The 57,671-nt window shown below is 44.6% G+C and carries 56 protein-coding genes and 2 tRNA genes (1 of these 58 only partly in view); 21 read left to right on the forward strand and 37 right to left on the reverse strand.

Translation table 11 applies throughout. The features are described 5' to 3' along the window. The 9 genes from COW20_07575 to cyoE all read right to left on the reverse strand — a co-directional run. Positions 1-1,219: the 5' portion of a bifunctional homocysteine S-methyltransferase/methylenetetrahydrofolate reductase gene (locus COW20_07575; GenBank protein ID PIW48973.1), read on the reverse strand. The gene continues 626 nt to the left of window position 1, outside the view; only the first 1,219 of its 1,845 coding nucleotides appear in the window; it begins with the start codon at positions 1,217-1,219; its stop codon lies off the left edge, out of view. Positions 1,220-1,249: 30 nt separating this feature from the next. Continuing rightward, entirely contained in the window at positions 1,250-2,596 is a 1,347-nt protein-coding gene (locus COW20_07580; GenBank protein ID PIW48974.1) for a radical SAM protein, read from the reverse strand. Positions 2,597-2,661: 65 nt separating this feature from the next. Further along, complete coding sequence (locus tag COW20_07585) at positions 2,662-2,865, reverse strand: hypothetical protein (protein ID PIW48975.1); 204 nt, start codon at positions 2,863-2,865, stop codon at positions 2,662-2,664. 87 nt (positions 2,866-2,952) lie between these two features. Beyond that, entirely contained in the window at positions 2,953-4,146 is a 1,194-nt protein-coding gene (locus COW20_07590) for a hypothetical protein (GenBank protein PIW48976.1), read from the reverse strand. Positions 4,147-4,156: 10 nt separating this feature from the next. Next, the gene (locus COW20_07595) at positions 4,157-5,083 is read right to left on the reverse strand and encodes a hypothetical protein (GenBank protein PIW48977.1); all 927 of its coding nucleotides are present in this window, start codon (positions 5,081-5,083) and stop codon (positions 4,157-4,159) included. Between the two features lies 1 nt (position 5,084). Continuing rightward, positions 5,085-6,350: a hypothetical protein gene (locus tag COW20_07600; GenBank protein ID PIW48978.1), complete on the reverse strand. Its 1,266-nt coding sequence runs from the start codon at positions 6,348-6,350 to the stop codon at positions 5,085-5,087. After that, entirely contained in the window at positions 6,347-8,173 is a 1,827-nt protein-coding gene (gene mrdA / locus COW20_07605; GenBank protein ID PIW48979.1) for a penicillin-binding protein 2, read from the reverse strand. The genes COW20_07600 and mrdA overlap by 4 nt, the downstream gene beginning before the upstream one ends. 25 nt (positions 8,174-8,198) lie before the next feature. Beyond that, positions 8,199-8,927, reverse strand: a complete 729-nt coding sequence (locus COW20_07610) for an SCO family protein (GenBank protein PIW48980.1) — start codon at positions 8,925-8,927, stop codon at positions 8,199-8,201. Positions 8,928-8,942: 15 nt separating this feature from the next. Further along, positions 8,943-9,875 (reverse strand): protoheme IX farnesyltransferase, encoded by a 933-nt coding sequence (cyoE, locus tag COW20_07615; protein ID PIW48981.1) that lies wholly within the window; start codon positions 9,873-9,875, stop codon positions 8,943-8,945. Positions 9,876-10,441: 566 nt separating this feature from the next. Between cyoE and coxB (COW20_07620) the strand changes: the two genes are divergently transcribed. From coxB (COW20_07620) to COW20_07675, 12 genes are all read left to right on the forward strand, one after another. After that, positions 10,442-11,521 carry a cytochrome c oxidase subunit II gene (gene coxB, locus COW20_07620; protein PIW48982.1) on the forward strand — a complete coding sequence of 360 codons (1,080 nt, stop codon included), beginning with the start codon at positions 10,442-10,444 and terminating at the stop codon, positions 11,519-11,521. Between the two features lie 17 nt (positions 11,522-11,538). Then, a complete protein-coding gene (locus tag COW20_07625; protein PIW48983.1) occupies positions 11,539-13,254 on the forward strand; it encodes a cytochrome c oxidase subunit I in 1,716 nt (571 codons plus the stop codon). Between the two features lie 86 nt (positions 13,255-13,340). Next, positions 13,341-13,883, forward strand: a complete 543-nt coding sequence (locus COW20_07630) for a cytochrome oxidase subunit III (protein ID PIW49098.1) — start codon at positions 13,341-13,343, stop codon at positions 13,881-13,883. Between the two features lie 12 nt (positions 13,884-13,895). Continuing rightward, positions 13,896-14,219, forward strand: coding sequence for a caa(3)-type oxidase subunit IV (locus COW20_07635; protein PIW48984.1), 324 nt, complete (start codon positions 13,896-13,898; stop codon positions 14,217-14,219). Beyond that, on the forward strand, positions 14,220-14,837 hold the full coding sequence (locus tag COW20_07640; protein PIW48985.1) for a hypothetical protein: 618 nt from the start codon (positions 14,220-14,222) through the stop codon (positions 14,835-14,837). A 151-nt stretch (positions 14,838-14,988) separates the two neighbouring features. Further along, complete coding sequence (locus COW20_07645; protein ID PIW48986.1) at positions 14,989-15,747, forward strand: hypothetical protein; 759 nt, start codon at positions 14,989-14,991, stop codon at positions 15,745-15,747. Positions 15,748-16,085: 338 nt separating this feature from the next. After that, complete coding sequence (gene coxB / locus COW20_07650; GenBank protein PIW48987.1) at positions 16,086-17,123, forward strand: cytochrome c oxidase subunit II; 1,038 nt, start codon at positions 16,086-16,088, stop codon at positions 17,121-17,123. A 35-nt stretch (positions 17,124-17,158) separates the two neighbouring features. Continuing rightward, positions 17,159-19,078 carry a cytochrome c oxidase subunit I gene (ctaD, locus tag COW20_07655; GenBank protein PIW48988.1) on the forward strand — a complete coding sequence of 640 codons (1,920 nt, stop codon included), beginning with the start codon at positions 17,159-17,161 and terminating at the stop codon, positions 19,076-19,078. A gap of 95 nt (positions 19,079-19,173) precedes the next feature. Continuing rightward, the gene (locus COW20_07660) at positions 19,174-19,713 is read left to right on the forward strand and encodes a cytochrome oxidase subunit III (protein ID PIW49099.1); all 540 of its coding nucleotides are present in this window, start codon (positions 19,174-19,176) and stop codon (positions 19,711-19,713) included. Then, complete coding sequence (locus tag COW20_07665) at positions 19,713-20,357, forward strand: hypothetical protein (protein PIW48989.1); 645 nt, start codon at positions 19,713-19,715, stop codon at positions 20,355-20,357. Before COW20_07660 ends, COW20_07665 begins: the two co-directional genes overlap by 1 nt. A 3-nt stretch (positions 20,358-20,360) precedes the next feature. Next, positions 20,361-21,254, forward strand: a complete 894-nt coding sequence (locus tag COW20_07670) for a cytochrome c oxidase assembly protein (GenBank protein PIW48990.1) — start codon at positions 20,361-20,363, stop codon at positions 21,252-21,254. 68 nt (positions 21,255-21,322) lie between these two features. Beyond that, positions 21,323-21,928 carry a hypothetical protein gene (locus COW20_07675; GenBank protein PIW48991.1) on the forward strand — a complete coding sequence of 202 codons (606 nt, stop codon included), beginning with the start codon at positions 21,323-21,325 and terminating at the stop codon, positions 21,926-21,928. Here the strand turns inward: COW20_07675 and COW20_07680 are convergent. The 5 genes from COW20_07680 to COW20_07700 form a co-directional block, all read right to left on the reverse strand. Then, positions 21,925-22,407 (reverse strand): hypothetical protein, encoded by a 483-nt coding sequence (locus COW20_07680; GenBank protein ID PIW48992.1) that lies wholly within the window; start codon positions 22,405-22,407, stop codon positions 21,925-21,927. The genes COW20_07675 and COW20_07680 overlap by 4 nt on opposite strands. 5 nt (positions 22,408-22,412) lie before the next feature. Further along, complete coding sequence (locus COW20_07685; protein ID PIW48993.1) at positions 22,413-23,411, reverse strand: hypothetical protein; 999 nt, start codon at positions 23,409-23,411, stop codon at positions 22,413-22,415. Positions 23,412-23,610: 199 nt separating this feature from the next. Further along, entirely contained in the window at positions 23,611-23,925 is a 315-nt protein-coding gene (locus COW20_07690; protein PIW48994.1) for a hypothetical protein, read from the reverse strand. Positions 23,926-23,969: 44 nt separating this feature from the next. Beyond that, positions 23,970-24,347: a hypothetical protein gene (locus tag COW20_07695; GenBank protein ID PIW48995.1), complete on the reverse strand. Its 378-nt coding sequence runs from the start codon at positions 24,345-24,347 to the stop codon at positions 23,970-23,972. Between the two features lie 13 nt (positions 24,348-24,360). Continuing rightward, entirely contained in the window at positions 24,361-24,714 is a 354-nt protein-coding gene (locus tag COW20_07700) for a hypothetical protein (GenBank protein PIW48996.1), read from the reverse strand. Between the two features lie 282 nt (positions 24,715-24,996). Here COW20_07700 and COW20_07705 point away from each other — a divergent pair, with 282 nt between their 5' ends. Continuing rightward, positions 24,997-25,731: a hypothetical protein gene (locus COW20_07705; protein PIW48997.1), complete on the forward strand. Its 735-nt coding sequence runs from the start codon at positions 24,997-24,999 to the stop codon at positions 25,729-25,731. Here COW20_07705 and COW20_07710 read toward each other — a convergent pair. After that, on the reverse strand, positions 25,709-26,653 hold the full coding sequence (locus tag COW20_07710; GenBank protein ID PIW48998.1) for a peptidase: 945 nt from the start codon (positions 26,651-26,653) through the stop codon (positions 25,709-25,711). The genes COW20_07705 and COW20_07710 overlap by 23 nt on opposite strands. Positions 26,654-26,655: 2 nt before the next feature. Then, positions 26,656-28,263, reverse strand: a complete 1,608-nt coding sequence (locus tag COW20_07715) for a methylcrotonoyl-CoA carboxylase (GenBank protein PIW48999.1) — start codon at positions 28,261-28,263, stop codon at positions 26,656-26,658. 205 nt (positions 28,264-28,468) lie between these two features. Between COW20_07715 and COW20_07720 the strand changes: the two genes are divergently transcribed. Then, positions 28,469-29,551 (forward strand): tRNA 2-thiouridine(34) synthase MnmA, encoded by a 1,083-nt coding sequence (locus tag COW20_07720; GenBank protein ID PIW49000.1) that lies wholly within the window; start codon positions 28,469-28,471, stop codon positions 29,549-29,551. Between the two features lie 5 nt (positions 29,552-29,556). Further along, the gene (locus COW20_07725; protein PIW49001.1) at positions 29,557-30,657 is read left to right on the forward strand and encodes a hypothetical protein; all 1,101 of its coding nucleotides are present in this window, start codon (positions 29,557-29,559) and stop codon (positions 30,655-30,657) included. 12 nt (positions 30,658-30,669) lie between these two features. Here COW20_07725 and COW20_07730 read toward each other — a convergent pair whose 3' ends face one another. From COW20_07730 to COW20_07755, 6 genes are all read right to left on the reverse strand, one after another. Then, positions 30,670-31,812 (reverse strand): hypothetical protein, encoded by a 1,143-nt coding sequence (locus tag COW20_07730; GenBank protein PIW49002.1) that lies wholly within the window; start codon positions 31,810-31,812, stop codon positions 30,670-30,672. Positions 31,813-31,869: 57 nt separating this feature from the next. After that, positions 31,870-32,661 (reverse strand): hypothetical protein, encoded by a 792-nt coding sequence (locus COW20_07735; protein ID PIW49003.1) that lies wholly within the window; start codon positions 32,659-32,661, stop codon positions 31,870-31,872. Positions 32,662-32,741: 80 nt separating this feature from the next. Next, positions 32,742-34,022 (reverse strand): phosphopyruvate hydratase, encoded by a 1,281-nt coding sequence (locus COW20_07740; protein ID PIW49004.1) that lies wholly within the window; start codon positions 34,020-34,022, stop codon positions 32,742-32,744. Positions 34,023-34,134: 112 nt separating this feature from the next. Beyond that, positions 34,135-34,626, reverse strand: a complete 492-nt coding sequence (locus COW20_07745) for a hypothetical protein (GenBank protein ID PIW49005.1) — start codon at positions 34,624-34,626, stop codon at positions 34,135-34,137. Further along, positions 34,626-37,559: a hypothetical protein gene (locus tag COW20_07750; GenBank protein PIW49006.1), complete on the reverse strand. Its 2,934-nt coding sequence runs from the start codon at positions 37,557-37,559 to the stop codon at positions 34,626-34,628. The genes COW20_07745 and COW20_07750 overlap by 1 nt, the downstream gene beginning before the upstream one ends. Before the next feature lie 7 nt (positions 37,560-37,566). After that, the gene (locus tag COW20_07755; protein PIW49007.1) at positions 37,567-38,649 is read right to left on the reverse strand and encodes a hypothetical protein; all 1,083 of its coding nucleotides are present in this window, start codon (positions 38,647-38,649) and stop codon (positions 37,567-37,569) included. A gap of 166 nt (positions 38,650-38,815) precedes the next feature. On the opposite strand from COW20_07755, the gene COW20_07760 reads away from it, so the two are divergent. Together COW20_07760 and COW20_07765 are read left to right on the forward strand one after the other, a co-directional pair. Continuing rightward, a complete protein-coding gene (locus COW20_07760) occupies positions 38,816-39,964 on the forward strand; it encodes a UDP-4-amino-4,6-dideoxy-N-acetyl-beta-L-altrosamine transaminase (GenBank protein PIW49008.1) in 1,149 nt (382 codons plus the stop codon). A 6-nt stretch (positions 39,965-39,970) separates the two neighbouring features. Continuing rightward, the gene (locus COW20_07765; GenBank protein ID PIW49009.1) at positions 39,971-41,842 is read left to right on the forward strand and encodes a hypothetical protein; all 1,872 of its coding nucleotides are present in this window, start codon (positions 39,971-39,973) and stop codon (positions 41,840-41,842) included. A gap of 5 nt (positions 41,843-41,847) precedes the next feature. Here the strand turns inward: COW20_07765 and COW20_07770 are convergent, their stop codons facing one another. The 13 genes from COW20_07770 to COW20_07830 form a co-directional block, all read right to left on the reverse strand. After that, entirely contained in the window at positions 41,848-42,570 is a 723-nt protein-coding gene (locus COW20_07770; protein ID PIW49010.1) for a hypothetical protein, read from the reverse strand. A gap of 116 nt (positions 42,571-42,686) precedes the next feature. Further along, positions 42,687-42,758: transfer RNA gene (locus COW20_07775), tRNA-Asn, on the reverse strand. 112 nt (positions 42,759-42,870) lie between these two features. Then, complete coding sequence (locus tag COW20_07780; protein ID PIW49011.1) at positions 42,871-43,059, reverse strand: hypothetical protein; 189 nt, start codon at positions 43,057-43,059, stop codon at positions 42,871-42,873. 4 nt (positions 43,060-43,063) lie between these two features. Next, complete coding sequence (locus COW20_07785) at positions 43,064-43,600, reverse strand: hypothetical protein (protein ID PIW49012.1); 537 nt, start codon at positions 43,598-43,600, stop codon at positions 43,064-43,066. A 67-nt stretch (positions 43,601-43,667) separates the two neighbouring features. Continuing rightward, entirely contained in the window at positions 43,668-44,690 is a 1,023-nt protein-coding gene (locus COW20_07790) for a hypothetical protein (GenBank protein ID PIW49013.1), read from the reverse strand. 41 nt (positions 44,691-44,731) lie between these two features. Continuing rightward, complete coding sequence (locus COW20_07795; protein ID PIW49014.1) at positions 44,732-46,267, reverse strand: spermidine synthase; 1,536 nt, start codon at positions 46,265-46,267, stop codon at positions 44,732-44,734. Next, positions 46,246-48,993, reverse strand: a complete 2,748-nt coding sequence (locus tag COW20_07800) for a hypothetical protein (GenBank protein ID PIW49015.1) — start codon at positions 48,991-48,993, stop codon at positions 46,246-46,248. The genes COW20_07795 and COW20_07800 overlap by 22 nt, the downstream gene beginning before the upstream one ends. A gap of 4 nt (positions 48,994-48,997) precedes the next feature. After that, positions 48,998-49,930, reverse strand: a complete 933-nt coding sequence (locus COW20_07805; GenBank protein ID PIW49016.1) for a glucokinase — start codon at positions 49,928-49,930, stop codon at positions 48,998-49,000. Continuing rightward, on the reverse strand, positions 49,927-51,309 hold the full coding sequence (locus COW20_07810) for a hypothetical protein (GenBank protein ID PIW49017.1): 1,383 nt from the start codon (positions 51,307-51,309) through the stop codon (positions 49,927-49,929). Before COW20_07810 ends, COW20_07805 begins: the two co-directional genes overlap by 4 nt. Continuing rightward, the gene (gene nth, locus COW20_07815; protein ID PIW49018.1) at positions 51,306-51,932 is read right to left on the reverse strand and encodes an endonuclease III; all 627 of its coding nucleotides are present in this window, start codon (positions 51,930-51,932) and stop codon (positions 51,306-51,308) included. The genes COW20_07810 and nth overlap by 4 nt, the downstream gene beginning before the upstream one ends. 70 nt (positions 51,933-52,002) lie before the next feature. Next, positions 52,003-52,812 (reverse strand): chemotaxis protein MotB, encoded by an 810-nt coding sequence (locus COW20_07820; GenBank protein PIW49019.1) that lies wholly within the window; start codon positions 52,810-52,812, stop codon positions 52,003-52,005. A 17-nt stretch (positions 52,813-52,829) separates the two neighbouring features. Beyond that, entirely contained in the window at positions 52,830-53,909 is a 1,080-nt protein-coding gene (locus COW20_07825; protein PIW49020.1) for a hypothetical protein, read from the reverse strand. 20 nt (positions 53,910-53,929) lie between these two features. Then, complete coding sequence (locus COW20_07830) at positions 53,930-54,265, reverse strand: hypothetical protein (GenBank protein PIW49100.1); 336 nt, start codon at positions 54,263-54,265, stop codon at positions 53,930-53,932. Positions 54,266-54,440: 175 nt separating this feature from the next. Between COW20_07830 and COW20_07835 the strand changes: the two genes are divergently transcribed. Both COW20_07835 and COW20_07840 read left to right on the forward strand, forming a co-directional pair. Continuing rightward, on the forward strand, positions 54,441-55,430 hold the full coding sequence (locus COW20_07835) for a hypothetical protein (protein PIW49021.1): 990 nt from the start codon (positions 54,441-54,443) through the stop codon (positions 55,428-55,430). Then, the gene (locus COW20_07840; protein ID PIW49022.1) at positions 55,431-55,796 is read left to right on the forward strand and encodes a hypothetical protein; all 366 of its coding nucleotides are present in this window, start codon (positions 55,431-55,433) and stop codon (positions 55,794-55,796) included. It abuts the gene before it with no gap. A gap of 46 nt (positions 55,797-55,842) precedes the next feature. On the opposite strand, the gene COW20_07845 is transcribed toward COW20_07840, so the two are convergent. Continuing rightward, positions 55,843-55,915 (reverse strand) — tRNA-Ala (locus COW20_07845). Between the two features lie 47 nt (positions 55,916-55,962). On the opposite strand from COW20_07845, the gene COW20_07850 reads away from it, so the two are divergent. Continuing rightward, positions 55,963-56,466, forward strand: a complete 504-nt coding sequence (locus tag COW20_07850; GenBank protein PIW49023.1) for a hypothetical protein — start codon at positions 55,963-55,965, stop codon at positions 56,464-56,466. 29 nt (positions 56,467-56,495) lie between these two features. Beyond that, on the forward strand, positions 56,496-56,948 hold the full coding sequence (locus tag COW20_07855) for a hypothetical protein (protein ID PIW49024.1): 453 nt from the start codon (positions 56,496-56,498) through the stop codon (positions 56,946-56,948). A 58-nt stretch (positions 56,949-57,006) separates the two neighbouring features. Here the strand turns inward: COW20_07855 and COW20_07860 are convergent, their stop codons facing one another. Beyond that, positions 57,007-57,666, reverse strand: coding sequence for a potassium uptake system protein (locus COW20_07860; GenBank protein PIW49025.1), 660 nt, complete (start codon positions 57,664-57,666; stop codon positions 57,007-57,009). Positions 57,667-57,671 lie beyond the last annotated feature (5 nt).

Genomic DNA, 57,671 nt, shown 5'->3' on the forward strand with positions numbered 1-57,671 from the left:
TGCCCAATAAATTGCGATCCCGACAGCAATAGTGAGGAATAGGTTCGATACCGATCTGCTGATGCATCAGGATCGAAAGAATCTGGTTGCTCATGCGGGCCGAAGCCCGTGGCCCATCAGGCAGATTAATCGCATCTACCCCATGCGCATAGAGCTCACGGGCTTTTTCAAGAATGGCCGAAGGCTCACAGCCCTTGGGAGGGGTCAACTCTACACTGACCACAAAACGCCCAGACGCTATTGCTGCGGCTAGGCGTGATTTTTCAGCAAGCGGCACAGGAACAATATCCAAATCAGGAGCAACGGTGCGTTTTTGCTCCTGTTGCATCAGCGCGCGCATGGGTTGCAGTGCTTTCACCGAACGGGCAATTTCACGGATATGTTCTGGCGTCGTGCCACAACAACCCCCTAAAACTTGAACCCCCGCTTTGATCAGCTTACGGGCATACGAAGCCATGTATTCAGGCGAACAAAGATAGATCGTGCGATCCTGAAAGATCCGGGGATGCCCAGCATTGGGTTGAGCCGCCAAAGGTTTGTCTGTCCACTGTGACATGTTTTGAATGGCTTCCAGCATCGGCTTGGGGCCCACGCTGCAATTCAAGCCCAAAATATCCACATCGAGGGCATCCAAACGGGGGGTAAAGCGCTCTGGGGGTGTGCCATAAATTGTATTGCCGTCATCATCCACCGTGACAGAAGCCAAAATGGGCAAATCACTGTGCTTGCGAATCGCCGCTACCGCCTGTGTCAATTCATCGAGATTGGTAAAGGTTTCTACCACAAACAGGTCTACCCCGCCCTCTAGAAGAGGCAAAACCTGGGCTTCAAAGGCTTCTTGAGCTTCAGCAAAAGACGTCGGCCCCAAGGGTTCTATCCGCACCCCCAAAGGGCCGATCGAACCAGCAACATAGGCCAGTTCGCCTGCCGCTTTACGGGCAATGCGCGCACCAGCCAAGTTAATCGCATGCACCTGATCCACCAGACCATGGGCTTTGAGTTTATAGGGGTTGGCACCAAAGGTATTGGTTTCAATCACCTCAGAGCCAGCTGCCAGATACAATTCATGCACCTCTTGAACCAAGCCTGGGTTCTGTAAATTGACCAGGTCAAAGCTGGTGTTCAGAAAAATTCCTTTGCTGTACAGCATCGTTCCCAACCCCCCATCAAAGAGGATCAGACGGCCACTGGCCAAAAGCTCACGAAAAGGAACTGGCATGAATATAAATCTCCTTACTGATACACCGCATCAAGTCTGGGTGTATTGTAACAGAGGCGGCAAACTCAAGCCTTCCCGATAAAAAAGATTATAGGTATCAAAGGGAATGATGCGCCTCGCATCAGGCGTGACCATATGCACACAGCTCTTTTTGACACTGCGGATATCCAAATCCCAGGCATCCATAAAGCGCATGATGATGATGCGAAACAGGTTTTGATAACCCATGCCTTCAGGCACAGGAATCTGAGGCAGACAACAGAGCAATTGGGCTGCAGCCTCAGGCGAATGGGCTGTTGAAAAGAGTTTTAAAAACTCCTCATAGCGAATCGTATTGCCCTGTGCTTCGGGGTCCACCAAACGGGTCATCGGAATCACGCGATCCGGTAATTTCAAGGCATAGGCCATGGCAATACAATCCGGGTGACAGGGAACCGGTAAAATATCTTCAGCAGAAAAAAGCGTATGCTGCTGCAAAATTTTTGAGCGCACTTCACTCAAGGTCAGACGATCACGGGCAGGGTCATAGTTTTCCAGCCTTCCGGCTTCTTGAACCGGCTGAAAAGTCACCCCCCGCACACAGGGTTGTTTGAGGGCAAAATCAATCATTTCACCCATTTCATGATCATTCAGCCCTTTTTTAAGCGTCACCACAAGGGTGGTTGAAATGTCCAGTTCATTCAAATGCGCCAAAGCCTTGCGCCGAATCTCACGCAGGTCTTCTCCGCGCAAAGCTTGAAGGGGCTCGGCCTGTAGAGAATCAAACTGCAAATAGAGTTCAAAGCCTGGCATATAGTCTGCCAAACGCTCAGCGAAAGCACGATCACGGGCAATCCTCACCCCATTGGTATTGACCATCAAATGGCGAATCGGACGGGCCTTGGCCTGATCCAGAATTTCAAAAAAATCGGGGTGCAAGGTAGGTTCTCCCCCGCTGATCTGAACCACATCGGGTTGGCCTTCGTTGGCCACCACCCGATCCAGCATGGCAATCACCTGCTCCAGAGAACGGTGCTTGCGGCCCGGTGCTGAGGCCGCATAACAAATCGGACAGGTCAAATTGCAGGCATCGCTGATTTCAATCAGGGTCAGGCACGAATGTTGCTCATGATCTGGACACAAGCCACAATCATAAGGGCACCCCCGACTCATCGGGGTATTGAAAGCCTGTGGCATCTGTCCGGGTTTGAGAATATTCCGCGTTTGCAGATAATAATCAACGTCTGTTCCAATCAAAACTTTTTGCACCCCGTGTTGCGGGCAAAACTTTTGCAGAAACACCTGCTGACCCTGAAACAATACTTTGGCTTCTACTTTTTGAAAACAGGTGGTGCAAATCCCATTGGTAAGCTCATGAAAAATATAGGGGCGATCCATGCAAGGGCCTTTCAATTTCGGGTAAAATCAACCGGAAAAAAATTAATCGGCAAACAGTGGTTCAATCAAGGAGAGGTAAGCCGAATTGAGGGGGAGGGAATCGCTGAGCAAGGAACCACTTGTCCATTGCGATCCCGGCAAACAGGCCTTGGGGGCACCACCGGCTGGGGATAGAGAGAAGAACAGGCCTCTGAAGCAAACCAGGCCACAAAAACCAATAATCCCAATCCCAAGAGTACCTGCTTGGGTTGCTTGATTCGAATCGCCATTTCTTGACTCCGCTGTTTTGATATTTTTTTTATTATACCCGTTGAGTCAAGTGTCTCCAGGACAATCTGTGCTTTCAGAATGTCTGCTCAACGTCGGGGAGGCTGAACATAGACTGGGCGCGGCCCTTCCTCAAAGGCGTAGAGTTTGCCATCTGAAGTTCCCACAAATAAATAAGGCCCTACAATCATCGGGCTGCCCAAAATCTCCCCCTTGGTCACGGCATAGCCCTGCACATTGCCCGTCAGCCGATCCAGAATATAGACCAGTTTATTTTCACTGCCCACATAGACATGTTTTTGAGTCGCGACCGGAGCTGTCAACGCCTGGGTAGAGCGAAAACGCCATTGCAGCGCCAACTCCCGCGTATCAAAGGCATACAAATATTTCTCACCCGTAATTAGAAGCTGATGCTCTGCCAGCGCCAAATCTTTACGGATCCGATCATTGGGAATTTGAAAACGCCAGTCAATTTTACCCGTCATGGGAATCAAACTGTAAAGATAACCCGCTTCTGTTCCCACATACACACGTCCCTCTCCCCAAAGTGGCGTGGTCATCGGTTTACTGTCCAACTCAAAGGACCAACGCAGCTCCCCGGTCTTGCGATCCAGAGCCTGAAGCGAAGGCGGCTCTGAAAGCGCAATAAAAAGCAGATCATGTTCCAGCGCAAGGGTCGGCATGGTTTGGACAGCCCCCTTGAGAGGTCGCTCCCAAAGAGGTTTGAAATCAGGCAAAGAAAGGGCTGTCATCACGCTTAAAACATCAGCAGGTGCAGACAAGGGCGGATCGGCATTAAAATAAACGGTTTCCTGAGCCGCTAAGACAAAGGGCGCACGGTTCAGAATTTCGCCGGTCTGTCTTTCCCAAATTCTTTTACCGCCAGCACGCTCCCAGGCATAGACAAAATAGTAGGGTGTCCATGTTCCCCCCAAAAGATGCTCTCCATAAAATACAGGGCTACTGCCCAAGCCACCCTGGCCAATCTCCTCTTTCCAAAGCATTTGCCCCGTTTCAGGATCGACCAGATACACCCAACCATCACGCGAAGTCAACGCCAACTGCCCTCCGGCAAGAACAGGTGCTTCCACAATCCGTCCTTTGGTTTCAAAGGTCCACTTTTCTTTTAATGGGGGTTCAGGCCCCGCAGGCACATACCCTTGATGGCCTTGATTCGCCTGATAGACAGGCCATTCTTCAGCATAGGGTGGACGCTGTGGCGCACAAGAAATCAAACTGAATAAAACAAAAACCGTCAGGCAAAACTGCGTGAAATAAGACATGGGATTCCTTTCAGACTTTGCTTTGCAAAGCCTCCTGCAGAGCTTTCACCATTATATCTGGCCCGCTCTTTCTCACCGAGACCGTCAAACACAATTGGTTCTGCAAATACGCTGCCAAACCGGGCAAATCAGCCTGTTCCCCAAAAAGTAAAACCTCTGTCACCTTCTGTTTGGGTTCTGAAAACTGCTGTTCAAGCTGTAAGCGGCAGAGATTGACCAAAGGCTGAAAAGCAGCCTCGGCCAAGGGAGCAAGTTCTTCTGCAGTGATCATCTGGTACTGTATTTTGCCTTCGCGATCCACACCCTTCAAGGTCAATTGATCCTGAACCTGTGCCAACCCCCCCAGACGCTGCCAGGCGGAACCTGCTGCCAGTGAATCAATTTTCAAACCGTACTGCTGAAATACATATTGCATCAGACGACGCGATAAATAACGACCGTACCCCACTGCCAGAGGAGGATGAAGGGGGGCTCCCAAACTGCACTCTGCCAAACCCTCCTCAATAAACAAAATCAGGTCTGTGGAGCGAATCCCTGTCAAATGCGCAAGGCAACTCAAAGGAGAACACAGACTGAGCGAAGCCAGATTCAAACGCTCCCGCAATAGGTGCCAAAAAGCGCTGTAATAGGCATCGCCTAAATTCAAAACCGGCAAAAGCAATTGACAACGAGAAAGCGGAATGATCGTTGCAATAAAACTTTGAAGAAAAGATTTGATCTCCTGGGGTTGCCAACCCATCTGCCAGAGTGGAGAGCCCTTGCCACTCAAAAGGGCCGAATTTCCCCAAATCAGGGGTTTATTGTTGGCCACAGGTCGCACCAAACAAGCCGCTTCCCTGGCGATCAAACCATGTTCCCGATCCACCAGCAAAGCTTCCTCGGGGCTGAACCACAAGCCCAAGCAACGCTGCTCACGCCGAAATGAAAAACCAACCATTTCAAACTCGAATCAGGCGAGAACCACGCTGCGCCCAGGCAATACTCTCAACCAGGCCCAGCAGACTCATATGCATCAGAATAGCCGTTCCACCATAACTGAAAAAAGGCAAGGGCACCCCCGTTACAGGCATCATATCCATATTCATGCCCATATTGATTAAGAGATGCATCAGTTCAAGAGCAGCTACACCACTGCAGACATAAAGTTCGGCAGACTCAGAGCAATGGTAGCCCACCCAAAGGATTCGGGCCAATAAAAGCATAAAGAGAAAAATCACCAAGCCAGCAACCACAAAGCCCCCTTCTTCTGCCAAAGCAGAAAAAATAAAATCAGTATGCTGCTCGGGCACATAGCGCAACTGAGTTTGGCTCCCCTTCATAAAACCTTGTCCCCAAAAGCCTCCTGAACCCACTGCAATTTTCGATTGCGCCACTTGGTACCCTGAACTCATCACATCGGGTTCGGGCGCCACAAAAGTTAAAATACGTTGTTTTTGATAGGGCTGCAAATGCTCCCAACCCCATTGGGCCAAACCAGGAATGCCAATATTCAAAGCCAGCAAAAGACTGCCGATCAAAATCCCCAGGGTGGCAGAAATCCGATGCCAGCGCGCCCAGATAAACCAAGCAAACCAAAGGGTGATCCCCCCCAGCACATAGGCCAGCCAAAACCAACTGTGGCTAAAATACAAACTCAAACTGACAACAGGCGTAAACAGCGTCATCAAAACCAAAGAAGACAACCTAGAAACCATCAACATGCTAATAAAAATGCCAATTAAAATCAGGGAAGTGCCCAGATCCGGTTCTTTATATATCAAAAGAAAAGGCAAGCCGATATGTGCAAGCAAAAGCAGAAGTTGCTTGAAATCAAAGCGTTGAATCAGACTGAGATGGTGGGAGAGGGAAATGATCAAAACCAATTTTGCCAGTTCAGAAGGCTGAAAAGACAGGGGACCCAAATAAAGCCAACGCTGAGAGCCAGCGATCACCGGGCCAATCACCAGCACCAAAGCAAGAAAAATAATCACAATTGCATAAAGTGGGATCACCAAAGAGCGCAGAACATGGTAGCCCACAAAGGCAACGCCAAAGAAAACCAAATAGCCCAAACCCAAAGAAATCAGATGCCGGATAAAAATCCCCATATTGCCTTCGGCGTGCACTTGAACACTCCAAACACATAAACTGCTCAAGCTGAAAAACACAGCCACCAGCAAAAGTACGGGTAAGCTCTGAAACCAAACAGGCCGTGCACGCCTCATGGTTGCTTCTCCTTTTCAACCTTGGCCAAGGGTCGCTCCAAAAGATAATTCAAGATCTGCTTGGCCAAAGGAGCGGCCTTGCCGCCTCCGCTACCCCCATGCTCCAAAAAGACAGTCATCGCATAGCGGGGATGATCCGTGGGGGCATAAGCGACAATCCAGGCGTGGGTGGGCTTACCAGGAATCGTCTCAGCTGTTCCTGTTTTTCCTGCCACCCCAAAATGCTTCAATTTCATGGCCTTTGCCGTTCCATATGAAACGGCCCCTTCCATGCCTCTGCGCACCACCTCCCAATGACGGGGTTCAATCCCCGAAATCCAACGCTGGTGTTTTTCTGGTTCGGCAGTATAGATAGACTTACCCGTATTGTCCAAAATTTCCTGCAAAAGATAAGGGCGAGGCATTTTTCCCCCATTGGCAATCGTGGCCACCATCCGTGTCGCCTGTAAAGGAGTCATTTGAACAAAACCCTGTCCAATAGAAGCATTGACAGAGTCTCCGGGTAACCAATCACTGTGATAAACCTTTTTTTTCCATGCCTTGTCAGGGATCAAGCCTGGATGCTCGCCTTGTAATTCAATGCCTGTGGGTTGATCCAATTCAAAAAGACGGGCATGGTCCCGGATCGGCTCAATCCCCATTTTCAGAGCCAATTCATAAAATACAGTATCGATCGAATGCGCCAATGCTTTGTAAATATTGACAATACCAAAGCCTGTCCGATTCCAGTCATAGAAAATATGGCCCCCCACATTCAAAGAACCCCGACTGTAAAAGGTCTGCTCAGGGGTAAGATAACCTTCCTGCAAAGCAGCCAAAGTCGTAATCATCTTAAAAATTGAACCCGGAGGATAGGGATTCAGCGTGCGATCTAAAAACGGAAAATAACGGGTATTCTGTAAGGTCTTCCACTCTTCCTGGGTTAAGCCTTCTGTAAATAAATTCAAATTATAAGAAGGATTGCTGACCATCGCCAAAACAGCCCCGGTATCAGGCTCCATCACCACAATTGCGCCGGGTGCCTTACGGGCCTGCAGTAATTGCATACAATATTGCTGTAAAGACTTATCCAAAGTCAGTTTCAGGCTATGCCCAGCTTGCGGAGGAATCGTTTCAGTCTGTTTGTTTTGATTTTTATTGATGTTTAAGGAATACAGCGATTGGCCATCTTTGCCCTTTAAATAGCGCTCATAGAGACGCTCAAAGCCACTTTTCCCCACCAAAGCACCCGGTCGATAATCTTTATAACGGGGCAATTTTAATTCCTCAGCCGTAATCTGTCCCATATACCCCAGAATATGAGAGGCCAATTCATTTTCAGGATAAAACCGTTCAAGCTCTGTCACCACCTCAACCCCAGGCAGACGGCTTTGATTCTCAGAAATCATCGCCAAAGCTTTACTGTTCAGATTATGCGCAAGGTAAATCTGCTCTTCGCTGTCAAAACGCACTCTGGCAAGCAATTCCGAATAGGGCAATTCCAAATAATGGGAAAGTCGCTGCAAGGTTTGGTAAGCCTGCTGGGTGGATAAGCGCCCAGGATGAAACAAGAGCGAGTGTGAAAGTTTATTGGTTGCTAAAATCTTACTTTGCCGATCATAGACCATGCCCCGAGGTGCAAGTAAGGGCATGGAACGCATTCTGTTTTTTTCGGCTCGCGCACTGAGTTCTTCGTGTTGAACAATTTGCAAGGAAAACAGACGAAATAAAAGCAAAAAACCAATCAGAATAACAGCTGCAAAAATCCAGAGAATGCGCCGGTGCGTGCGGGCTTTATAATAATCAAAATCGTAGAGAGAAGCGCCTGAGTCGAAATTGCTCATGCCCCGGTCATCTCCGACCGGAAACTCAAAATGATTGAAGCAGACGGGGCAGGTCTGTCTTCAGCAGACGTTCGAGTTCATCAGAACGGGTACTGTCATAATAACCCCTGATCTGCAATTGAGAATCTACCAGCACAAACTTCTGGCTGTGCAAAAAGGGTTGTGCCTCGTCTTGCTTGGTTTGAGCACTGGCAGACTCATGATGTGCATGCGCGGCAGGAACAGGCTCGAGCGCCTGAACAGGCAAATGAAACTCTTTTTGCGCCAGTCGATAAAGGGCTTCACGGGGCCCTGTCAAAAACTTCCAGATTTTAGCATCAGCCTGAAACCGGGCAGCATATTCTGTCAGTTTTTGAGGGGTATCTCTTTCAGGGTCTACACTAAAAGAAACCAAATGCACATGCTCTTTACCCGAGAGCGCCTGTTGAAGGCGGGCCATTTCAGCGGTCATGAGCGGACACTCTGTCGTACAACTGGTATAAATAAAATCGGCAATCCAAACCCGACCTTTTAAGGCCTCAGATCCCCAAGCTTGTCCATTGCGTTCCATAAATGAAAAGGAGTTCAGACTGCCATAGACAGGCAATTGTCCCGAAACACGCTGAGCCTCAACTCGAACAGCAGGCGGTTCTGCACTTTCAGCCAAATTTTGGGAGGGCTGACGAATCGCATAACAAGCAGAAGATACCAGAAAAGCAAGCAGAGCAAGCGCTATAAACTGAGAAAAAAAGGGGACTTCTTGATCCTTCTCCATGATAGGTTATCCTTTTTAGGCTGGCAAACAATTCACAAACATCATAACAAAGAGCAGGCACAGGTAGAAAATTGAAAAGAAGAAAAGTTGGTAAGCCCGTTTGGAAGTGACGGGTTGAAAAATAAATTTGATTGTCAAACCCAAATAGGTAATTCCCAACAAAGCCGCAACCCCCATATAAATAGGCCCGGTCACGCCCAACCAAAACAGTGAAAGACTGGCAGGCAAAAGCAAAACCGTATAGATCAGCATTTGTCGTTTGGTTACGGCTTCACCTTTGACCACAGGCAACATGGGAATATTCACACGGCGGTATTCTTCACTGCGAATCAGGGCAATCGCCCAAAAATGAGGCGGTTGCCAAAGATACATAATAATAAACAAAGCAAGGGCTGTGGTATCAATGCGACCCGTTACGGCGGTTACCCCTAAAACCGTAGGCAGCGCCCCTGAAATCCCTCCAATAGAGGTACAAAGCGGGCTCCAACGCTTAAGCCAAATGGTATAAATCACGACATAAAAGAAATTGGTAAACAAGGCCAATGCGGCCGTCAACATATTCACAGTCAGACTTAAAAAGACAAATGAACTGAGCCCCAAAAAAGTCCCCAACCAGAGAGCCACCTGAGGAGACAGCCGTCCTGTGGGCAAAGGTCGGTTGCGCGTACGCTGCATATGTTGATCAATTTCACGGTCAATAAAATTATTAAAAGCACTGCTGGAGCCCGATGCCATCCCAACCCCCAAAAGGGTTGAAATGACCAGTAAAAGTGGAGGAACACCTCTGACTGCCAGCCACATTCCAGTAAAAGTAGTAATCAAAACTAAAAAAGTAATCCGTGGTTTGGTTAAATCATAGGCATCGCGCAGCCATTGACGGATTTGAGTTTGCGGTGGAGCCAAAGATGCTGGCTCTGACGATAAGGTCATATTTCCCTGTTCAAGCATTTCACTTATGATTCCCGGTTCATGATACTGAGTTGGGCAGTCAGAGCAAAGACTTCTCTTTGAGCAAGATATTTCAAATTATATCTTCAGTTTGCACTTTCTAATGAAATATTTAAATTTAATCAATAAAAAGCATCAATGTGCACTGCCAATCCCAAGAGAATTCTGTCTGGAAAGTCCATACTGCTTCTAAAAGTCAGTTTACCACGGACCTAGCTTGATTTTGTCTGAATCCCCCTGCTTTTTAATCACAAACCAGGGAAGGAATTCAGAGACTCCAAAACAGCCAGTTCAGTCTTCTCGAGCATTCGCTTCTTGATTTGTCAATATGAAATGGGGGAGCCAAAATGCTGATACATATCAAAATAATTTTTGACCTGTATCAAAGGGTGTTTTTCAAGCTTATTTATACAATAAAGGGTGTTTATATTTTAAGGGAATTCTTAGTATCCAAAGGCGTACAGACATAATTCCCTCCGCCCAGGAATAATTACCTCATTTTTAATGGGCGAATCGATCTTTCCAAATCTTGTTTTCTAAATGTTTTTGAAAAGGAACTGACAGGGATGAATTTCTTACCTTTGCCAGAAAATATCTCCACATTTGGAGTGGAGTTAGACTCGCTTGCCCACCTGATCACGATTATTACGATGACAGCTTTTGTAATAGCAGAAGGTATTTTGTTCTATTTCATTCTGCGTTTCCGTAAGAAAGCCAATCAGAAAGCCAGCTATATTCCAGGAAATAACTGGAAACAATTGCGTTGGATCTTTATCCCCTTGCTCGTTGTCGTAGGTTTCGATTTTCTTATTGATGAAAAGAATACCCATGCCTGGACCATGATTAAACAGGAAATCCCTGAAAAAAAACACTATGAACTGGTTGAAATTACAGGTCAACAGTTTTCATGGCTTTTCCGTTATCCCGGCAAAGACGGTTTACTGGGTACCGTTGATGATTTCACCAGTACCAATGAATTGCATATCCCGGTCAATGAGACGATTGTCTTCTATCTAAAAGCCAAAGATGTTTTACACAGCTTCTACGTTCCCAATATGCGTTTTAAACAGGATGCTGTTCCAGGCCGAACCATCAAGGGTTGGTTTGATTCAACAAAAACAGGCACCTTTGATATTGCCTGCGCTGAAATCTGCGGCGGAGGTCATAGCATCATGAAAGCCAGCCTGATCGTTCAAAACAAACAAGACTATCAAAATTGGATCGAACAAGAATCGGCAAAAATCAAATTACCTGCCCCTGGAGATCTGAAAGCCCCCGTTGCTTCGCCGAGCCCGACAGCGGCCGAACATGGAACAGCCAGCTCCCATTCCACGGAAGCGGCCCAACCAGCAGCAAAAACGATCAGTGGAGAACAACTGCTCAAGGATAAAGGCTGCCTCGGCTGCCACACCTTAGACGGCTCTAAACTGGTAGGCCCAACCTATAAAGGTTTAGTCGGTCGAAAAGAAACAATCCTGACACAGGATAAGGAACATGAAATTACCGTCGATGAAGCCTATCTTCGCCGTTCTATTCAAGAACCCAATGCTGATATCGTCAAAGGCTATTCAGCTCTGATGCCTCAAACCCCACTGAGTGAAGAAGAGCTGAATACGATTATAAACTACCTGAAAGAATTAAAATAAGGAGCAGCTGGTGAACTATGGCCACTGAAGTAATCCAACACTCAGTATCTCCACATGAACATCATGAACTGAGTTTCTGGCGCAAATATATTTTTTCAACTGATCATAAAGTCATCGGCATGCAATACCTGCTCACAGGACTGCTGATGGTATTCTTGGGCGGATTTTTCGCCTATGTCTTTCGCATGCAATTGGCCTTTCCTGGTCAAGCCATTCCTGGCTTTGGAAAGTTAGACGCCAATACCTACAATATGCTGATTACCATGCACGGCACCATTATGATCTTTTGGGTTGCCATGCCTGTTCTTGTTGCAGCTTTCGGAAACCTGCTGATTCCAACGATGATCGGCGCAGATGATATGGCGTTTCCAACCCTCAACATGATTTCCTACTGGGTTTTCTTCATCAGTACAGTCGTGCTGATTCTATCGATGGTTTTACCTGGTCCCATGGCCACGGGGTGGACAGCCTATCCACCGCTTTCAGCCAATGCCTACCCCGCCAAAGTAGATTTTTGGGGAGGCATTGGTGGCAGTCTCTGGATTTTGGCTGTTGCGCTTGAGTTCATTGCCTTCCTGATTGGGGGGATTAATTTCCTGGTAACAACCTTCAATATGCGGGCTCCAGGCATGAAACTAATGGATATGCCCATTACCGTCTGGATGATGGATATTGCAGTTCTGGTCTTCATGTTTTCAGTGGGCCCTCTGGTAGCGGGTGCTGTCATGTTGCTCTTTGACCGTGCTTTTGGAACAGGCTTCTATAACCCAGCGGCAGGGGGAGATCCGATTCTCTTCCAACACTTTTTCTGGTTCTTTGGGCATCCAGAAGTCTATGTCATTCTCTTACCAGGTTTGGGAATGGTGGCTGAGATACTGGCAACCATGTCGCGTAAACCTCTATTCGGCTATAAAGCCATTATCTATGCCTCAATCATTTCTGGCTTCCTTTCATTTATTGTTTGGGCTCACCACCAGTTCATTGCTGGTATCGATCCCCGCATGGCTGTCTTTTTCAGTATTACCACTATCATGATCTCAGTTCCCTTCGCTGTTTGGATGTTTGCCGCTATTGCAACCCTTTGGAAAGGATCGATCACCTTAAATACTCCCATGCTTTTCGCTTTGGGTTTTATTGGTGAGTTTTTGTTGGGCGGTGTAACAGGTATTTATCTGGGAGCCAGCGCCTTTGACATCTATGCACATGATAACTATTTTGTAGTTGCACATTTCCACTATGCCTTGATTCCCGATGTTTTCTTTGGTGGACTGGCTGCAATTTATTTCTGGTATCCCAAATTCATCGGACGCATGTATAACGAAACGCTCGGTAAGATTCACTTTTGGCTTACAACGATTGGTTTCAATATGATCTTTCTGCCCTTATTTTACAATGGTTTCAAAGGTCAACACCGGCGTATTTTCGACTATTCAGCCTGGCCCAACCTCATGGCTCCAGACTTGGTTCAAAACCGTGTCATTGCAACCATTGGGGTCATTATTTTAATTGCTGCTCAAATTCCATTTCTCATCAATATGATTCATAGTTTTCGTAAAGGCCCCAAAGCTGAACGAAATCCATGGAAAGCCAACTCATTGGAATGGGCGACAGCATCCCCCCCTCCTCACGGTAATTTTGACACCTACCCCAATGTTTACCGTGGACCTTATGAATACAGCGTGCCTGGCCGTGAAGAAGATTTTTGGCCTCAGCACATTGCGAACGAAACATAGAGGAGATCAACTATATGTCAAGCACAGCTATTGCTCAGGAAGAGCACGCTCAAGACACTTCTCCCCAAGCCAGAAGACGTGTTTTGATGGCAGATATGCCCAAAGGGCGATTGGCCATGTGGTGGCTCATCGCCTCTGAAGTCGTTATCTTTGGAGGCTTAATTGCCACCTATATCATGTTCCGTTTACGCCATCCCGAATGGGGACACGCAGCCGCCCATACTTCCACACCCATGGGAGCATTGAATACATTTTTTCTCCTGACCAGTAGTTTGACCATTGTATTGGCCCATGATGCCGCCAATCGCAAAGACCTCAAAGGAGCCGTGCGTAATATGCTGATTACGCTTGGTTTTGGTTTGGGATTTTTGGTGGTCAAGTCTATTGAATACAGTACCGAAATCAGTCATGGCTTTACTCTCACGGCAGAACTTTTTTGGAGCTTTTATTTCCTAATGACAGGTTTACACGCACTCCACGTGATAGCAGGCATGACCACCATCTTCATTGTTATGCTGGGTGTGCGCAAAGGAAAAAACCTACAGAGAGTCGAGTTTGCTGGGCTCTATTGGCACTTGGTTGACTTGGTCTGGATTTTGCTTTTCCCTTTACTCTATATCGCGCATTAAGGAGGCTTCAAAATGGCAATACACAACCCAACGGCCCATCATCCAGAAGAGGATTATCACGGCCATCCCAATTATTTTAAAACCTACTTTATCTTATTGACTATTTTTGGCCTCAGTTTGGCAGCAGGCTTTCTAGACAATATGCTCATGGCCATTCTGCTTATTTTTGGCATGGCCATAATAAAAATGATGTATGTTGCCAATAATTTCATGCATCTGCGTTTTGAGCCTGTTTCCGTTTGGTTTGCTGTTATTTTTGGTCTTGTTTGCTGTTTTATTTTCTATTTTGGTATTTACCCCGATATTATGATGGTACCTTTGGAAGTTGCTCGCTAAATGCTCATCAATGAAAACATCCCCACTGCCCGAGCAATGCCGCGTCGTCCTTTGATCGCCAATAGCATTTTGGGTATGATCTTTTTTCTAGCCACAGAATTGATGTTGTTTGCTGCTTTTATCAGTGCCTATCTGGTGAATCGAACCAATGCCGGTTTTGCTTGGCCTCCTCCCGGTCAGCCCAGACTGCCCATCGAAGCCACCGCTTTGAACACTGCTTTTTTAATCGTAAGTGGAGTAAGCTTGCTCTGGGCTTGGTTCAGTTTAAGACAAAAAAAATCAGTCCAAAAATGGCTCTGGACAACCCTTTTAACAGGAAGTATTTTTGTCCTGCTTCAAGGCTTTGAATGGTTGCAATTGCTTCGTTTCGGACTCACAGTATCTTCCAGTCTCTACGGTGCTTTTTTCTATCTGATCATTGGAGCACATGCACTCCATGCGATTGCAGGCTTGCTCTTTCTGTGGGCCAGTCTCAAGCAATTTCAAAAAAAACCAGAATTGGTTAATCTGCCAAGACCCTTGCAATCTGCTCAATCACTTTTTCCTTCCGCAGCGCTTTTCTGGGGTTTTGTTGTTACTATCTGGCCCGTAATTTATGGGTTTGTCTACCTGCTATGAACACAAAAACTGCATTCTTCTGGATTTGCGCGATGCAATGGATTTTTCCCTGCTTTAGTTGGGGCTGTAATTGTATCTCTGACGGAGGAAGCAGTAAAAGTGCAGCCATGTATCAAGGCATTACCCTTTTACTGGCTGGGCTCCCGCTTTTATTTTGTTTGAGTTTATTCGGCCTTTATTACTGGCTCAAACGACAGGAACAATCCCCCGCATTGGAAACCCTGTGAAACAGCCTCGTTCATTCATTCCATGGTTGCTGGGATTCAGTCTCTTTCTCATTGGATTTCTTTTGACTTTTCTTTTCCAAAAACAATCCCCACAACTGGCCAGTCTACCTGTTTTAGGTCAGGTACATGATTTTCATTTGCTGAACGAACAAGGGAAACCAATGACAGAGCAGGACCTCAAAGGTAAGGTTTGGGTTGCAGATTTCATTTTTTCAAGTTGCACTGAAGAATGCCCCCTCATGAATATCGAGATGTCTAAACTTCAAGAGGCTTTTAAGCAAAATGAGCAGGTCAAGCTACTCTCCTTCAGCGTTGATCCTGAAACAGATTCCCCACAACGCCTGTTTGAATATGCCCAAAAATTTAAAGCAATACCCCAAAAATGGTCTTTCCTCACCGGAGATCGCGAGAGCTTAAGCCATTTGGCCCTTGAGGATTTTCATATTTTGGGAGAGGCCTCAGTCAGCCATGCTCATTCTGAACATTCCCACAATAGGGAAGAACAATCCAATTCCCAAAACACCCATTCAGCATTGAGAAATCCAAGTATTTCCCAACCCTTTCTGCACAGCCAGCAATTTGTTCTTGTCGATCAAAAACTCCAGATTCGCGGGTATTACGACAGCAGAATGCCCAATGATATCAACCGTCTGATTCAGACAGATCTGCCCTCCTTATTCTAAGCCTCCCCTCCTCAGCCAAATCTGTAAAAGCCTGATTCGTTTTCAGGCTTCAATTTTTGTTAAAAATCGCAACACTGCATCCCATATTCCCTGGAATAGCTTCAAGTACAAATACAGTGCCATTTTAGTGCCAAAATTATTGATCTTTATCAAAACTAGTTTTGACTTCTGTCATTGTGAATAAACCACTTAATATTCTTACGAACAGGGTTATTATGTTAGAGTGATATAAAAATTTCGTCTGAGTGCTGGTTCTGTTCATAGGGTTTCAGTCAGGGGTATTTCCTGCAAAATGAACAAACACTAAGCACCAACTTTTAAAAGACCGAGGATAAACCGTGAAAGCACAATCGACAAGCATTTTACGCCTCATCTTGATGATGGGGAGTTTCTTGCTGATGTATCCTTTGAATGCACTGGCGCTGATGGATGCCCAGTCAACTTTTGATGTCAAAGGAACCATTGGCCAGGAGCAACTGACTGTTTTCTGGTTCACGGTAGGAGTGTCTGCCTTCCTGCTGCTGACCGTAGGTGGCGTCTTTTTCTACGCCCTTTTCCGTTTTCGTGCCAAACCGGGCCAGGACTTTGCTGTCCCTGAACAAACCCATGGAAGCGCAAAAGTAGAAATTGCACTGATTATTGCCTCCTGTTTATTACTGCTGGTAATTGCAGTGCCCAACGCCAAAGCGTTGTTTGTGATGGACAAGCCCCCCGAAGATAAACCGGCCATGAAGGTCATCGCGATCGGGCACCAATGGTGGTGGGAATTCCAATACCCTGACCTGGGGATTACAACAGCCAACGAATTGCATATTCCAACCAATACAGCTGTTAAAGTTGATATTAAAGCCGTAGATGTTATTCACAGCTTTTGGGTTCCACGTCTGGCGGGCAAAATGGATGCCGTTCCGGGTCAAATCAACCAGATGTGGTTAGATGCCAAAGAGCCCGGAAAATACAACGGACAATGTACTGAGTTTTGTGGAGACTCCCACGCTCAAATGCGTTTTTTGGTATTTGCACATGACAAGGCCGATTTTGACAAGTGGACAAAATCAGAAAAAGCCGATGCAGCAAAGCCTGATACCGTTGCACAGGTCAATGGCGAAAAAGTCTTTATGCAAGGCTGTAATTCCTGCCATGCCATTAAGGGAACCAACGCCATGGGCATTATCGGCCCCAACCTGACCCATTTTGGCAGTCGTACAAGCCTGGGTGCTGTTATGTATGAGAACAATACAGATAACCTGAAAAATTGGATCAAATTCCCTCAGCAAATGAAGCCTGGTAACCTAATGAAACTGGAACAGGCCAATATTGTACTGAGTGACAGAGATCTTGCAGATCTTGTAGCCTATCTGCAAAATCTGAAATAGCCCATCGTGATTGAATATAGACAAGAGAGGAAAATATGGCAACAAGTACGGAAGTAATCAGTACAGGAGGTCATGCGCATACCCATTCCGATGCTCCGGAGATGGGCATGTTGGGGCCTCGCCCTTCTGCAAAGACGGGCGTCTGGAGCTGGTTAACGACGACCGACCATAAACGCATTGGCGTCATGTATGGCATCAGCGCCCTGTTGTTTTTGGTTCTGGGTGGTCTTGAAGCTCTGATGGTCCGCATTCAGTTGGCCGTCCCCAATAATGACATGTTGGTTGGCGATATGTTCAACCAAATGTTCACCATGCATGGCACAACCATGATCTTTTTGGCGGTCATGCCTTTGATCGCCGCCTTTTTTAATTTCGTAGTCCCCCTTCAAATTGGCGCACGTGACGTAGCCTTTCCCCGACTGAATGCTTTCAGTCTCTGGGTTTTTGTGGCTGGGGCGGTTTTAATCAATGTCAGTTGGTTTGCCGGTGGCGCTCCCAATGGTGCTTGGGTAGGTTATCCTCCCATTACAGGCCCTCAATACAATCCTGGCCATAACTCAGATTTCTGGGTCATGGGCTTGATGCTTTTAGGGGTAGCCTCTGTAGCCGCATCGCTTAACTTTTTCACCACGATTATCAATATGCGGGCTCCAGGCCTGACGCTGATGCGCATGCCTGTTTTTGTCTGGATGACCTTGGTGACCAATGTTTTGATCCTGCTGGCATTCCCTCCCATTACCATTGCCTTGGCGCAGTTGATGATGGATCGTATGTTTGGCGCCAATTTCTTCAATGTCGCCAAAGGTGGCATGCCCATTATGTGGCAACACTGGTTCTGGGTCTTTGGACACCCTGAAGTCTATATTCTGATTCTGCCTGGTATGGGAATTGTGTCTGAAATTCTTCCGACCTTTTCGCGCAAACCTTTGTTTGGTTATCCCCTGATTGTTTTCTCTGGTGCCTTTATCGGCTTTATGGGATTTACAGTCTGGAGCCACCATATGTTTACCTCTGGTATGGGCGTGATTGCCGTTTTGGCCTTCTCTGTCACTACCTCTATTATCGCGGTGCCAACCGGTGTCAAAATCTTTAACTGGATTGGTACCATGTGGGGCGGAAATCTACGCATGACCACCCCCATGCTCTATGCGCTTTCATTTATTGCCATGTTCACCGTGGGCGGCTTCAGCGGCATTATGCACTCCGCCGCCGCCGCAGATATGCAACAACACGATACCTATTTCATCGTTGCACATTTCCACTATGTCTTAATCGGTGGCGCCATTTCAGCTTTGTTTGGCGGTATCGCTTACTGGTTCCCCAAAATTACAGGCCGATTGATGGATGAGAAACTGGGTAAATTTGCCTTTTGGGTCTTCCTGATCGGTTTTAATATGACCTTTTTCCCAATGCATATCCTGGGCTTGAATGGAATGCCACGTCGTATTTACACCTACCATGCAGATATGGGCTGGAATTTCTGGAACCTGTTCTGTACTGTGGGAGCCTTCGTACTGGCTTTCGGCATTCTCTTTTTCTTCATCAATATGGTTCACTCTTTCCGCAATGGAGAAATTGCAGGCGACGATCCCTGGGATGGCCGTACACTGGAATGGAGCATTCCGTCTCCCCCTCCCGTTTACAATTTTGCCGTAATTCCTGAAGTCACCCATTTGGATGATTTTTGGCATAAAAAACAAACAGGCAAAGCCAATATTCCTTGGGATGGCAAGTTGATTCACATGCCCCTGTCTTCTTACTACCCTCTGATTGTGGGAGTTGGAATGTTCATCTTTGGCATGGGCATGATTTATATCAAAGACTCTGTCATGTTTGCTCTTCCCGTGGCATTAGGTGGTTTCGGTCTGATGACCTTTGCCATCTTCGGATGGGCACTTGAAGGACCCGGCGGTGAAATGCTGGACCCAACAAAAGAAAGTGGGGCACATAACTAATGAGCCACGCAGCAACTGTGGATCAACAGCACCCCCATGCAGAACATCATCATGAGGAGCATTCCTATACGGGAATCCCCAATAAAAAAGTGATGATGTGGGCCTTTCTGGCCTCTGATTGCATGTTTTTCGGTACGCTGATTTCTACCTATATCATTTACCATGGAAAGAGTCTCGCAGGTCCTTATCCTGCAGAGGTTCTGAATATCCCGGTGACGACAGCCAGTTCATTTGTGCTGCTGATGAGCAGTTTGCTCATGGCACTCAGTGTGGCAGCTATCAATCGCCAGGATATCACCAAATTCCGGCTGTGGATTTTCCTGACCGGTGTGTTTGGCGCGATCTTTCTTGGTTTCCAGTCCTATGAATTCACTGAATTCGTATCCAGAGGCGTCACACTACAGAACAATTTGTTTGGTTCAACCTTCTATACCATGACTGGAACCCACGGTTTACACGTTGCCATTGGTGTTTTCTGGCTATTTAGCTGGTTCATCTACTCTTTCTTTGGCAATATGAAAGACAAAGCCACCGATATTGAGGTTGCAGGCCTGTATTGGCACTTCGTTGATATTGTCTGGATTGTCATCTTTACCGTGATTTACCTTGTGGAATTTGTAGGAGTGACGAGCTAATGAGCAACGCACATGCAGAACACCCCGATCATGTCCCTGTCTATGTCAAACTGGCAGCCGCCTTGGGGATTGTAACCGCAGCAGAGGTTGGAATTCTCTACGTGGCTCTGCCTCACGCATTGATGTATGTGGGTCTTTATTTACTCGCTGCACTTAAATTCGGATTTGTTGTCGCAGTTTTTATGCACCTCAAATACGATAATAAGTTGTTGACAGGTATTTTCTTCAGTGGATTCACTATCGCACTGGCAACCATGGTCGCGATGATTTCGCTGATCAACTACCAACCCAGCAAAACTTCTATACATGTCAAAAATTCAAAAGAATTAGCGGCATTGAGTGCGTCTGGCAATGCAGAAAACGGGCCTGCTGTTTTTAAGGCAAAAGGCTGTACCGCTTGTCATTCCATCAGCAGTGTAGATGGTGCGATAGGTCAGGCCGGCCCCAAATTGGATGGCTTGGGCGAACGTGCAAAAACACGTGTCGCAGGTAAGGATGCAGTGGCTTATATTAAAGAATCCATTGAAAATCCCGCTGCCTTTGTTGTTGAAGGATTTCCGGCAGGTTTAATGCCAGCAAATCTGAAGCAAACAATGAGTGATCAGGAGTACAGCGATTTGGTCGCCTTCTTGGCCAAGTTATAAACAATGCTGAACTTTTTGTGTCCCCCGGCTCTGGCCCATGAATTTGAAGCCATACCTTCTGTAGATATTCCTGCAAACGTATGGTGGACATGGCGACTGGAGTGGGGGGCACTTCTCATTTTGGCTTTGGCCGGTTGGGGCTATTATCAGCTCTGGCAATACGCCAAAAACCAGTTAAAACTGGAAACGGCCCAAAAACTCGATAAGAAAAAAGCTGCTTATTTTTTCTCAGGTCTGGCCTTGATCTATATAGCCATCGCCTCTCCAATCGACAGTGTCGGCGAGCAATATTTATTCAGTGTACATATGTTTCAACACAATCTCTTTATGTACCCTGTGGCCACACTGCTTTTGATAGGCATTCCCGAGTGGATGCTTCAAATTGTGTTTAGATATTGGCCTTGGTCAGAAACAGTCCTTAAAAAATTAGCTCACCCCATACCCGCTTGTCTGCTTTTCAACCTGATTTTCGGGGTCTGGCATGTCCCCTATCTGTATGATTGGGCACTCAAAGACCGTATGGTGCATAACCTGGAGCATCTGACTTTTGTTCTCAGTGCGCTCCTGATGTGGATGCCTGTGCGCAGTCCCCTTCTAAACTTGCGGCTAAGTCATGGGTTTCAAATGCTTTATATCGGTGCGCTTACTATCGCTCAAATTCCTGTTTTTGCCTTTGTCACTTTCTCACGAACCGTTCTTTACCAAACCTATGAGCTCGCCCCCCGCTTAACCACATTGACGGCACGTGGAGACCAACAATTAGGGGGCGTACTCATGAAACTGACAGGAATGTTGGTTTTCAGCATTGCATTTATTCTGATCTTTATGGCCTGGTACCGCGCCGATAAAGATCAGGAAAACAATCCACAACTCAAGACCCGACCGCATTTCAATTGATTCAGGTACAATGAAAGCAAACAAATGATAAAACAAGATTTATCAAAATACGAGAAAGGTAACTCACTATGAAACCCGCAGATCAAATGAAAGTTGTCGCTCTTTCATTTTTTTCATTGGCCATTTTGATCGCCATGATTACCACTGTTTCCATCATTACAAACCAGGCTGTTTCCGGCCACGGTGGAGAACATGGTACAGAAGCTCATCAAAGCAGCAACAATGAAAGCACAGCCGAACAAGCCGCCCCCAAAACTGAAGAACATGCAGCGCCTAAAACTGAAGAACATGCAACAGCCACAAAGGAACAAGCTGCCCCAAAGACTGAAGAGCACGCAGCGCCTAAAACTGAAGAACACAAAGAAACAAAACTTGCTGTTGCAGGAGATGCAAAAGCAGGGGCTGAAGTTTTCAAAGCTAAAACCTGCTCAACTTGCCACACGATCAGCTCATTGGCTGGTGCCACGGGAGCTGTAGGGCCTAAACTGGATGGTTTGGGCAAAACAGCTGCCACCCGTGTCACAGGCAAAGATGCTGTAACCTATATTAAAGAATCCATTGAAAACCCAACTACTTTTGTCGTAGAAGGATTCCCTCCTGCCATGCCGGCTTTGAAAGCAACCATGAATGAGAAAGAATTTGAAGATCTGGTTGCTTACCTCGTAAGCCTTTAATGCGGTAAAAATTCACGCAATTTTTGTTGCGCCACACATTGATGAGCCACAACTTGAAGTTGTGGCTTATTTGTTTTGCCTTCAAAGTCAGCGATACATTTAAGCAGCGCAACAGACCAGGGAGAAAATTCCTTGGGGCTCCGAATCCGCTCAAGAAAAACACCCTGTTGGCGCATAGTGACCAAATACTCTTGGGTCACACTCTGACGCAACTGATAAGGGCTCTGTTGCCATCCCAACCAATCCATGTTTGCAAAGGAAACAGGCGCCTTGCTTACTTCAGGTACAGAAGGCTCCTCTGAGCGCCGCTCAGACACCTGAAGCGGAAAGATCCACTGGATCGAAACAGCCTGAAACCCCAAAACCAAGGAAAAGAAAAGGCCCTGAAGTCGTTTTTCAAAGGATTGGATTTGAAAGATACTCCACAAAAAAAGAAAAACTGCCAAACCACTTAAAAGGGCCGGCAGAAATTCAGACATGCTTTTTATCTAAAAACGCTGTTTAAATCATCCCAGGCAGACAAAAATGCTTTCATGGCTGCTGTTGTGGAGGTAAAGGTACGCTGTAACATCCCCAAAAGCCCCATGCTGCTGGGTAACTCAGTATTGGATTGCTCCAATGTTTGGCTTTCAATCGACCCCAAGCCCAACTGCTTATCACCAGGTGCACCCACACCAGGAATACCACCAGGTGCAGCAGCGTCTGTTGCTTTATAAACAATGCCACCAAAACGAGAATTGGATAAGCCCTGAAGATTGGGAAATATTGCCAGAGCCAATTGATTGCCTTTACGCAAACCACGGGTTTCATTGATCAAAAACCCATCACGATCAAAATCTATCTGATCCCCATTGATTCCCAAATTATGTTGAAAAAACGTATTTCCACCCTGGGTATACTCTGTCGTATAATCGGAAACACGCAGAGAAGCCAATTCAGCAGTCACATTTGCCAAAGGTTCAGACAAAGCAGTAGAAATTTGGGCAGCTGTTTGGGCCCCTCCAGATTTTAATTGATCCAGGATTTTTTGCCCCAAAGCTGAAACCACAGGATTGATTTCAACTGTCGTTTTTTCCAAGGCTCCTGTTTGTGGATCAAAACTGGCAACACTTAAACCATCACTGTTGACCAGTGTTCCTGTATTATCAAAGTGAAACTCACCATTGCGGGTATAATAAAACTCACCCTTCGCGTCAAAAAGGATAAAAAAACCACGACCATTGATCGCGAGATCAGTCGTAAAACCTGTTCTTTGAAGTGCACCCTGACCAAAATCAGATGTTGTGGCCCCCAAAGCAGTTCCTGCTCCTGAAGCCTGCCTTCCATTGCCAAAATCAATCACATCCAGTCCAGTTAAAGTACCACGAACTTCTTTCGCGCCGGGAATCTGGCTACGGGTCAAATTAGACGCTTCAATATTCATTAGCTGATTTGTGGCCCGTAAGGCTTCACGAATCCCTGTCATCCCACCACTACTCGTCATAACTGGACCTCCAGATTTTGGTACACGCTACCGTATGTTTCCTTATCGGCTTTGAAGATCAAAATCCACTCAAAAAAAACAGGATCTTTATGGTTATTTAATACAAAAATACAGTTTTAAAATCTTAATTGAGAAAGTATTTAATACCTATTAAAAAATCCCTCCGCCAGGGGAGGGATACTTCAAGAATGGAAACCTTTTATTTTGAGAAAAGCCAATCCCAAAAATTTTGTTTCTTTTGCTTTTCTTTTTCTTTTTTCTTTTTCTTTTTTTCTTTTTTAAGCTGTTGTCGAGACTTTTCAAGTTCTGCATTTGGCAGAATGGTCGTCAAGGCATTGTATTGATCTTTCGCTGACAAGAGCATGCCATCTTTGCCATAAGGGGTTTGGTGAATAACCTGTTCCAGCGCTGGGGTCACTTTCAGATTGGTACTGTCTTTGGATACGGTCTGCCCCAGTTGCTTGGCAACTTCTGATTTCATGGGCCCAGAATCTGAAATTGGGATGATTGACATGTCTAAGTTTACCCCTCGCTACAGGTTAGATAATACCGGCTTGATTACCGACTGTGCGTCTGAATCGCATCAAGCAATTTAATAATATTCGTAGACCAATAAGGATCTCGTTTCAGATCCTGCATCACATGATTGACCAGACGCTGATTTGAGGCTATTTTCTCAGGAAGTTCTTTGCGGAGAATTTCCTTAACCACAACAGGGAAAACGACATCTCTTTCAGAATTGTCATAACCATCCCTGGTAAAATTATAATTGAATTCGCGATCTTTTTCACCCGATTTTCTCAAAATAAAAGAGAGAGAAATATCTCCCTCTTTTAGATATACTGAATATCTCTTTAAAATTTCGGTGACTTGCTGTACAACAGCAGATTTGCCTGCGTCAAGGTCAATAACGATTGGATTCTCTTTTGCACTCACCCCAGGCAACCCTCTAGGCGGCAAACATTTCATCGACCAACTGACGGGCCATTTCAGACAGCGTCATCGCATCACGCTGTTCTTTTGTCATTTGAGCGGCGGCTCCTTTAAGTGCACTGACGGCAACAGTGGCAGGCAATGAGGCGCTTCCACCCAAACTAACTTGTGTAGCTGCACCACCGGCAGCGCCTACGACAGAACTGATACTGAGGGAATCTTCATTTTTAGCTGTTGAAGGCTTGGCTGATGCCCCTTGAACACCACTGCTGGGAGCAGCGCTGGCACCGGCACTGGCTTTCTGGGTACGGCCAGACTTAACGGAAAAATCGAATCCGCTATTGCCATTTAATCTATTGATGCTGCTCATATTTTCCTCCACACGATATGTCTAAACTTGTATTTATCTAACTTAGCTTTTGAAATTTTATGTAGTTAATTTCAGGTTAAGATTGTTAATCTTTACATAATATCTATAGCCTGCCCGCCAAAAAACTTGCTGAGCAAAACGATCTTTTAATCTTGTTTTTGAAGAAATCCTTTATTTTAATCTACATATAATATTTTTAACAATAGCTCAAAGTGAGTCGAGACAAGCGATTGAGCACGATTCAGGAAGACTTCAGCTCTCAAAAGTATAATTTTCAAATTCTTGCATAAAGATCCCCAATTTTGGGTACAAGATCACAAACAGGATCATAAAGGATCAAGAGCCATGAAAATTGAGTCATCTGTACAAAAATCACATTATTCAGGCCAGCCTCTTTCAAGTTCTGTTGGCAGCTCCTCCCCCGATCTTTCAAATACAAAAACCCAAGCGGAAACCTCCTCAAACACCCCCTCCGATGCCGCAGAAACACTGGGCAACGACAGTACGGAAATCAACCATCAAACGGCAGCCCACCAAAGCCCTCCCAATCAGGTCTCTTTTGATACACAGCCCTCAGATCCCCCTGCACCGCAGGAGCCCCATGAGACACAAAACCAAGGAGCTGACTGGGAATCTACTATCTCTGGAAATACCCAGGACATTGAAAAAATTCAAGAGTTCATTCACGAAATAGAAAATAAGAATATCCAAAGCCTCTTAGACGGTCTTCAGGAATCTCTGGATCGTGCCAGAAAGCAGATGGAAGACAGTATGCGTCACTATTATGAGAAAGAAAGACCGCGCTTGGACAGCATGAAAGAAAAACTCAACGAGGCCAAGGCTACCGAAGCAGCAAACAAAACCAGTGATACGCTTAAGAATATTTCTCAAGTAGCAGGTATGATTGCAGATATGCAACGTGATCTTTCAAGCTCAGGCCTTCCACCTGAGCAACGGAATGCGATTCAGGCCAGTTTAGTTCAGGCCCAAAAACTTACTGAAATGCGCGCTCACTAAAACGAATCCACGCCAAGCCATCTACATTCTGGCCATTTAAATAAAAACCCCAATGTAAATGTGGACCTGTTGATCGCCCTGTACTGCCAATATAGCCAATGGTCTGTCCCTTGCTGACCCTATCCCCCTCTTTGACGGCCAGTTTGCTGAAGTGAATATAAACAGAAGTAATCCCCTGTCCATGATCTAAAAAGACAAGATTGCCATTGGAATTGTATTTTGAAAAATAGCGGGCCAAAGCCACACGCGCTCCCCCCGGAGCTTTGACGGGATAGCCCATGGGTGAGGCAAAATCAACACCTGAATGATAGCCATTGTATTTACCGTTTAAATAACGACGGGTACCAAAGGCAGCACTGACACGGTGGGGCACAGGCAAAACAAAAGGCCCATTCCAAAAAGCCTGCTCTGTTCGCAAATCCTTAACAGCATCCACCCATTTGTCTTCTTCAGCCACTTGTTTTTGTTGCTCAGGTTTCAGCGGAGGGCTTACAAAGCGAATATATTGCGAATAAAAACTACCAGGCTTGACTTCAAGATGCTCTTTCAACGCCCTATGACCTTCTTCATCTTTGACAGACAAAGTGTATCCCCCAGGTTTCAAATCTGCTTTTACAGACAAAAATGTCCGAAAACGATGATGGGACTTATTCGGAATGGGTCCTTGATCATAAAAAGGAATTTTTTGCCCCAGACCTTCAAGCGTATACTGCACGCCTTCGCGCCAAGGGGCTTCAAGCTCAAGCGCGCACAGTTGTCCTTGAACAACTTGATCCGAGCTCAGTTTCAAAACGGGTGCATCAAAAACTTCCTCTAAAGGCTTATCTGTAGGGCTGGCTGAAACAGGTGCGTTGCTCTGCGCAAAACCAGCGCTCTGAAACCAGAAAGCCAAGCCGAGAAAAATGAAGATAGAGCGCATCATACTTACATCCTGAAGACGCTGAAATGAGTTTCCTGGGGCGGCGCGTTCAGTGAAGCGGCGATCGCCAGCCCCAAAACAGTACGGGTATCGGCAGGATCGATAATGCCATCATCCCATAAACGTGCAGAACCATAGACAGCATCACTTTCCCGAGCATATTTCTCAAGAATAGGCGCTTTAAAATCGGCTTGTTCCTGCTCTGTCAAATCTTTTCCTTTGGCCTGTAACTGATCTCGTTTTACTGTCAAAAGTACATTGGCGGCTTGTTCACCTCCCATAACAGAGATGCGGGCACGGGGCCACATCCAGAGAAAACGTGGGCTATAGGCACGGCCACACATGCCATAATTCCCTGCGCCATAAGAGCCACCAATAATCACTGTAAATTTCGGCACAGAAGTGGTAGCAACAGCTTGAACGAGCTTAGCTCCATCCTTGGCGATTCCGCCCCGCTCATAGTCTTTGCCCACCATAAAGCCAACGATATTCTGCAAAAATACCAAAGGAATGCCACGTTGGCTACAGAGTTCAATAAAGTGAGCCCCTTTTAAAGCACTTTCAGAAAACAAAATGCCGTTATTGGCAATGATACCTACGGGATAGCCCATGATCCTACCAAAACCACAGACCAGTGTGGTGCCATAGAGCGCTTTAAATTCATGAAACTCACTGCCATCCAATAAACGCGCCAAAACCTCATGCACATCATAGGTCTGACGATCATCATGGGGAATCACACGATACAGTTCATCAGGAGAATACAAAGGTTCACGCGGAGGATGTACATCCAAACTGACACGTTTCACTCGGTTCAGATTCGCAACAATATGACGCGCAATCTCAAGCGCCTCTTCATCATCGTGCGCCAGATGATCTGCAACGCCCGACAAGCGGCAATGAACATCAGCGCCACCCAGTTCTTCTGCGGTAACCACCTCACCGGTCGCCGCTTTGACAAGGGGGGGGCCGCCCAGAAAAATGGTTCCCTGATTGCGCACAATAATCGTTTCATCCGACATAGCAGGAACATAAGCGCCCCCAGCTGTACAGGAGCCCATCACAACTGCAATCTGAGGAATATTTCGGGCTGACATCTGGGCCTGCATATAAAAAATACGCCCAAAATGCTCTTTATCAGGAAAAACCTCTGATTGCATCGGCAGAAAAGCGCCACCCGAATCCACAAGGTAAATACAGGGCAAGTGATTTTCAAGGGCTATTTCCTGAGCGCGCAAATGCTTTTTTACCGTCAGTGGAAAATAGGTTCCCCCTTTCACAGTCGCGTCATTGGCAACAATCATGACTTCCTGGCCTTCAACAAGGCCAATGCCCGTTACAATCCCTGCGGCTGGAACCTCCGTATCATAAACCCCCTCAGCAGCCAGCGGGCTGAGTTCAAGAAAAGGAGAACCTGGATCACACAGGCGTGAAATTCGATCGCGAACCAACAGTTTGCCGCGTTCTTCGTGCTTACTTCGGGCTTCGGCAGAACCTCCCAAACGCACTTTCTGTAAATGCTGTTTTAGGTCTGCCAGTGCATTCTGATAAACTTCAGCATTGTGCTGAGCTTCTGCCGTGTTTAAATTAAGTTTTGATTCAATTGGATACATGGATACAAGTATAACAAAACTGATCCTGAATAAAAGAGCCTTGAACAGGCGGGAGACTTTCCCCTGAAAAAGGGGGCTCCATGTTAAAATAGACCCAAATACAGGCTGAATTTAGGCCAAAGATCCAAGCTGCAAGATCCCTTCCTCAAGACATTTTTTCATTTTTTATGTCAGGGAGCTGAATCATAAGGAGAACATAAAGAGAATGCGCATTGCTGTAGGTATGAGTGGTGGAGTAGACAGTTCCGTTGCTGCTGCATTGCTGAAAAAAGCAGGACATGAAGTGATCGGTGTAACCATGTTGATTTGGGACGGGAGTAAGTGCTGTTCTGGTGACGCAATTGAAGACGCCGAGTGGGTCACCAAACAATTGGGAATTGAACACCATGTATATAACTTAATCCCCGAATTCACCCAAGAAGTGGTCACACCTTTCGTCAATGAATATTTGAATGGTCGCACCCCAAACCCTTGTCCCACCTGTAATTTTCGCATGAAGTTTCACCATCTCTGGCAAGCAGTACAAAAAAATCTTGAAGTGGATAAAATGGCCACTGGTCACTACGTACGTTTAGAGCAAGATCCAGACAATTTACGTTATCAACTCTACCGAGGGCTCGATCATCACAAAGATCAAACCTATATGTTTTATCGTTTAAGCCAGGAACAACTCTCCCGACTGCATTTTCCACTGGGACACTTCAGCAAAGCCGAAACCAGAAAAATGGCTGGAGAACTGGGATTAGAACCGATTATGAACAAGCCAGACAGCCAAGATCTTTGCTTCGTTGGAGACAGTCTCAATGATTTTTGGAAAAACCATTACCAAAAATCAATTCGACACGGAAATATTGTCGATTTAAACGGAAACATCCTGGGTTCACATGAGGGAATTGTGCATTATACAATTGGCCAACGCAAAGGTTTGGGTATCGCCCATGAAGAACCACTTTACGTCCTCAAAATCAATGCGGGAAAAAATGAAGTGGTTGTCGGCCCTCGAGATCAAACCTTTTCAGACGGGCTTGAAGCCTCAGGACTGAATTGGTCTGCGATAGATCCCCCCACAAAACCATTGAAAGCCCATATTCGTATTCGCTACCGATCAGAGTTGGTACCCGCTACCATTGAAGTCACAGCACCAGATACTGTACGCGTTAGATTTGATGACCCCCAAAGCGCCATTTCGCCAGGTCAAATCACGGTTTTTTATGATTCAAACGATATGTTGCTGGGCGGGGGCGTGATTGAAAAAGCCTTGGTTCTTACAGAACCCGTATCGGTTTAAGCGCAATGGCCGAAGATACAGCACAACTTTTAGCAAAGGGTCTGCAAGCTTTGGCTCAACGCGATCATCTTAACGCTTTTCATTATCTACAAGCCGCTGATTGGCAACGGTTTGGAAAACCATGGAATGCCTGTAACTCAGAAGAACGGGTTGCTTTTTTTGAAAGTCCACAATTTCCTCCCGAGGCAGTACCCCTGCACAAACTTCAACATGATCTTGAGCAAATCAAATATCTGCGCAAGAATCAAAAACTACCCGATGAATTTCAATCCGTCGAAAACGCCTTGGAGCAGGTATACGCCTCTCTCCTGCAGCGCTTTCAAAATGTCTCTGAAACAGAACTTTTATGGTTAAGCCCTCAAGAGCAGGAATTACTCGCCCCTTTCTGGAACAGAAATCTCTATACAGAACCCTTGCCTGAATCTCCTGAGCCACTCATCAACCCAGCACTCGATACCGACAGAGTTTGCTGGAACTATCACCACAATCAACCCGGTTTGGCTTACTGTGATCAGATTTTGGCTGCTCCAGCGCTCACTCAAATCCGGGAATTTGTCTTGGCATCCACGCTCTGGCGGGATTACCAGCGAGGAGGTTATGTCGGGTCTTATCTTCCCAATGGCTTCTGTGCCCCCTTACTCCTACAACTGGCAGATCAGGTTCGCGCCGCTTTCTCACCGATTCTTCAAGACTTGCCCCTCAGTTTAATGTGGTCCTATAAATACAGTCAAAACTCGCCAGGTGTAGGCATTCACGCTGATTCCGGCGGGCGCGTCAATGTCAATTTCTGGCTGACCCCTGACCATGCCAATTTGGAACCCGAAAAAGGGGGCTTGATTGTCTATGATGTGATGGCACCTTCAGACTGGGATCCGCGCAGATATCAGTTAGAAACCTTACTCAAGGGAAAACCCTGCAAAGCTTATCCTATTCCCTACCGTTTCAATCGTGCGCTTTTTTTTCACTCGGGCCTTTTTCATGCTTCGGATCAATTGCAATTCAAACCAGGTTACGAAAACCGTCGCATTAACCTGACTTTGCTTTTTGGCATTCGCGATGCAGATTTAGAATCTCAATCCCAGTACAGTTGGAGACCCCTGATTTAATTCAGCAAGCGATTAATCAGGCAAATAAAAGCGTTTCAAATCTTCTTCAGACTTTATCCACTGCGTTTCGCCTGCTCGCATCAACATCAGACGTTCGCTGATCGTGAGTATCTGACGATAATCATGATCGGTGAGAATAATTCCTGAATATTCTGAGGCGGATTGAATCAATTCCTGAGCTCTCTTTTTGTATAAGGGTTCCAGTTCACTGAAGGGTTCATCCAAAAGTACAAAGGGCCTTTGCAAAGCCAGAATCAAGCACAACTCAAAAAAACGACGTTCTCCGCCTGAAAGCTCTGAAACACGCTGTGCCAAGAGCTTCAATAAACGTGGTTCCTGCTCAATAAAAGCCCGCTGTGAATCCTCAAGAAAAAGCTGTACCACACGTTTAAGTTTCATCTGACGGGGCAAAAAACTAGATTGGGGGAGATAGGCAATACAATCTTTTTTGAGATACAAAGATTTCAAAAAGTGCTCATTGACCAAAATGACACCGGAATCCGGTTTGCAAACCCCCAAAATAATCTTCAAAAGCGTACTTTTACCACACCCATTCCTGCCCAAAAGGCCCAGTATTTCGCCCGTCTGAACCTTCAACCAAGCGCCTTTGAGTACCGTTCTACGGCCAAAATGATGATAAACACTGTCCACTTGGAGTTTTAAAGATTGCTTTTCGTTCGCTTCCTCAGGCTTTTCAAGCGGAGCAGACAGGACCGAAATACCCATCAGAACACACACCACCAACCCCAGGAAGCCTAGGCTCCAGAACAGAAGAGGCTGGGCCACAAGTGATACGGTTTGAAGAAACAGATAGTGCAGCCACGACTGAATATAATCGAGCTGATGGGGATATATCAAAAAAAGGGCACAGACCGCCAGGCTGAGATTCAACAGACTTGAAGCGCCGCATAAAAAAAGCTTGGAATAGCCACGGTTTGCATAAAAAAACAATTCTTCTGGATGCATAAAATAATAAAGTGCGAGCGCTCCCCAACAGCCCAAAGTTCCCAAGAGACAAAAATAAAGTGGAAGCAATCCTGAAGTTGGAAAAACCCTTCCTGAGAGCATTTGATAAGAAAGCACGGAAAAAAATAAGAGTACCAATGAAATCAAAAAATCGTAAATAAAGACCAGTCGACAGAAACAAAAAAACAAGCTAACCAACACCAGACAAATGAATTTTATCTAGGGGACAAAAACAGAAAAACATGATTAAGGCTTTGTTTTAAGCGTTTCGCTTCCACCAGACAATTGAACACCTTGCTCAGTGGTCACTAATTTTGCAATCGGTAAATTCATCGGAACTTTCATTTTGCCGAAGTCCAACATGATTTGATTGGGCCCCACCCGTTTCATGGCATCAGCAAAAGAAAAAGCATCCAAAGGCGAAAGGGGAGGAGGTCCTGCAGGAGAGGTATTCCCATGATCCTCAATAAAAAGACCCAAAAGCGTATCCCGTAATTTTGAAGGCACGCTAAAACCTGTTTTAAAATCATCAATGGTCATCAAAATCTGGTTGAGAGGTGTAACGGTCAGGCTCACTTCAGCAGTAAAAGGCAGCGGAATACCCAAGAGCGGATACTTGCCAGAAAGCGAAACCTTACCATTGGGATGAAAATCCACTTTGGCATCTTGAATACCTTTTTCCTGCAAAGACCAGTTCAGATAATTTGAAAGTTCTGTTTCATCTGCATTCACTTGCAGATCAGAAACATTGTATTGATAATAATTCCAAATCATCATATCGGGTTTGACACCATCAAAGCCTGTGCGACTGGTGATATTCAGTTTGAGTTGATCAATATTGAAGGCATTGTATTTGAAATCACTCATGGTAATTTCAGTGGGTTTGCTTTGTTTCTGCAGTTTAGGCGCAGGGGGATATTGTGGACGAACCGTAGCCTGTATCGGGTTTTGAGGATTTTGAGGCAGAGGAGGTGCCGTATAGGCAGGATCAGGTCGGGTAAAAAATTGAGTGGTGACCTCTTTTAAATTCGGCATCATCAGTCTCTCCTCACACGCTTCGATACGCTAAGTATCGTGCCGAGCAAAGAGAGACTGACCTTAACAAGGTTAAACCCTGTTTATTTCCTGTTGAAAGTTTGTTTTCCCCAGAACATGGCATTCGCACCCAAATCCTCTTCAATCCGCAAAAGCTGATTGTATTTCGCAATGCGATCCGTACGAGAGGCGGAGCCTGTCTTAATCTGGCCTGAATTGGTGGCTACGGCAATATCGGCAATGGTGGTGTCTTCAGTTTCACCTGAACGGTGTGAAATCATATAGGTATAACCTGAGCGTTTCGCCAATTCAATCGCCTGGAAGGTTTCTGTCAGCGTTCCCACTTGATTCACCTTGATCAGAATCGAATTGCCAACCTCTTGCTGAATACCCTGTTTCAGACGATCGACATTGGTCACGAAAAGATCGTCACCCACCAGCTGAATTTTCTGCCCCAAACTCTGGGTCAGTGTTTTCCAGCCCGCCCAATCATCTTCAGCCATTCCGTCTTCAATCGAAACAATCGGATAATCCTGGGCCAATTGACTGAGATAAGTCACCATTTCATCTGAATTGAGGGTCTTTCCTTCACCCTTCAATTGGTATTTGCCCTCTTTATAAAATTCACTGGCCGCCACATCCAAAGCCAAAAACACATCTTCTCCAGGGCGATAGCCAGCAGACTCAATTGCTTTCAAAATATATTCCAGGGCCTGGCGGTGAGAAGAAAAATTAGGCGCAAAGCCCCCTTCATCACCAACAGCCGTAATATGTCCATCTTGCTTGAGGAGTTTTTTCAAGGCATGAAAAGTTTCCACCCCCATACGCAAAACATCTGAAAAACGTTGTGCACCAACAGGCGCGATCATAAACTCCTGAATATCCAGATTATTATCCGCATGTGCGCCACCGTTGATCACGTTCATAAAAGGAACGGGTAAAACACAGCTGGTAAAACCACCCAAATACCGGTAAAGGGGTAAATTCAAAACCTGAGCTGCAGCTTTGGCCGTCGCCATTGAGACACCCAAAATAGCGTTTGCACCCAGTTTTGATTTGTTTTCAGTACCATCAAGATCTAACATCCGCTGATCAACCTTGAGCTGGTCCATGGGATCCATACCCAATAACTGAGGAGCGATTAACTCATGCACATTGCGAACAGCCTGATGGACCCCTTTTCCCAAATAGGCCTTGTCTTCAGTATCACGGAGTTCCAAAGCTTCATGCACACCAGTAGAAGCACCAGAGGGGACAATCGCACGGCCCACCGCACCGCCGGAAACAATGACATCAACCTCAAGCGTAGGATTTCCTCTTGAATCCAAAACCTGACGGGACTGAATTCTTTCAATTTTAATCATCTTCACTCACTCCTTAAAATTTAGACATTTCACTTTTTATTCCAGGACTTTGAATCTCCGCGAGGTATTATACCGCTCTCAGAAGCACTTACCCTCATCGCAGCACAAGGTTTTAAGACTGAAAGGGTAATAAAGCACCGGGTTGAGCCCAACCCTCCAACTCATGCCGATAGATCACGCTACGATCCAACATAATCTCTCCTTGAGGCCCCCAAAACAAGCGGTGTCTTTCAAGAGCACGCAAGGCAGGTCCTCTTTGTCGCAATCCACGCAAATCAAAAACACTGTGATGACAGGGGCAGTGAAACTCTTGAGCCTGAGGTTTCCAATCCGGCAAACAGCCCATATGCGTGCAAATAGAACGCAAAGCATAAAAACCCTCAGGTGAGCGCACCAGCCAAATCTGATAGGCCGGAAAAGCTTGAACCGTATTCAATTCCATCGCAGCAGGGAAAAGCAAAGAAACAGGTTTTATTTCTGAATGCCGTGAAGGTATCTGCAAATACCGCAAAACAGAAAGCAAAGAAGCCCATAAACCAGCCCAAAACAATCCTTGCCAGAGAAAATCACGTCGCGTCAGCGTTTTTTTTTCTGGCTCAGGCACTAACGCAACCCTCCTCCCAAACTGTTGACCTGCTGATTAAGCGAGCCCAAGTTGCCTGTGATATCGCTGGTACTGAATGGAAAGGCCAAGAGCGAAAGGTTCAGATTGAACTGTTGATAAAAGGAATCCCAGGAGGCTGTCAAAATAAAATCATGTAAATCTTTGCGCAAAACCACTCGAAAAGGAACCACCAAAGCAAAAAGCTCTTCCAAATTCCCTGGAATCGTAGTGGGCTGCACAGAAAAAACCAAGTCCAGCTCAGTATGCCAAAGCCAGCTGTCGCCAAAAGAAAAGCGCATCGATCCATTTAAGCCATTGATCCGTCCCAAATGAAAATCATAGGCAATATCGCCTCCCAATTCGACTCCCTGGGGGATTCCACTTTCCAGACCAAAAGTACTGAGAGCACCCGTTGCAAAAATTTCTTGACTGCTTCGCCAACGCATACCCAAGGTTGTATTGTCCCAACGTCCACCAAAAAGAGAAAAGCTGCCCACATCTTCCTGGTGAATGGGAATCATCGCACCATTGACAGGATCTCCATGTCGATAGACATAACCATCTGAATCCTTAAGAAAGCCCCCCACTTCAGAATCTTTGATCGCAACGGGGGTATAGGCCGTATGGGCTCTTAAAATAAACTGGTTCCCAATCTGAGAAGTAATATTGCTCTGAATTTGCTGGTATTGACGGTTGATATAATCGTAACCGCCATTAAAAGTCCAGGTAAACTCTGGCAAATTCACCAATGAGAGGGTGGCATTTAAATTGTTGATCGTACGTAATTGCAAGGGCTCAAAATTAGCAAAAGGCGAATTATTCTTGACCTGATCCTGTACGGCCCTTTCATAGGTCAGGCTGGGTATAAAGTAAGGAGAAAGTTCATTTCTGAGATTGGCACGGGCTGTGAAAATATATTCTGCGTCCTGGGTTTGATAAAGCCTTTGCTCAAAATTGGTTCCACCAAAATTCGCTTTCATGCCCATGCCCAGATCAAAATCCTTTGAAACCAAAGACAAGCGCAAAAGCGTTCGGCCAATTTCTGTCAAATTATACTGAGTTAAAGCCTGAACTGGAATTGAGGGATCAAAATAACGCCCCATTCGGGTTTCCAATTGAATTGGAAAGGTATCCTGAAAAAAGGGATTTAGCTGCAAATTTAACTCGGGCAATTTTTTTATTTGACCCGATGACTGATTTTTGGCTGCTTGTAAATCTGAAGAAAGTGTAAAGAAATCTTCATAATTCAGGCTGAAGGTTCCCCAGTCCAGACTTTGGGTTAAATTCACCCTGGGTTGCAAGGTTTGTATCAAGGTTCCCACAGAGGTTGAACTGATCCCCGAAGTATTGCTGTTATAAATCAGATTGGTGCTGAGCTTTGCCTTATCATTGAAAGGCAAGTTCAAATCGAGGGTCGTATTCCAAAGTTCATTTCCTTGTGAAGGCGCAGAAGCAGATTGGTCAGTCTTCAATTCATTATTTTCAAAGATTTGGGTTCGGCTGGAGTTATTATTTTCACTCCAATTGGTTCGCAAATTTAAATTGCTGTTTCCCAAGACCGCACTCACACTGGCGGTCCGGTTTTGTGTTCCTGAAATACCTTTTGTTACAGTACGTGTAATATTTTGGCCATTCACCTGATAACGAATATCCAAGGGACCATTGACTGATTGATTGAGACTTAAATTGCTGTTGACCTTCAGTTCACTGCTCGGATCCAGTAAAAACAGCTGATTATCCGTCAGGCGAAACTCAAAGCTTTGACTTGGATTTCTGGTAGCCTGATAAGCTGAAGTATTGTAAAAATCCTTATCTTTAAAACTCAGTTCAAGTTCGGTATAGGGCAATAATTTCTGCTTGTGGCGAAACTCCAGATCATGGTCCTGAAATTTATTTCTACCCCAATTGGCGACTTGATCCAACCAAGTAACACTGCTCGTCTGTTGGGTTGTCAATTGAGTACTGGCCTGGTCATTGACCTCAGCATTGGGCCCAGAAATCAGAGCACCCGCCACATCTTGAATATTGGCGGTAACTGGCAGGCCATAAAAATAGAAGCGTGTGATTGAATTGGGAAAAGCAACCCAATCATGTTGAAAGCCCAGCCCCACCCCTTTATTTTGCATCAGGGTGGCATACCAATAACCATCATGAAAATCATTCCAATGGTAATAGCCCTTAAACTTTGTAAAAATACCCTCTACCGCATTTTGTCCGACATCAATATCCGGCTTTTTGATACCCTCAGGGCTTTGGAGGGGAATCAACCAAAAAGGAAACCAAAACGTCTGTTTTTCAAAAGCCAGGATCTGAGCATTCCATGCCAAAACACGATCGCCTTCCAAATAATCCAAAACATCGGCTTCAATTGCATAGTGGGTCCATTGGCGTCGCATATTCTGAAGGGAATGAATGTCTTCTACCTGTTGGCTACTTGACTGATGTTCCTTGTCATAATGGTTGCAAGTGGTATAGAAGCCTTTTAAAAAGACGACCCGCTTGCCATCCTCATAGGCGACCATGCTTTCCCCCTGGACATAAACTTCTTGTCCAGGAGACTGAGCAGGAATAATAAGATAGACATTTTTGGCTTCTGCTCTTTTTAAGCGGATATCATAGAGCAATTCTGTCCCCTTGATTGTCCGCTTCTTACCCTCAGATGTCGTCTGAACAATTTCAAAGGGAACCTGACTGGCCAGGGTTTTGTTTTCCGTATCGTAATCCAGTTTTTCACTGGTAATCACCAGATCTCGAACCTGCATTTCAACATGTCCTAAAAGCCGAAAGACTTTCTCGGCTTTGATATATTCAATCCGATCAGCCTTATACTTGACCTTTAATTCTTCAGCTTGAACAGGCAGCAAAAAAACGCAGCCCCCCAAAAAGCCTGCGAGAAGAATAAAAAATACATGCGGTTTAAAGATTGAGTTCACAACACTATCAGTCTACTTGTATCAGAAAGATTAAGCCAACTACCCCAAAAATAATATTGGGTAGCCAGGCGGCAAGCGTAACAGGAATAACACCTAAATTCCCAAAACCTGTGCCCATGGTTTCTGCCACGAAATAGAAAAAGGTCAAAATGATACTGATAGCAAAACCAATATATCCTCCTCTGGCAAATTTCAGCCCAATTGGAGCAGCAATAATGGCAGCAAAAAAAGTGGCAAAGGGACGTGCAAATTTTGCCTGGTACTCAATTTCATAAGCACGCGTTTCCTGCCCCCCTTCACGGGTCGCCAGGATCAGCTCTTGTAAAGATTGAGAACTCATCTGTTTGGGTTCAATTTCACCTGCAAGGTAATTCTCTACCTTGATTTTGGTTTCGACTTCCAATTCAGAGAAGGTGTATTCCTTTTCAACGAAGGCATTGCTTTGCCCCGAAGCATAGGTTTGGATCACTCCATTCTGTAGGAGCCAACGCGTACCATTCCAATGTGCTGTACGTGCAGAAATCAAACGGTGTTGATTTTCAATATTACTGTCAAAAATTAAAACGCCTTCCATTTTCTTTTCAGCTTTGTTTAAGTTTTGAATGGTATAAAATCGAGAGTCCACACCTTTAAACTGAATATTGCCCGTTTGTTGAGACTTATCGCCCTTGATAGAAATTTCAGCTTGTTCGCGGGTCGCACTGCTTCTTAAATTCGCCTCAGGCACCAGTTTCTCATTCATATAAAACGCAATTACACTGACCAGCATGGAAATAAAAAGCACGGGACGCATAATGCGGCGGCTTCCTGTGCCTGTCGCCCGAATAGCAATCAGCTCAAAATCCTTTGACATACGGGCCAAACCGAGGAGTGTTGCAATCATAAACGCAATCGGCAAGCTCAGAACAATAAATTCTGGCATCTTGTAAAGAATCATCTTAAGCACAAGTTGCCAAGGCACTTTTTTCACAATAATCAGTTGCATATCTTCATTCAGACGCACAGACAACATAATCACAATCACGCCAATAACAACCATCAGGAAAGGGCGTATGACTTCTGAACTCAGATAACGGTCAATAATTTTCAATGATTTATCCTACTTGTAACCGCTTTAAATAAAAGTTCAGGTTACTAAACCTCAATTGTAATGAAGAATTTATCCCAGAGGCAACTTAACGGTAAAAGAATACACTTCCAAGTGTGAGAACAAGCCAATGATATACTGAGTCTAGCAATCTTCAGAGGTATTCTGCATGCAACAGAGACAGGTTCCCTTTCATAAATACAGTTTTAACCATCTCGAAGAATCAGCCATGATCGAGACTCTCCGTTCAGGATGGATCACCCGTGGCCCCAAAGTTGCAGAGTTTGAAACCGCTTTTGCTGATTACACTTCAGCGAAACACGCTCTGGCCTTAAACTCCTGTACTGCAGGCCTGCATTTGGCCTTGATTGCACTCAATCTTCAACCTGGCGACGAAGTCATCACCACCCCCTTGACCTTTGTTGCAACGGTCAATATGATTGTGCGCAGTGGAGCCACTCCCGTTCTGGCTGATATTGATCCCGCCACACTGAATATCTCTGTAAAAGAAATTGAAAAGAAAATATCAGCAAAGACAAAAGCAATTATTCCAGTCCATTTGGCAGGTCAACCCTGTGATATGCAACCCATCCTGGAATTAGCACGCAGCAAAGAGATCATCGTCATTGAAGATGCCGCTCATGCCACAGGCACAGAATACCACGGTCAACGTATCGGTGCGATCTCTGACATGAGCGTCTTTAGCTTCTATGCCAACAAAAATATCACAACAGGCGAAGGAGGCATGCTCACAACCAATCATCCTGAATGGGACGAACGTTTGCGCCCACTTTCTCTGCACGGTCTGAGCAAAGATGCCTGGAAGCGTTTTTCTGAAGGCGGGTTTAAAACCTATTTGGTGGAAGAACCTGGTTTCAAATACAATATGACGGATATTCAAGCAGCCTTGGGTTTGGTCCAATTGGGAAAAAGTGAAGACTTTTTAGAGAAAAGAGCACAGTGTGCCCACTTCTATCGCAAGGAACTTCAAGAACTTCCTGTCCATATTCCTACAGAGATTCCAAATATCCGTCACTCTCACCATCTGTTTATGCTGCAATTAAATGAACAAAAACTTTCAATCTCACGCGATCAACTGATAGACCAGCTGCATCAACGGGGTATTGGCTCTGCGGTCCACTATTTCCCGATTCATTTTCACCCCTTTTATCAGCGTCTCATGCCCCAAGCAATGCAAGAACTACCCTATGCCACCCGAGCAGGGCAGAATTTAATCTCACTTCCCATTTACCCTGATTTAAGCCAAGAAGATCAGAACTATGTTATTCAGTGTGTAAAAGAAATACTCAACAAATAAAGTTTAATGTTCAAATATACTCTATTATTTTTTGTTTTATTCTCATTTAACCCTTCTTTCGCACAAATAAATATCGCAACCAAAAACGCAGGAGAAAAAACAGGCGCTTTTCTCGGCCAGCAGGCTTCTCTTTTAAAATCGCCAAAGCGACAGCTCTTCCCGCTTCGTATCGGCATTTTGCCCTGGTATTTTGAAACACCCGTTCCGCTTTCGCAAGCACTTGAAAGCACATGGGCCCAGCGGCTCTCTGAAACTCAAAGTGCGCGGTTTCAGTTCAAAAGATTAAGCCCTGAAATTTTAAAAGCAGCAAGTCCTGAACCCCTCTCTTACCCCTATCCGCGCAATCTTTGGTCAGAACTTTGCCATAGACATAAAATTGATCTATTTTTACAAACTCATATCGAGAAAACATCCCAGGGATTTTGGTTTAATATTCAGTTTATTGATGGCATCAGTGGAAAAATTATTAAATCAAATCAAAAATTATTAAAATCAATCGAAATCAATGAGCTTACTGAATTCATTCAAAAGACTTTTAACGCCCTTCCAGCTTCAGCCAGTGAAAATATCGCCGATTTTGCTGCCCTATCAGATCTCGGTGAGCTGCATATAGAAACTACTCCTGAAGGCATGGCGGTTTATATTGACGGCCAGATCATGGGGGTTTCTCCCTTGCTTATCAGACATCTTCCTACTGGCGACCACCAAATCAGCGTACGCGAATCAAAAACCTTTGAATATCAGATTCTTCGTCTGACCAGCAATCCGTCTGGGGTCACTGTATTTATTAACCAACAGAATGAAGGTCAAACCCCTCTCTCATTGCCTTTTGAGCTACTCAAAACGCCAGGAAGCTATCTGATTGAATTTCAAAGCAATACAAATTTTAAAGCTGATCTTGAAATTTTAACCCAACCCGATGGGGTACCATTTCAACTGGACCAAAACACTCTTCGCCGCAGTCCTGTGACCTTTCAACAATTAAGTAATAAAACCTATAGGCTTCAGGTTCTGGGAAACCATCCTGTTGAAGTGAATTCCTCAGTGACGATAGAAAAAGACAAACAAGAAGCCCAGCAACTCAAAATCACCCCATATAAATTTGCAAAGGTGGTCATCGATGCATCTGAGGAAAGTACTGAAATCATCTTGAACCAGGAAAGCAAAGGTGAAAGTCCGCTCTCTCTCAATCTCAGTGAAGGTTTTCATGATCTGCTCTTAAACAAACCCCGTTTTAAACGAATTTCTCAAAAATTGCAGCTAGAAGCCGGAAAAACCTATGACTACCATTTTCAATTAGAGACCAAGAGTATTGATACTTCGATCTTTTTAACCCCAACAGGTGAAATCAGTCCACATTTCAATATCTCAAGCAAATTATTCGGTTTAGCAAACTACAAAGCCAACGCCACCAGCAATGCGATGGGAGCTGGTCTTGCGAGTCTTGAGGTAGACTATGGCTGGCCTGCCCTGGGAAAATTTTACAATTTTCTGGATCTGGGCCTGAGTTTAGGCGGCTATGCTGCCGTTTTACAAAAGGGTGATCAGTTCAGTACCCTGCAAGGGTTTGGTGGAAAACTTCAACTCTTTAAAGAAAACAATGCCGTTCCTGTCTCTGTTGCTGTAGGGGGCTATTTAAATCTCGACACGCAATCGATTAAACCTGTTGGTTTTATCAGTCTATCGCGTAATTTTTTTGATTTTGCCTTGCACTTAGGCCTGCAAACCCATGGAATGAATTTGAATATCGGATACAACGGATTTGATAATTTAAAATTGGGGTTCGTGGTTTTTGCCAATTCTCTATTTGGCCTGCTGACAGAGTCTGGAGAGGAAATCTCAACCTTGTACGGGATTCAAGCGGGCTATCGCTTCTAAACAAGCTATTTAAAAAGTGCACCCAGACGTTGCCAGAAATTCTTATTTTTTTCCTGTTCCAAGGCATTTTCCAAACTTGATTTGACTTCTTTTTCCTGTTTCAATTCTTGCTCTAAAAGATTGACCCGTGTTTGGTAAGAAATCTCTTTTTGCACCAGATCTTCGCGTAAAGTACCCATTTCTTTTTGGGTATTTGTCCACTGTTCAGGCATGGGCAAGAGCTGTAATTTCTGTTCGTGACGGTGATTGACTTCTTCAAGTTGACGATTGCGTTCTTCCAATTGTCCTATTTTATAGGTTGCACGCGCATACTTTTCTGCCAACTCATTTTGTTCACGAATGATCTTTTCAAGTTCAGTCTGATGTTTTTGCAACATTAAGCTGAGATTTTCAAGATTTTTTCCGGGAGTGTCTACTTGTCCACCGGTGATCAATCCTGCCACTTTTTCAACATCTATCAGTCCACTTATGTCGACTCCCCTGGAAACAGGAGCAGCCGAAGCGGTTGTGACTTCTGAGGAAGCAGAAACCAAAAGCCTTTTTTGAATAAAATCATGGCGACTGATAGATGCATCTAAGCGAAGAGGAATATCTATCTCGTTGATTAAGTAGCCTGTACCATGGCGAACAGCAGGCAATTTGCCGGATTTGATCCAGCGAGAAATTGTCTTTTCACTTTTGCCTGTAATTTTGGCTACGTCTGCCAGGGAATATTGAACATCTACCATTGTCACATCGTCCTTGTGTTAGTCAATCATACCCTAGCAAAGGAAAAAAGTCTAGTAGACGTTCTGAATAAAAGGGAAAAAGGCGGAACAAAATGTCCAGAGTAAAAAATAAAAAGCTCCGGCAGTAGGACTCGAACCTACAACCGATCGGTTAACAGCCGATTGCTCTACCATTGAGCTATGCCGGAATGAACAAACTGTATATTAAGGGATCCCAGAGACAACGTCAAGATATTAGCGAAAGGTTCTCACTAAGATTGCTACAAATTCCTAATGAAAAAATAAACAAAGATTAAACCCTTAAGGAAAGAAGGACTTGTCTGGTAATTTTGAGGGGGTATCAAAGCCGCGCATGGTATCCCCCATACTGGCCGCCAAAAGCTGCTGCATGAGCAAACTGGCAGAGACAAAGGCCAAAACAACAGCAACGGCAATCACAGCGTATTCAACTAACGCTTGACCCCGTTGCCGTTTGAGCGAAAAGGGCATTCAATTAACGGGCCAAAGCACTCGACAAGAAGTTAATCGGCACATAGACATCCAGGCTGGCAGGCCAACCGGCATCATCGGTACCCTCAAGCGTCACCTTGGCCGAAATCTGACTGTTGATACGCCCTTGAGACAGGGGATTTCCCAATTCAACCACATGTGAGCTGATAATAGGCAATTCAACCTCACCTTTGGCAGGAATCGGTTTCCCATCTTTGTCAAACTGATGAGAAGAACCTACTCTTACGGATCCGGTGATACGAACCACCCGAGGATTCAGAGTTAAAGATTGAGGCAAATATTCAATATTGATCGTATCGTAGGTTACCCCAATACTGCCAGGCTCACCTTCGAGAACCAAAGTGGGATTTTTAACTTCAGCGGAAATACGACTTTGATCAACCGTATAAGTCACGGAAGCACGCAATCCTCCATTTGTTCCAGGAGAAATTTTAACTTGTGCAGGAATATTCGTGTAAAGGCCGCAACCAGCAACCACCGAAGCGAGAAGTAATCCAGCCAATTTTTCTTTGAGTTTCATGACTTATACGCCGTTTCCATTCAATATGCTCTAGACCGCATTATAGCATAAGGTAAGAAATTGTTTTTCAGGGCTTGGGAGAGGGTGTCACAACGACAATATTGCTTTGATTGAGAAAATCAGCAGCGCGTAACCCACGTGAGTCTTGAACCAGTTGATTCTTTAGGGTGCCACTTTCAATTTGTAAGGAACGATAATGATCTCCATCTTCACGTACGACCATCACCACCCGATTGGGATTTGACTGGTTGGGAGTGACTTCCTCTTTGCGATAGGCAACCTGCTCTTCGCCATAGGCGCGAATCGCAAGATTTGAAAACTGTGTTAAAAGCGCAGGGTTGACAATACTCTTTGCGACCATTTGATACGCATTTTTGATCGTTTGCGTATCTTGGGTTTTAGCTGAGAAGTTAAAGATACCATTCATGACAACGGTTTGCTGATTACGCAGTCCATCAAGAGCCTGTTTAGGCTGCTGTTGCGTAAAGAGCGTATCAAAGGCAGCCAACTCGGTTAAATAACGCTCTGTCGCCTCTGTAATCTGAAAAATACTCGACAAGCTCTTCAAGGCATCTTCAGCTGAAACCAATGTTGCCCCTGAACTTAAAGATTGCGGTGTTTCATACTGATTCTGATAGATCTGAAGATTGAGATTGATTCCATTTAGCATTTGGTTCAAGGCATCGGAATAGAGCTGCTGAAACTCTTCTTTTAAAGCTGCCATATCCGTTGTATTATCGGTAGTGCTGGCGGTAGCGGTGGTTAAGGTATTGGCGGCCCCCACCATCGCAGGTAAAACTTTATCCACCGCATTTTGATAGGCTTCGAGATCTGGAGAAACAAATTGCAAACGACCTGAAATTTGCAAAAAAGCATTGCGGGCCTGGTTCAGAGCATTACGCACGGAAAGGGCGGTGGAACCTGCTGAAACATCAATTTGATCTTGAAAAGCTGCTGAAGCTGAAGGCGTGGCAACTGACTCAGCAGGAATATCTCCACAGGCGACCAAAAGAGAGCAAAGCATAAAACTCCCCAGCAACCGATGGATGGAACGATTCAAAATCAGTTCATTTACAGTTTCGTTCTTCATTTTATTTCTGCTCCCTGCTTTTGAAACTTATTATAAGCTGCTTAGCGTATCCCATTCCATCCTTTAGCGTAATAATTCAAAAGAACGGGATGCATCAGCGTATTGATCTGCAATTGTTCCAAAGGAAAATAAAGATCTTCAGGAAAAGTAAACAATACGTGCAAAGTATTTGAATTCAAGTATTTTAGATCCTTCAATTGAATCTTCAATGTATCGGGAAGTACAGGGTAATGTGTTGCCAATTGAAAGCCCCAATTTCCAAATGAAGGAACTTCGACTTGGTAAGGTAAAACAAATAAACCGGTATCTTTCAAAGTCTTGTGAATACACCAAAAAGCTTCCCGGGCAAAAAACGGAGAAGTACTTTGCGTTACCAAGGCCCCATTCGCACTCAATCTTCTCCCCAGCAAATGATAAAACTCACGGGAATACAATTTAGCCAGGGCCGTATGGCTGGGATCTGGTAGGTCAACCAGAATAACGTCATAAAACGCTTCACTTTGCTCAATAAACTTATAGGCATCTTGATTGACAATTTTCACTTTGGGATTTGTAAGACTCTTCTGATTCAAAGCAAGTAAAATGGGTTCGGTTTTAAATATCCGCGTCATTTCGGGATCTAAATCAACCAGTGTCACATTTTTTACCTGGGCATATTTCAAAATTTCTCTCAGGGCCAGGCCATCTCCCCCTCCCAAAACCAAAAGATTTTTGGCCTGAGGAACCACCGCAAAGGGAAGATGAACCAAAGACTCATGGTAGCGATATTCATCAAGAGAGCTAAACTGTAAGCCCCCATTAATGAACAAACGAATATCCTTGTGCCAGCGCGTAAGTGTAATTTGCTGATAGGGTGTCTGGCGAGAAAAAATAACTTGATCCCGATACAGTCGCTGTTCTAACAATTCTTCCTGGGTTTGGCTTGTGAAAAGAAAATACCCCAATCCCATGCTCACAGACAGAGAGAAGAGAAAGAGCGGCAAACCAAAACGCAATAAAAAACGGTGCCTCACAAAATTAGACAAGGCAACCAAAACATTTAAAACACCCAAAACCAGTGCTGTTTTAATTAAACCCAAAACAGGCAAAAAAAACAGCGGAAACAAAAGCGCCCCAAATAACCCGCCAATATAGTCATAGGTTAAAACATGTGCTAAATTTCTGCGCAGGTTTTCCTGCTGCTCCATAATGCGAATCAAAAGGGGAATTTCGATACCCACCAGGGCGCCTATCAGCAGCGTAACGGCCACCATTGAGACCTCATACCAGTCGCCAACGGTATGCGTCCAGAAGAGAAACAATGCAGAACACCCGCCCACCCCACCGATCAGAATCTCGGAGAAAACAAAAACATCAAAAAGTGATTTTTTGATGAACTTCGAAACAAAGGCTCCCAAGCCCATGGCACTCATATAGAGACCAATCGTCACTGAAAAATAAAACACGGAATCCCCCCATAAATAGGAAGAGACCGCGCCAATAATCAATTCATAGACAATGCCACAAACGGCAATGATCAAAATACTTAAATAGAGCAGAGACGTGGACAGGGGGCTTAAACCCACGAAGGGAACCAACGCAGCAGATTATAGTACCACCAGGGAATGGGGAAGGCTGAGTAAATCGGATAAAAGAACAGAAAAAGACCACAGGCCAAAGCCATATAGCCAGCAGCCATCCATTGACCCGCTTTATTCCAGCGTTCTACGACAAACCCTAAAACAGCCACAATACATAAGCATGCATAGGGAACGGCTTCAAAGAAGTAATGGGCAAAATTCAAGGTTCTGGGAGAAAGCCCCCAAGGCAGGTACATCAGCATACAAGCAAACGAAAGATACCAAAGATTGATATTTTTACGCAGCAAGCCCTGCCAAGTCACAATAACAACAGACAGCATCGATAACCACCAAATCGCAGGGTTCCCCAAAGCAAGAATTCCACCAATGGTATTGTTGCCATTGTTGTGAAAATAATACCAAGTCGGGCGGATCAACCAAGGCCAGGTATACCAAGCAGAATAATAGGGATGGGGATCCGTTAACTGCGAGTGGTAACGCCAAATCCCTTTCTGCATTTCAATCACTTCATGAATATTATGTCCCAGACTCATATACTGGGAATAGGAGAGAAGATATAGCAAAGCGGGAATCAAAACCACCATGAATGGAATCAATAAAATGGGTGAAAAAACAAAGACACTGGTCTGAAGCGAAGTTTTTGTCTGCCTAAAATAGCGGTAAAAAAACAAAGAGGGAATAATCACCCCAATCGTTAAAACACCCAACATAAAACCATAGGACCACAGGGAGGTCCAACGTGTTGAAAGCGCCAAGCCGATGAAAATAACTGCGCCAGCAAAATAAAGATAGCTTGAAAAATAGCTGCGCAGCGTATTGATACGGTGCCAATAAATTTGAAAAAAGCGCCAGGTAAAGGTCAGAGCGGTGACCTGAAACAAAGTGGCAAAGATATTGGTCATCGCCGTTCGCGACTGTACAAAATAAACGCCATCACAGGCCAAGAGTAAGGCGGCACACACTGCTTGCCAACGATGCGGCAAAGTATATCTGGCTAAAATATAAATCGAAACCAGAAGTAAAGAACCCGCAATAACGGGCATAATACGCCAGCCAACAGAATTGAGGTCATAAAAAGCCACACCCATTGCAATCAACAACTTGGCCAAGGGGGGATGCACCCATTCAAAAGGATGCAATCCAATCACATATTCTCCCCCTGCTCTGGCGTGATAGACCTCATCAAAAACCATTTCAGGTGGGAAACCCAAACGCCAAAGCTTAAAAAGTGCAGAGAAAAAAACAAAACCAAAGATATTTCGAATATCAATCCAATCAAGCGGCTGTGGAGCAGGTATCAAATCTTGAAGATCGAAAGCGATAATTCGCTGCCACTGATTTAGCATATATTTTTTAAGATTCAAGGAAATATCCACCAAGGGTCCTTTGAATAAAACAAAACAAATCCAAGCAAAAAGGAGCAGATTGAGAATAGCAAGCACCTTATAATGGCCATCACTTGCTAAAAAGTTATTCAGCTTATACAAGGGCTCAGGAAAATGTAGGTCTTGTTTTTGACCTGGCAATTCATACAGCAAATTCAGCATAAAGATAACAGACATGCTCGCAAACGAAACCCAAAGCCGTTTATTCAGTATCACTGAACCCAGAAGAAAAAATAAACCACTGAATAAATAACGTTCGTGCATGCGTGTGGGCAGAAGGAAAAAAGCAATCATAATTAAAGTAGAAGCATGCCAGATGGCAATTCCATCATCTTCATTCTCAGTTGTTTTTCGACTGTTCTTCCAGAAAAAGAAAAGAAAAGCGGCATAGGCAATTGAAAAAAGAATCAAACCCCAGGTTTTATGTTGTAAAAATACACTCGGATTTCCTGAACCCAGGTCAAAAATCCCACGGGAAACATCACTTTTCCACATATCTGTCAACGACCACAGGTTAAAAGCCTGAATCGAACTATAAGGGTAGAGATTGGCCTGGCTGACATATTGGTTGATAAACCAAGGAACCATTTGATTGACAGGAACAAATAAAAGCGTCAGAAAAAATGTCACCAGGGCAGAAGAAAAAATCCCTCCCAAACCTTGCAACCAACGGCGACGCCAAAGTGTAATAAAGAGTACCAAAGGCATGAGTATCAAGCCCTGCGGTTTGACCAAGATATTCAGGGTTGTGACGAGAATCGCCCCACCTTCTTGTTTTTTCAATAAAAGCCACAAAGCTAAAAATTGTAAAAACAGCGTGATGGAGTCAACCTGCCCCCACATGGCTGACTCATAAATGACTGCAGGATGCAAAGCAAAAACAAGGGCTCCTGCCAAAGCCAGAGCAACAGGAACATAGCGCCTCAAAACCTGTACAAACAAAACCATACAACCTAGGTCAGCAATAATCGACGGCAGTTTAACCAATAAGGTAAAGAAACTTTTATTCCAATGCATAAAGCTGGGATCAAAAATCGCATAAAACTTGGCGACAAACCACAAAACCAAAATATACAGTGGGGGATAATCACACCAAACGCCATTGACAGGATCAACGCTTTTATAAAAGGATCTGAAATCATGCTTGGCAACATGCATGGCCCAGGCCTTAAAATTATTGATATCTGTGGGATGTCCATGCATGGTATTCGATAGAAATAATCGCACAACAAATGCAATTAATAAAATGGCGACAAATGCCCAGAATACCTGTTTAGACCAGGGCCATTTTTCTTCTTTAACGGTGAGCTCTTGTTCGTTGTTTACTGTATCTGTCATTCTTCTATTGTTCCGTATCCATTGCAAGTAAAGCCGCCCCTATAACACCAGCGGATGGGCCCAAATGAGCAAGAGTCACCATATCTGGAAAACGAAAAGGCATACTCATTATAGCGCCAATCTGCTGACGGACAGGAAATAAAAGATTCTTTTCACCTTGAGCAGAAATACCGCCTCCCAAAACCAGGTATTCAGGTGCGAGCGTATTTAGAATATTGGCAATACCAATCGCCAAATAATAAATAAATTCTGTATAAGTCTCATAGGCCACAGCATCCCCCTCCAATGCACGACGAAAGATTTCAGGGCCACGCACAGACAGATCGCCTCCGCGCAAGCGATACCCTTTCAGCATGCCGTTGCCAGAAACATAGGCTTCCAAACAGCCTCTTTGTCCGCAATTGCACATACGCCCTGCGGGCTCGACAATCATGTGCCCAAATCCAATTCCCAAACCATGGTGTCCACGCATCATTTCCCCATGCATCACCACACCACTGCCAAGTCCAGTTCCCAAGGTAAGTAAAACCATATTCCGGTGCGGATCTCTTTGCCCCAAACGGAATTCTCCCCAGGTCGCCACGTTGGCATCATTATCCACAACAACAGCAAGACCCAATCTTTCTTCCAATGTATACTTGAGCGAGCGCTTCTCCCATTCGGGCAAATTAGGTGTGCAGCCCAAAATCACGCCATCAGGAAAAGAAACCAAGCCTGGTGTCCCCACCCCCACAGGCATGACACCAAATTTATCAACGATGTCTTGAATTTCAGTTGATAAGGCCTTTAAAATCGCGTCTCCGCCACTGTCCACAGGGGTAGGAATTTTTTTTTCGTATTGAATCTGGCCATTTTCCGCCACAACTGCAAAATGAAGCTTTGTTCCACCTAAATCAACGCCAATTGCTTCTCTCAAGGCAATACCCTTTCCTCTCATGCTTCAGCCAAAGCAGAGACAACGCCATATTTTCCTGCTTTATATACAATAGGTTTATTTACATTTTTCTCAACATAATATTCAAATTCACCCATAAATAATTCTGTTCCGGAATGAATTCTTTTCAATGACTTGATCTCAGAGAGGGCCTGTTCTGTTTGGAATTTTTTTAAGGTTTCAAGCCGAGCTTGCAAACTGAGCAATTGAAACTCAAACCTTGGAATTCTGCCTCTTAAATGTCTGAGCATAATATCATCGGGGCCCTTTTTTTCTTTTAAAACCAATTCAGAAATTTGATTGCGTATTTCGGCTAAATGTTGATCTATTGCTTTGATTTGACGCAAAATTAAATTTATTTTGTCTTCCAGATAGGGATTCAAACCCACTGCCAATTGAGTGTTTAAACCTGCAGACCCAATCCACGACGCCTGGACAACACCTGTCGCCCTTGTGATCCCACCAATAATATTTTCGGCATGAACAGCATCCAATGCAACAGAATAGGATTGAATTAAATCATGCGCATAAATCGAATAATCAGCCTCTAAGGTACAATGCTCAGCAAAACCAGTTCTAATACTTTTAGAAGCTTTTAATATAGCAGTGTCTTTTCCTTTTATTCCTTGTCCAATCAATATATGTCCGCCGGAAATGAGAACAGCAGCATCCACCGTGCCTTTGACAATAATATCCCCTTCAGCCCCTAAACGAATCAAATCCTTTACCGACCCATTCACAGCCACAATTCCCTGATAATAATGGGATTCCGTGATATCCCGCTCTAAAACAAAAATTGGCTGCATCACAATCGAATGTGGCAAATTGAAAACAGGATAGCCTTCCACGGTAGAAACCAATAGGTTTTTGTCTTCTTCAGAGACTTTTACATTTTTTAATTTGGGAAAAGATTTATCATACCCGCTCAAACCAGAAACCAGCTCCCCCCGAATGCTCATACCTGGTGAACCCAAGGTGGGTGGATATTTTCTTAAAAGAGGGGTATTTGCGGAAATGAGAATCTTTTTAAATTCGGGCCAAAACCAAGTTTCTTTATGCCCATCATAGACTTCAAGTAGTTTTTCAAAATTATTTTCTGATGCATCAAGCAGTTTTTCAAAATAGACATCCTGCCCTCTCTCTGGGTAAACCCCCAAAGCGATCAACTCCTGCTTGGCCGTTTTTTCTTGAATAATTTTTGCTATCGTTTTCTCCTGAATTCCATAGACAATTCCGTTTTGCTTTAAAAAACTGATAATCGATTTATGACTCAGTTCATATCCTTCTTCTCCAAAGCCCTGTAAAGGCTGAATCGAAAAAAAAGCTTCCATCAAATAACGCCCAGAACTTCGGGGAAAGGTGAGATGAAACTGATACTTCATGAAGCTTGTTCTGAAGGGCAATACTGCCTGAGACAGCACTGTTTGCACAGCGGCTTTCTCGCCTTACAAACGGCACGGCCATGGGAAATCATTAAGTGGGGAAAAAGAACCCAGTCCTGCTCAGGAACCTGTGCCATTAAATCTTTTTCAATTTTTTCTGGCTGTGTCTGCTGAGTAAGTCCTAAACGTTGAGATAACCGCGAAACATGGGTATCCACAACCACGCCCTCAGCATATCCAAAGGCATTTCCCATTATTACATTGGCTGTTTTTCGACCCACTCCACTCAAAGCAGTCAAAGCTTTCATCTGGTTAGGCACAAGACCTTGATGCAGTTCAAGCAACTGCTGTGCTGAGTGCTTAATCGAAGCTGCTTTGTTACGAAAAAAGCCTGTAGAGCGCACATCCTGTTCCAACTCGGCCAGATCTGCATCTGCAAAGGCTTGAGGTGATCTGTACTTTTTAAATAAGCTCTGGGTCACTTGATTGACCCGTTCATCCGTACATTGAGCCGACAGAATCGTAGCCACCATCAATTCATGGGGACTTGAAAAAAACAAAGCACAATGGGCATCCGGATAAGCCTGTTTTAATTGCTCAAGAATAAGCTCAATCGGCTGCATCAGTAATAATTCCTCAAAGCAAAACAGGTGGGATCTTGAATAAAGACCTCACCTGTTTAACAAAATTTATTTACTTCTTCTGAGTCGCATTCCCAGCATAAGGATTCAGCATTTTTTCTACTTCTTCCTCTTTCACCTGGCGGGTGCGCTCAAGCAGTTCAAGTTGTGTAAGGGCCTTTGTATCGGCTTTCTTACTGCGTGTTTCAGCATTCACCAAAATAATATTGATACGTCGATTGCGTGCTCTGTTTTCATCATTGATATTCGGCATCAAAGGACGTGTATCGCCGTAAGCTGAAGCCGAAATTTTAGTTGGATTAAAACCGACTTCGCTCAAGAAAAACCGAACAACTTCGGTGGCGCGCAAAGCAGAGAGTTCCCAATTTGAGGGAATTTCAGGCGTATGAATTTGCTGATCATCGGTATGACCTTCAACGATCACCTGGGCGTCGGTATCCTTACAAAACTGTGCAACTTCTTTTAAAAGTCTGACGACACGCGGTTTAATCACCGTTTCACCAGGATCAAAGAATACACTGTCGACAATTGAAATAATCGTGCCACGCTCATCTGTAGAAAAACTGACTGATTTATCAATTCCGAAGGCTTTTGCTGCTTCTTCAATGGCTTCACTGGCTGCAGTAATCACTGAACGCGTAGGTGAAGAAAGAATTGAAATACCCACAGCACTGGCCTGAACAGATTCTTTATTCAATGCACGGCGCAAGGATTCTGAAATTGCTAAGAGTTTATCTTTAGAAACTTCAGAGGAAGCAAACATTACCACGAAGAAAATCATCAAAAGAGAGATCAAATCGGCGTAAGTCGTCAACCATCGTTCTGTATTGACAGGGGCTTCTTCTTTTTTTCTACGAGCCATGCTTCTTTACCTGCCTGTTAATCATCAGCGATCCGACGTTTTTTACCGCCAGCGCCGCCTTTTTTACGCTTCTTGCCCTTCATCTTGGAGCCCTTGGGCAATTTTTTGACAGGTTTGTATTTCATGTATTCATTGGCGAAGTCTTTGGTCAATGTCTTATCATCAGCTTCATTGATCAACTCAGCCAACATCAACTTCACATCTTCAATCCCAATTTCTTTGGCTTCAGTATGTTTTTTCACTTCTGCCATCAAGGCCAAAGCACGTTCCTGATCTTGGGGATTCATATAAGTGGTGTACTCAATATGCTTATCGGTCTTCTTCTTACCGATTTTTCCACCCTCAATTTTGGCACGCATTTTCTCATCGACATAGGATTTCATAACTTTGTCGATCGTATCGGCAGTGCTGCCTGCCTGAATGGCTAACATACCATCGATATACATACCCTTGACCAGAGCTTCAACGGTATTTTTGGATTTCAATTTACCACTGACGGGCAAAACAAACACGTTCGCAAAGAATACACCATAAAGTGTAGTCAACAGAGCAAGCGCCAAGGCATTGCCCAGCGCGGCCATATCATCCAAATTGCCCATGGCCTGTACAATCCCCAAAACGGTTCCTAACATCCCGAAGGTAGGAAAATATCCTGCCAAGGCATCCAGAAAGCCAACATTGTTTCCATGCCGGGTTTCTGCGCTGGTCAATTCAGCTTCCATAATGGTTCTTACAATTTCTGAATCGGTACCAGCCACCAGCAATTTAATACCACGACGGACGAACTCATTAGGAGCAGTAGGGATTTCAGAGGTTAACGCAGGCAAACCGCCACTTCTCGCTTTATCGGCCATACGTTTCATGTCAACAACAACCAGTTCCTGACGGGTCGGATAAGGCATAATTGCTTGCCAATAAAGCACAGGCAATTTAAACAGCATGCCAAAACCAGAACCTACGGCAGCAGAGCCGAGAGAGCCACCCAATACGACGATCAACGAGGCAGGATCATAATAATCTGTCAGACGTTGATTGTTCATCATCATCGTAATATAAATGGCTGCAAGAACCAAAGGTATACCTAAAACAACCCCCATGGTGTTATCCCCTTAAAAATTCAGACTTCATCATGTATTTCCTCATTCAGGTGCGGATACTCAGAAACTGCTTCCGGATCGGCTTCATCCACAGGCAAAAGGCCATCAGCTTCAATCCAGTGGTAAGAGCGTTCTGAGTCTGGTATACGCACATGCTTCTTTACAGGCCAGTCACTGAATACAATTCGCTTGTAATCGATCACCTTACGCCAGACTTCATCAACACTTTCCCGGACAACCATTCGTTTTTTGTCAATGGTAAGAGTTACAACCGTTTCGGGTGTTGCCTCAAACATTTCTATCAATTCGGCATTGACAATAAACTTACGACCGTCCAAACGGGTTAATTTTATCATATAATTAACCAGATTTCCGCTCCGATGTAAAATACATCGGTCACAGTTTTTGGATTTGCCTATATCATTCAGTTCAATTTTTTTTTCATTGTACAATAAAAGTATGAATGATCCAAACGCGCCAGAAGACCAACAACCAAATCGTAGATTGTCCTCAAGGGCAACTAATTTTTTAATGAGTTCAATGGGCTCCTCTGTAGGCCAAGTCAGCCAAACAGGTCCCATTCATGAGGAGCAACCGCCTTCTGTCGAAACATCGGAAGCTCAAGGTCAAGCCCCTCTTGCTCATGACAATACCGAAAGCAAACGAAAAACGGGCGTGATCAGTTCAACCATTTACCCGGCACAACGTCAAGGTAACCAAGAACAGGCCCCGGAAAATCAGACGGCTAGTAAAACCAATCAATTAAACCAGACTAAAACAGCTGGGCCGAAACAAAGTAAAAAACTGACACCGCTAGACAAAGCGAAACGTCAAGAAGAAAAAATTGACAATCTGGCGGAGCGCATTACCAATGTTCTCAAACAAATTTCCGAATTTAAAACAGGCATGTTAGATTCAAATTTAGCACCCAGCCAAAGATTACAATGGGTTACTGAAAAATACCCGGGTTTTTCAAAAATATTTGGCGTATTATTAACACAATTAGAACCTGTTATTTTACTCATGCAGCGCATCAATCAAAAACTCCTTGAAAAAAACCTGATCCAAGGAAAGAGAAGACTCAGCCATAACGCGCACGATCGGGTCGAACAGGATTCTGCAGATCATCCTCCTCCTCCCCCTCCCAAGGTCTCGTTCCTCGAACTTGCAGAGAAAAACATTGTTTTTTGTGATAACCGCAAGCGTCCACTCTATTCTATTGAAACCATGCGGGGAAAACATGGCTATACAGCCAGCGAGGAAGTACTCGTACCTATGATTATGGAAAATATTATCCAGGCCTTTCAGGAAGTTGCGCCTAAGGCCAAAGCAATACCTACCCCACAAAGCGGCTTTTATGCGGGAAAGGCAATGGATCAAGTTATGTACAATATTTCAGAAGAAGAAATTATGTTGTTTTTAAATTACGTACAAAAATTCCCGCGTGGTTATGTGGGTAAAAATTTTCGAATCACTGAGTCTTTTGCAGGCTGGGTGGTAAGTGGCACGCCGGATGATTAAATGAAACGCATACTTGTGATTGAAGACTCTGCTTTTATTAGATATCTGCTTCAAGAAAATCTGCTCGAGCTTCAAATGGAAATTATCGGCGAAAGCAGTACCTCTGAAGAGGGTTTTGAACTTTTTCAAAAATACAAACCCGATGTCACCTTAATAGACTACAGTCTTTCCACTGGTTCGGGTCTGGAATTAGCTGAGAAAATTTTAAAAGAAAATATGTATGCCCGCCTTATTTTAATGCTTCCATACCGCATGTTTTATCAGGCACAAGAATTAATTGCCATGGGGATTCGGGCGGTTGTCAGCAAACCTTTTTATCCTGAAAAACTCCAAAGCACTTTAATCGAAGCCATAGAAGACTTTTGAGCAAAAAAAAGCTGTCGATAAAGTTTATCAACAGCTTTTTAACGGATGGAGGTAAGCGGATTCGAACCGCTGACCCCTTGCATGCCATGCAAGTGCTCTACCAGCTGAGCTATACCCCCGCAACGAAATTTAATGTACCATGAATCACTTAGAAGTGTCGATTCGATTGGGCAAAAAATTTTTGAATTATACGATGTTGAAATTTGTTTTAAAACCCACCATGAGATTTACAGTGTGCTTGACAGGACTCTTATCATGCCTTTGTTTAATCAGTTGTATCTTTTCCGAGGCGCAGTTCAATACGGTTTCAGAAACAGCCCCCCCCCGGAGTTTACATGATTTAAAAAACACAGAATCTAAGTATATCCTGGTGCCACAAGAAGAAATTCATTCTGTCGATCAATATGGAAACAGACGATTACAGATTCATTTTGAACTGCAGACACCTGAAAGCACAGTCAAAGATCTAAAATTTGCTTTGGTGCGAAGCCTCAAAACTTACCAACAACAATACCAAATCATTTGGGTCAGTGTCTCAAGCAAAACGCATCAACCCTTGCTTCAGGCAGAATGGTTTTCGGCTCAAATGCCCAAATTTCAAAAACGCTCTCAACTTAAACCAGAGGAAGAATTTAGATCGATTTTTATCGACTATCTCAAAACGCCATGAGGAATACGGGATATTTGTTCTTTTGGCTATTGTTTTTTTTTATCAGTTGTCAACAACAAGAGCATAAACAGCAAACGACTCAAGACAATTCAAGCATTGAAGATTTTCAAATCTCTGAAACCATAAATGGACAAACAAAATGGGTGGCGAGTGCCCAGAAAGCCCAAAAAACCCCCCACAAAGAGCGGACATTTCATGTTTTTCGGCTAAATGTCGAGTGGAAGGAACCCTTGATGACCCTTGAGGCGGATCAGGCAGAATTAAAACCAGGTCAGATTCTTTTTCAAGAAGGAAAGGGTTATTTTCAAGATATAAAATTTGAGATGAAGAACTTTGAGCTTAAAACAAAAGAGAATATGTTTTATTCCGATACCTTATCATTAAAAAGCAAAAATTTTTCACAAACTGGTATTGATTTAATTGCTGATTTAAACCTGAAGAAACTCAAGTACAAAAAAGCCAAGGGTCTTTATCTATACTAAGTAACTGATTCGATTTATTATGACTCAAAACAAAATCGAAGCCGAATAAACGTCTCATCTAACGGTTTTGAATAAACTTACCAATTCCCTCATTGCTGCCAATGATCACAAGCAAATCATTCTTCTGAATCACATGATCAGGACCGGGAATCACGGCAAGCTCTGCACCCATATGCTTAATCGCAACGACTGAGATGGAGTATTTAACTCTTAAATTGAGCTCTGCCAAATTTTTATTAATACAGGCAGAAGGCGCCATGATCTCCATGACACTGAAGCGTGGATCCAACTGAAAGCTCTCTAAAATGCTGGATTGCATCAGCATATGAGCCACACGGTTTCCCATATCGCGCTCAGGATACACAACCTTGGGAACATTCATTCTTTCAAGAATTTTTCCATGATTGGCATTGCTGGCTTTTGCAATTAAGCGCTTCACCCCCATTTCCATCAAATTCAAGGCCGTTAGAATGCTGGCTTGTAAGTCTTCACCAATCGCCAGAACAACACCATCAAAGCCTTGTAATCCTAGCTCTTCTAGGGCATGAATATTGGTAGAATCAAGACAAACTGCCTGGGTAACCAGATTTTCGGTCTGCACTATTTGAACATTGTCCTCATCATTATCAATCGCAAGCACCTCATGACCTTGTGAGCGCAAAGTAGCGGCAACACTAACGCCAAACCGTCCCAATCCGATAACAGCAAATTGTTTCATCATTC

The sequence above is a fragment of the bacterium (Candidatus Blackallbacteria) CG13_big_fil_rev_8_21_14_2_50_49_14 genome, from assembly GCA_002783405.1.
Lineage (GTDB): Bacteria > Cyanobacteriota > Sericytochromatia > UBA7694 > UBA7694.

Excerpts from the sequence above, each read along its gene's own strand:
- COW20_07580 (PIW48974.1), bottom strand. The coding sequence starts at position 2,596 with ATGGATCGCCCCTATATTTTTCATGAGCTTACCAATGGGATTTGCACC.
- COW20_07585 (PIW48975.1), bottom strand. The coding sequence starts at position 2,865 with ATGGCGATTCGAATCAAGCAACCCAAGCAGGTACTCTTGGGATTGGGA.
- COW20_07590 (PIW48976.1), bottom strand. The coding sequence starts at position 4,146 with ATGTCTTATTTCACGCAGTTTTGCCTGACGGTTTTTGTTTTATTCAGT.
- COW20_07595 (PIW48977.1), bottom strand. The coding sequence starts at position 5,083 with ATGGTTGGTTTTTCATTTCGGCGTGAGCAGCGTTGCTTGGGCTTGTGG.
- COW20_07600 (PIW48978.1), bottom strand. The coding sequence starts at position 6,350 with ATGAGGCGTGCACGGCCTGTTTGGTTTCAGAGCTTACCCGTACTTTTG.
- mrdA (PIW48979.1), bottom strand. The coding sequence starts at position 8,173 with ATGAGCAATTTCGACTCAGGCGCTTCTCTCTACGATTTTGATTATTAT.
- COW20_07610 (PIW48980.1), bottom strand. The coding sequence starts at position 8,927 with ATGGAGAAGGATCAAGAAGTCCCCTTTTTTTCTCAGTTTATAGCGCTT.
- cyoE (PIW48981.1), bottom strand. The coding sequence starts at position 9,875 with ATGCTTGAACAGGGAAATATGACCTTATCGTCAGAGCCAGCATCTTTG.
- coxB (PIW48982.1), top strand. The coding sequence starts at position 10,442 with ATGAATTTCTTACCTTTGCCAGAAAATATCTCCACATTTGGAGTGGAG.
- COW20_07625 (PIW48983.1), top strand. The coding sequence starts at position 11,539 with ATGGCCACTGAAGTAATCCAACACTCAGTATCTCCACATGAACATCAT.
- COW20_07630 (PIW49098.1), top strand. The coding sequence starts at position 13,341 with ATGGCAGATATGCCCAAAGGGCGATTGGCCATGTGGTGGCTCATCGCC.
- COW20_07635 (PIW48984.1), top strand. The coding sequence starts at position 13,896 with ATGGCAATACACAACCCAACGGCCCATCATCCAGAAGAGGATTATCAC.
- COW20_07640 (PIW48985.1), top strand. The coding sequence starts at position 14,220 with ATGCTCATCAATGAAAACATCCCCACTGCCCGAGCAATGCCGCGTCGT.
- ctaD (PIW48988.1), top strand. The coding sequence starts at position 17,159 with ATGGCAACAAGTACGGAAGTAATCAGTACAGGAGGTCATGCGCATACC.
- COW20_07660 (PIW49099.1), top strand. The coding sequence starts at position 19,174 with ATGTGGGCCTTTCTGGCCTCTGATTGCATGTTTTTCGGTACGCTGATT.
- COW20_07665 (PIW48989.1), top strand. The coding sequence starts at position 19,713 with ATGAGCAACGCACATGCAGAACACCCCGATCATGTCCCTGTCTATGTC.
- COW20_07670 (PIW48990.1), top strand. The coding sequence starts at position 20,361 with ATGCTGAACTTTTTGTGTCCCCCGGCTCTGGCCCATGAATTTGAAGCC.
- COW20_07675 (PIW48991.1), top strand. The coding sequence starts at position 21,323 with ATGAAACCCGCAGATCAAATGAAAGTTGTCGCTCTTTCATTTTTTTCA.
- COW20_07680 (PIW48992.1), bottom strand. The coding sequence starts at position 22,407 with ATGTCTGAATTTCTGCCGGCCCTTTTAAGTGGTTTGGCAGTTTTTCTT.
- COW20_07685 (PIW48993.1), bottom strand. The coding sequence starts at position 23,411 with ATGACGAGTAGTGGTGGGATGACAGGGATTCGTGAAGCCTTACGGGCC.
- COW20_07690 (PIW48994.1), bottom strand. The coding sequence starts at position 23,925 with ATGTCAATCATCCCAATTTCAGATTCTGGGCCCATGAAATCAGAAGTT.
- COW20_07700 (PIW48996.1), bottom strand. The coding sequence starts at position 24,714 with ATGAGCAGCATCAATAGATTAAATGGCAATAGCGGATTCGATTTTTCC.
- COW20_07710 (PIW48998.1), bottom strand. The coding sequence starts at position 26,653 with ATGATGCGCTCTATCTTCATTTTTCTCGGCTTGGCTTTCTGGTTTCAG.
- COW20_07715 (PIW48999.1), bottom strand. The coding sequence starts at position 28,263 with ATGTATCCAATTGAATCAAAACTTAATTTAAACACGGCAGAAGCTCAG.
- COW20_07720 (PIW49000.1), top strand. The coding sequence starts at position 28,469 with ATGCGCATTGCTGTAGGTATGAGTGGTGGAGTAGACAGTTCCGTTGCT.
- COW20_07725 (PIW49001.1), top strand. The coding sequence starts at position 29,557 with ATGGCCGAAGATACAGCACAACTTTTAGCAAAGGGTCTGCAAGCTTTG.
- COW20_07735 (PIW49003.1), bottom strand. The coding sequence starts at position 32,661 with ATGATGCCGAATTTAAAAGAGGTCACCACTCAATTTTTTACCCGACCT.
- COW20_07740 (PIW49004.1), bottom strand. The coding sequence starts at position 34,022 with ATGATTAAAATTGAAAGAATTCAGTCCCGTCAGGTTTTGGATTCAAGA.
- COW20_07760 (PIW49008.1), top strand. The coding sequence starts at position 38,816 with ATGCAACAGAGACAGGTTCCCTTTCATAAATACAGTTTTAACCATCTC.
- COW20_07765 (PIW49009.1), top strand. The coding sequence starts at position 39,971 with ATGTTCAAATATACTCTATTATTTTTTGTTTTATTCTCATTTAACCCT.
- COW20_07770 (PIW49010.1), bottom strand. The coding sequence starts at position 42,570 with ATGGTAGATGTTCAATATTCCCTGGCAGACGTAGCCAAAATTACAGGC.
- COW20_07780 (PIW49011.1), bottom strand. The coding sequence starts at position 43,059 with ATGCCCTTTTCGCTCAAACGGCAACGGGGTCAAGCGTTAGTTGAATAC.
- COW20_07785 (PIW49012.1), bottom strand. The coding sequence starts at position 43,600 with ATGAAACTCAAAGAAAAATTGGCTGGATTACTTCTCGCTTCGGTGGTT.
- COW20_07790 (PIW49013.1), bottom strand. The coding sequence starts at position 44,690 with ATGAAGAACGAAACTGTAAATGAACTGATTTTGAATCGTTCCATCCAT.
- COW20_07800 (PIW49015.1), bottom strand. The coding sequence starts at position 48,993 with ATGACAGATACAGTAAACAACGAACAAGAGCTCACCGTTAAAGAAGAA.
- COW20_07805 (PIW49016.1), bottom strand. The coding sequence starts at position 49,930 with ATGAGAGGAAAGGGTATTGCCTTGAGAGAAGCAATTGGCGTTGATTTA.
- COW20_07810 (PIW49017.1), bottom strand. The coding sequence starts at position 51,309 with ATGAAGTATCAGTTTCATCTCACCTTTCCCCGAAGTTCTGGGCGTTAT.
- nth (PIW49018.1), bottom strand. The coding sequence starts at position 51,932 with ATGCAGCCGATTGAGCTTATTCTTGAGCAATTAAAACAGGCTTATCCG.
- COW20_07820 (PIW49019.1), bottom strand. The coding sequence starts at position 52,812 with ATGGCTCGTAGAAAAAAAGAAGAAGCCCCTGTCAATACAGAACGATGG.
- COW20_07825 (PIW49020.1), bottom strand. The coding sequence starts at position 53,909 with ATGGGGGTTGTTTTAGGTATACCTTTGGTTCTTGCAGCCATTTATATT.
- COW20_07830 (PIW49100.1), bottom strand. The coding sequence starts at position 54,265 with ATGATAAAATTAACCCGTTTGGACGGTCGTAAGTTTATTGTCAATGCC.
- COW20_07835 (PIW49021.1), top strand. The coding sequence starts at position 54,441 with ATGAGTTCAATGGGCTCCTCTGTAGGCCAAGTCAGCCAAACAGGTCCC.
- COW20_07840 (PIW49022.1), top strand. The coding sequence starts at position 55,431 with ATGAAACGCATACTTGTGATTGAAGACTCTGCTTTTATTAGATATCTG.
- COW20_07860 (PIW49025.1), bottom strand. The coding sequence starts at position 57,666 with ATGAAACAATTTGCTGTTATCGGATTGGGACGGTTTGGCGTTAGTGTT.